The organism is Flavobacterium sp. AK-301 (assembly GCF_058310215.1).
Genome location: NZ_JBZEES010000003.1, coordinates 324,947 through 382,617 on the forward strand (window position 1 = coordinate 324,947; position 57,671 = coordinate 382,617).

Annotated in this window: 51 protein-coding genes (1 of these 51 cut by a window edge); 24 read left to right on the forward strand and 27 right to left on the reverse strand. The window is 33.0% G+C overall.

Going from position 1 to position 57,671, the window contains the following annotated elements:
- From AC4FQX_RS07315 to AC4FQX_RS07355, 9 genes are all read right to left on the reverse strand, one after another.
- A partial coding sequence (locus AC4FQX_RS07315) for a C10 family peptidase (RefSeq protein WP_491167026.1) occupies positions 1 to 2,251 on the reverse strand: 2,251 nt, incomplete at its 3' end.
- A gap of 272 nt (positions 2,252 to 2,523) precedes the next feature.
- Complete coding sequence (locus AC4FQX_RS07320) at positions 2,524 to 6,951, reverse strand: C10 family peptidase (protein WP_491167027.1); 4,428 nt, start codon at positions 6,949 to 6,951, stop codon at positions 2,524 to 2,526.
- A gap of 266 nt (positions 6,952 to 7,217) precedes the next feature.
- On the reverse strand, positions 7,218 to 7,634 hold the full coding sequence (locus tag AC4FQX_RS07325) for a hypothetical protein (protein ID WP_491167028.1): 417 nt from the start codon (positions 7,632 to 7,634) through the stop codon (positions 7,218 to 7,220).
- 357 nt (positions 7,635 to 7,991) lie between these two features.
- Positions 7,992 to 8,132 (reverse strand): hypothetical protein, encoded by a 141-nt coding sequence (locus tag AC4FQX_RS07330; protein ID WP_491167029.1) that lies wholly within the window; start codon positions 8,130 to 8,132, stop codon positions 7,992 to 7,994.
- 139 nt (positions 8,133 to 8,271) lie between these two features.
- The gene (locus AC4FQX_RS07335) at positions 8,272 to 8,925 is read right to left on the reverse strand and encodes a hypothetical protein (RefSeq protein WP_491167030.1); all 654 of its coding nucleotides are present in this window, start codon (positions 8,923 to 8,925) and stop codon (positions 8,272 to 8,274) included.
- A gap of 116 nt (positions 8,926 to 9,041) precedes the next feature.
- Complete coding sequence (locus AC4FQX_RS07340) at positions 9,042 to 9,287, reverse strand: hypothetical protein (RefSeq protein ID WP_491167031.1); 246 nt, start codon at positions 9,285 to 9,287, stop codon at positions 9,042 to 9,044.
- 44 nt (positions 9,288 to 9,331) lie between these two features.
- The gene (locus AC4FQX_RS07345; protein ID WP_491167032.1) at positions 9,332 to 9,610 is read right to left on the reverse strand and encodes a hypothetical protein; all 279 of its coding nucleotides are present in this window, start codon (positions 9,608 to 9,610) and stop codon (positions 9,332 to 9,334) included.
- Between the two features lie 318 nt (positions 9,611 to 9,928).
- On the reverse strand, positions 9,929 to 11,185 hold the full coding sequence (locus AC4FQX_RS07350) for an aspartate kinase (RefSeq protein WP_491167033.1): 1,257 nt from the start codon (positions 11,183 to 11,185) through the stop codon (positions 9,929 to 9,931).
- Positions 11,172 to 11,657 (reverse strand): GNAT family N-acetyltransferase, encoded by a 486-nt coding sequence (locus tag AC4FQX_RS07355; RefSeq protein WP_491167034.1) that lies wholly within the window; start codon positions 11,655 to 11,657, stop codon positions 11,172 to 11,174. Before AC4FQX_RS07355 ends, AC4FQX_RS07350 begins: the two co-directional genes overlap by 14 nt.
- A gap of 293 nt (positions 11,658 to 11,950) precedes the next feature.
- Between AC4FQX_RS07355 and fbp the strand changes: the two genes are divergently transcribed.
- The gene (gene fbp, locus AC4FQX_RS07360) at positions 11,951 to 12,961 is read left to right on the forward strand and encodes a class 1 fructose-bisphosphatase (RefSeq protein ID WP_491167035.1); all 1,011 of its coding nucleotides are present in this window, start codon (positions 11,951 to 11,953) and stop codon (positions 12,959 to 12,961) included.
- Positions 12,962 to 13,215: 254 nt separating this feature from the next.
- Here fbp and AC4FQX_RS07365 read toward each other — a convergent pair whose 3' ends face one another.
- Positions 13,216 to 13,647: a TerB family tellurite resistance protein gene (locus AC4FQX_RS07365; protein WP_491167036.1), complete on the reverse strand. Its 432-nt coding sequence runs from the start codon at positions 13,645 to 13,647 to the stop codon at positions 13,216 to 13,218.
- 178 nt (positions 13,648 to 13,825) lie between these two features.
- Here AC4FQX_RS07365 and AC4FQX_RS07370 point away from each other — a divergent pair, with 178 nt between their 5' ends.
- The 3 genes from AC4FQX_RS07370 to AC4FQX_RS07380 all read left to right on the forward strand — a co-directional run bounded on the left by AC4FQX_RS07370 (position 13,826) and on the right by AC4FQX_RS07380 (position 16,496).
- On the forward strand, positions 13,826 to 14,413 hold the full coding sequence (locus tag AC4FQX_RS07370) for a HupE/UreJ family protein (RefSeq protein WP_491167037.1): 588 nt from the start codon (positions 13,826 to 13,828) through the stop codon (positions 14,411 to 14,413).
- Positions 14,414 to 14,492: 79 nt separating this feature from the next.
- The gene (locus tag AC4FQX_RS07375; protein WP_491167038.1) at positions 14,493 to 14,921 is read left to right on the forward strand and encodes a deoxycytidylate deaminase; all 429 of its coding nucleotides are present in this window, start codon (positions 14,493 to 14,495) and stop codon (positions 14,919 to 14,921) included.
- A gap of 3 nt (positions 14,922 to 14,924) precedes the next feature.
- Positions 14,925 to 16,496 (forward strand): S41 family peptidase, encoded by a 1,572-nt coding sequence (locus AC4FQX_RS07380; protein ID WP_491167039.1) that lies wholly within the window; start codon positions 14,925 to 14,927, stop codon positions 16,494 to 16,496.
- Positions 16,497 to 16,671: 175 nt separating this feature from the next.
- Here AC4FQX_RS07380 and AC4FQX_RS07385 read toward each other — a convergent pair whose 3' ends face one another.
- Together AC4FQX_RS07385 and AC4FQX_RS07390 are read right to left on the reverse strand one after the other, a co-directional pair.
- The gene (locus AC4FQX_RS07385; RefSeq protein WP_491167040.1) at positions 16,672 to 16,872 is read right to left on the reverse strand and encodes a hypothetical protein; all 201 of its coding nucleotides are present in this window, start codon (positions 16,870 to 16,872) and stop codon (positions 16,672 to 16,674) included.
- 60 nt (positions 16,873 to 16,932) lie between these two features.
- Positions 16,933 to 17,508, reverse strand: a complete 576-nt coding sequence (locus AC4FQX_RS07390; protein WP_491167041.1) for a MarC family protein — start codon at positions 17,506 to 17,508, stop codon at positions 16,933 to 16,935.
- Positions 17,509 to 17,689: 181 nt separating this feature from the next.
- On the opposite strand from AC4FQX_RS07390, the gene AC4FQX_RS07395 reads away from it, so the two are divergent.
- From AC4FQX_RS07395 to AC4FQX_RS07435, 9 genes are all read left to right on the forward strand, one after another.
- On the forward strand, positions 17,690 to 18,256 hold the full coding sequence (locus AC4FQX_RS07395; RefSeq protein WP_491167042.1) for a DUF3109 family protein: 567 nt from the start codon (positions 17,690 to 17,692) through the stop codon (positions 18,254 to 18,256).
- Between the two features lie 254 nt (positions 18,257 to 18,510).
- Positions 18,511 to 19,488: a ribonucleotide-diphosphate reductase subunit beta gene (locus AC4FQX_RS07400; protein ID WP_491167043.1), complete on the forward strand. Its 978-nt coding sequence runs from the start codon at positions 18,511 to 18,513 to the stop codon at positions 19,486 to 19,488.
- A gap of 95 nt (positions 19,489 to 19,583) precedes the next feature.
- Positions 19,584 to 21,953: a ribonucleoside-diphosphate reductase subunit alpha gene (locus AC4FQX_RS07405; protein WP_491167044.1), complete on the forward strand. Its 2,370-nt coding sequence runs from the start codon at positions 19,584 to 19,586 to the stop codon at positions 21,951 to 21,953.
- Between the two features lie 188 nt (positions 21,954 to 22,141).
- On the forward strand, positions 22,142 to 23,482 hold the full coding sequence (locus tag AC4FQX_RS07410) for a deoxyguanosinetriphosphate triphosphohydrolase (RefSeq protein ID WP_491167153.1): 1,341 nt from the start codon (positions 22,142 to 22,144) through the stop codon (positions 23,480 to 23,482).
- A gap of 340 nt (positions 23,483 to 23,822) precedes the next feature.
- Positions 23,823 to 24,059 (forward strand): type VI secretion system tube protein TssD, encoded by a 237-nt coding sequence (gene tssD / locus AC4FQX_RS07415; RefSeq protein ID WP_491167045.1) that lies wholly within the window; start codon positions 23,823 to 23,825, stop codon positions 24,057 to 24,059.
- Between the two features lie 116 nt (positions 24,060 to 24,175).
- On the forward strand, positions 24,176 to 25,003 hold the full coding sequence (locus AC4FQX_RS07420) for a hypothetical protein (protein WP_491167046.1): 828 nt from the start codon (positions 24,176 to 24,178) through the stop codon (positions 25,001 to 25,003).
- Positions 24,981 to 25,484: a hypothetical protein gene (locus tag AC4FQX_RS07425; protein WP_491167047.1), complete on the forward strand. Its 504-nt coding sequence runs from the start codon at positions 24,981 to 24,983 to the stop codon at positions 25,482 to 25,484. Before AC4FQX_RS07420 ends, AC4FQX_RS07425 begins: the two co-directional genes overlap by 23 nt.
- A gap of 39 nt (positions 25,485 to 25,523) precedes the next feature.
- Positions 25,524 to 25,856 (forward strand): hypothetical protein, encoded by a 333-nt coding sequence (locus tag AC4FQX_RS07430; RefSeq protein ID WP_491167048.1) that lies wholly within the window; start codon positions 25,524 to 25,526, stop codon positions 25,854 to 25,856.
- A 131-nt stretch (positions 25,857 to 25,987) separates the two neighbouring features.
- The gene (locus tag AC4FQX_RS07435) at positions 25,988 to 26,434 is read left to right on the forward strand and encodes a hypothetical protein (protein ID WP_491167049.1); all 447 of its coding nucleotides are present in this window, start codon (positions 25,988 to 25,990) and stop codon (positions 26,432 to 26,434) included.
- A gap of 181 nt (positions 26,435 to 26,615) precedes the next feature.
- Here the strand turns inward: AC4FQX_RS07435 and AC4FQX_RS07440 are convergent, their stop codons facing one another.
- Both AC4FQX_RS07440 and AC4FQX_RS07445 read right to left on the reverse strand, forming a co-directional pair.
- Entirely contained in the window at positions 26,616 to 27,566 is a 951-nt protein-coding gene (locus AC4FQX_RS07440; RefSeq protein ID WP_491167050.1) for a DUF3078 domain-containing protein, read from the reverse strand.
- A 45-nt stretch (positions 27,567 to 27,611) separates the two neighbouring features.
- Entirely contained in the window at positions 27,612 to 29,378 is a 1,767-nt protein-coding gene (locus tag AC4FQX_RS07445) for a 1-deoxy-D-xylulose-5-phosphate synthase (RefSeq protein WP_491167051.1), read from the reverse strand.
- Positions 29,379 to 29,416: 38 nt separating this feature from the next.
- On the opposite strand from AC4FQX_RS07445, the gene AC4FQX_RS07450 reads away from it, so the two are divergent.
- Positions 29,417 to 29,866 carry a nucleoside deaminase gene (locus AC4FQX_RS07450; protein WP_491167052.1) on the forward strand — a complete coding sequence of 150 codons (450 nt, stop codon included), beginning with the start codon at positions 29,417 to 29,419 and terminating at the stop codon, positions 29,864 to 29,866.
- Positions 29,867 to 29,897: 31 nt separating this feature from the next.
- On the opposite strand, the gene AC4FQX_RS07455 is transcribed toward AC4FQX_RS07450, so the two are convergent.
- Complete coding sequence (locus tag AC4FQX_RS07455) at positions 29,898 to 31,199, reverse strand: ammonium transporter (protein WP_491167053.1); 1,302 nt, start codon at positions 31,197 to 31,199, stop codon at positions 29,898 to 29,900.
- A 636-nt stretch (positions 31,200 to 31,835) separates the two neighbouring features.
- Here AC4FQX_RS07455 and AC4FQX_RS07460 point away from each other — a divergent pair.
- The 3 genes from AC4FQX_RS07460 to pbpC all read left to right on the forward strand — a co-directional run bounded on the left by AC4FQX_RS07460 (position 31,836) and on the right by pbpC (position 40,854).
- Entirely contained in the window at positions 31,836 to 37,385 is a 5,550-nt protein-coding gene (locus tag AC4FQX_RS07460) for an alpha-2-macroglobulin family protein (RefSeq protein ID WP_491167054.1), read from the forward strand.
- 78 nt (positions 37,386 to 37,463) lie between these two features.
- The gene (locus AC4FQX_RS07465) at positions 37,464 to 38,054 is read left to right on the forward strand and encodes a transposase (protein ID WP_491167055.1); all 591 of its coding nucleotides are present in this window, start codon (positions 37,464 to 37,466) and stop codon (positions 38,052 to 38,054) included.
- A gap of 424 nt (positions 38,055 to 38,478) precedes the next feature.
- Complete coding sequence (gene pbpC, locus AC4FQX_RS07470) at positions 38,479 to 40,854, forward strand: penicillin-binding protein 1C (RefSeq protein ID WP_491167056.1); 2,376 nt, start codon at positions 38,479 to 38,481, stop codon at positions 40,852 to 40,854.
- Between the two features lie 202 nt (positions 40,855 to 41,056).
- Here pbpC and AC4FQX_RS07475 read toward each other — a convergent pair whose 3' ends face one another.
- Positions 41,057 to 41,566, reverse strand: a complete 510-nt coding sequence (locus tag AC4FQX_RS07475) for a barstar family protein (protein WP_491167057.1) — start codon at positions 41,564 to 41,566, stop codon at positions 41,057 to 41,059.
- Between the two features lie 446 nt (positions 41,567 to 42,012).
- Between AC4FQX_RS07475 and AC4FQX_RS07480 the strand changes: the two genes are divergently transcribed.
- Positions 42,013 to 43,488, forward strand: coding sequence for a DASS family sodium-coupled anion symporter (locus tag AC4FQX_RS07480; RefSeq protein WP_491167154.1), 1,476 nt, complete (start codon positions 42,013 to 42,015; stop codon positions 43,486 to 43,488).
- Positions 43,489 to 43,547: 59 nt separating this feature from the next.
- Here AC4FQX_RS07480 and AC4FQX_RS07485 read toward each other — a convergent pair whose 3' ends face one another.
- Both AC4FQX_RS07485 and AC4FQX_RS07490 read right to left on the reverse strand, forming a co-directional pair.
- A complete protein-coding gene (locus tag AC4FQX_RS07485; protein ID WP_491167058.1) occupies positions 43,548 to 45,095 on the reverse strand; it encodes an Rne/Rng family ribonuclease in 1,548 nt (515 codons plus the stop codon).
- Between the two features lie 277 nt (positions 45,096 to 45,372).
- Complete coding sequence (locus tag AC4FQX_RS07490) at positions 45,373 to 45,669, reverse strand: HU family DNA-binding protein (protein WP_491167059.1); 297 nt, start codon at positions 45,667 to 45,669, stop codon at positions 45,373 to 45,375.
- Between the two features lie 132 nt (positions 45,670 to 45,801).
- On the opposite strand from AC4FQX_RS07490, the gene mutY reads away from it, so the two are divergent.
- The 3 genes from mutY (at position 45,802) to gldD (ending at position 48,023) form a co-directional block, all read left to right on the forward strand.
- On the forward strand, positions 45,802 to 46,845 hold the full coding sequence (gene mutY, locus AC4FQX_RS07495; RefSeq protein WP_491167060.1) for an A/G-specific adenine glycosylase: 1,044 nt from the start codon (positions 45,802 to 45,804) through the stop codon (positions 46,843 to 46,845).
- A 45-nt stretch (positions 46,846 to 46,890) separates the two neighbouring features.
- Positions 46,891 to 47,313 (forward strand): single-stranded DNA-binding protein, encoded by a 423-nt coding sequence (locus tag AC4FQX_RS07500; RefSeq protein ID WP_491167061.1) that lies wholly within the window; start codon positions 46,891 to 46,893, stop codon positions 47,311 to 47,313.
- A gap of 146 nt (positions 47,314 to 47,459) precedes the next feature.
- Positions 47,460 to 48,023 carry a gliding motility lipoprotein GldD gene (gldD, locus tag AC4FQX_RS07505; protein WP_491167062.1) on the forward strand — a complete coding sequence of 188 codons (564 nt, stop codon included), beginning with the start codon at positions 47,460 to 47,462 and terminating at the stop codon, positions 48,021 to 48,023.
- A 203-nt stretch (positions 48,024 to 48,226) separates the two neighbouring features.
- Here the strand turns inward: gldD and AC4FQX_RS07510 are convergent, their stop codons facing one another.
- Positions 48,227 to 48,613, reverse strand: a complete 387-nt coding sequence (locus AC4FQX_RS07510; RefSeq protein WP_491167063.1) for a heavy-metal-associated domain-containing protein — start codon at positions 48,611 to 48,613, stop codon at positions 48,227 to 48,229.
- Positions 48,614 to 48,726: 113 nt separating this feature from the next.
- Between AC4FQX_RS07510 and AC4FQX_RS07515 the strand changes: the two genes are divergently transcribed.
- Positions 48,727 to 49,593 (forward strand): DMT family transporter, encoded by an 867-nt coding sequence (locus AC4FQX_RS07515; protein WP_491167064.1) that lies wholly within the window; start codon positions 48,727 to 48,729, stop codon positions 49,591 to 49,593.
- A gap of 179 nt (positions 49,594 to 49,772) precedes the next feature.
- Here the strand turns inward: AC4FQX_RS07515 and AC4FQX_RS07520 are convergent, their stop codons facing one another.
- From AC4FQX_RS07520 to AC4FQX_RS07545, 6 genes are all read right to left on the reverse strand, one after another.
- The gene (locus AC4FQX_RS07520) at positions 49,773 to 50,672 is read right to left on the reverse strand and encodes an HTTM domain-containing protein (protein ID WP_491167065.1); all 900 of its coding nucleotides are present in this window, start codon (positions 50,670 to 50,672) and stop codon (positions 49,773 to 49,775) included.
- On the reverse strand, positions 50,665 to 51,228 hold the full coding sequence (locus tag AC4FQX_RS07525; RefSeq protein WP_491167066.1) for a hypothetical protein: 564 nt from the start codon (positions 51,226 to 51,228) through the stop codon (positions 50,665 to 50,667). Before AC4FQX_RS07525 ends, AC4FQX_RS07520 begins: the two co-directional genes overlap by 8 nt.
- A 157-nt stretch (positions 51,229 to 51,385) precedes the next feature.
- The gene (locus AC4FQX_RS07530) at positions 51,386 to 51,589 is read right to left on the reverse strand and encodes a hypothetical protein (RefSeq protein WP_491167067.1); all 204 of its coding nucleotides are present in this window, start codon (positions 51,587 to 51,589) and stop codon (positions 51,386 to 51,388) included.
- 354 nt (positions 51,590 to 51,943) lie between these two features.
- On the reverse strand, positions 51,944 to 52,150 hold the full coding sequence (locus tag AC4FQX_RS07535; protein WP_491167068.1) for a hypothetical protein: 207 nt from the start codon (positions 52,148 to 52,150) through the stop codon (positions 51,944 to 51,946).
- 577 nt (positions 52,151 to 52,727) lie between these two features.
- Positions 52,728 to 54,761, reverse strand: coding sequence for a M16 family metallopeptidase (locus tag AC4FQX_RS07540; protein ID WP_491167069.1), 2,034 nt, complete (start codon positions 54,759 to 54,761; stop codon positions 52,728 to 52,730).
- Positions 54,762 to 54,764: 3 nt separating this feature from the next.
- Positions 54,765 to 56,099, reverse strand: a complete 1,335-nt coding sequence (locus AC4FQX_RS07545; protein ID WP_491167070.1) for a M16 family metallopeptidase — start codon at positions 56,097 to 56,099, stop codon at positions 54,765 to 54,767.
- Between the two features lie 258 nt (positions 56,100 to 56,357).
- Here AC4FQX_RS07545 and rplU point away from each other — a divergent pair, with 258 nt between their 5' ends.
- Complete coding sequence (gene rplU, locus AC4FQX_RS07550; protein WP_491167071.1) at positions 56,358 to 56,723, forward strand: 50S ribosomal protein L21; 366 nt, start codon at positions 56,358 to 56,360, stop codon at positions 56,721 to 56,723.
- 19 nt (positions 56,724 to 56,742) lie between these two features.
- A complete protein-coding gene (rpmA, locus tag AC4FQX_RS07555) occupies positions 56,743 to 57,003 on the forward strand; it encodes a 50S ribosomal protein L27 (RefSeq protein WP_491167072.1) in 261 nt (86 codons plus the stop codon).
- Between the two features lie 116 nt (positions 57,004 to 57,119).
- Here rpmA and AC4FQX_RS07560 read toward each other — a convergent pair whose 3' ends face one another.
- Positions 57,120 to 57,524 (reverse strand): hypothetical protein, encoded by a 405-nt coding sequence (locus tag AC4FQX_RS07560; RefSeq protein ID WP_491167073.1) that lies wholly within the window; start codon positions 57,522 to 57,524, stop codon positions 57,120 to 57,122.
- 130 nt (positions 57,525 to 57,654) lie between these two features.
- On the reverse strand, positions 57,655 to 57,671 hold the 3' portion of the coding sequence (locus AC4FQX_RS07565; RefSeq protein WP_491167074.1) for an HdeD family acid-resistance protein. Its footprint extends 568 nt past the window's final position; 17 of the gene's 585 nt are visible here — the last part of the coding sequence; its start codon lies beyond the right edge, outside the window; it ends in the stop codon at positions 57,655 to 57,657.

A 57,671-nucleotide genomic window follows, 5' to 3' on the forward strand; every position in this document is an offset into this window, starting at 1 on the left:
TAGCTGCATTGTTAACAACCGTAAATTCTATAAAAGCTGGAGTTGCTCCGTCAACAATAGGAGTCCACTTATCAAATCCTTTTTCTTTAGCTACTACTCTTAATCGGTATGTTCCCGGAACAGTATTATCAGGTATGATACATGTTTTTTGTCCATACGGATTAGCTTTAGGAGCTATTGTTACTAGTGTCTGTGCCATACTTTCATTTAGAATGTATTTCACATTATCAGCATTATCAGTCAAAGCTACCGTATAATATCCTTCAAAAATTGTTGTAGAAGGGTTCTTAATATCCACTAAAGTGTTGAATTTGTACCCTGACTTACCAGTAGTTATTTCTGTACTGACACCTCTATCAAAAATTAGATAAGTAGGAGGTGTGTTTGGTGTAACTGTTAAAGAAATCTCTTTCGCCACCGCATCACAATTAGCAGCAATATAAGTATTGGCTTCTTTTTCTTCAACAATTTTTATTTTATAATCACCAGCATCAGTAGAAGAAGGAATTTTACAGTTATAATCATTTGTCGTGCCGGTTATAGCAGCTAATGTGGTTATAAAAACATCTGATTTGTTATAAAGAGCAATATATAGTTTTTTATATTTATTATAATTTGTAATAGAAACATTTATAGTAAAAGGGTCTTCTGATGTTACTGAATTTTTGCTAAGTGTTACTGTGTTAACAACATATTGTGGTGAATTATCTATAACTTCAAATGGAATATGATCCGGAATAGTAGATGCAGGACTTCCTACGATGGTCCATTCTTCACTTCCTTTAAGTTTCGAAATCATTTGAAGCTTGTATTTCCCCGGAATTACATTTTGTGGTAATCTGCAATTGTAAAAATTATATTCTTTATAAAAATAGCCGGAACCTAATTCTGAAAATCCGGTTTCTTTTAGTCTGTATTTAATGTTGTTGTTGTCTGTCAGTGCTATTCCGTAGTAACCCTCAAATGTGGTAAGAGAAACGTTTTTGAACGAAACCTTAGCATTTATATAGTTACCGGCTACACCTGAAGTGGTGTCGGCATAAAAAAGAGTATGTTCGTTTAATTCGACCTTTGGTGTTAGCCCCCCCCCTTCATTGGGTTTAATGTTTATGATAACCGTTTGTCCACTGGTGTACTCTAATGTTGCTGTTGTTTTAAAATAACCATCCATATAACCGCCCCATCCCCAGTTAAAGTGAAAGTATCCTTTATCATCATATCCGTCACAAACAAAAGCATGTCCACTGTTATTTGTATATCCGTCATAGTAAATAGGTCGTTTGTTGTCTAATTCTTTCCTCAGCATAGTATCCCAGCTGTTATCATCTGAAGTGTTATATTCATATCTTCTTTTGTTGTCTAAACTTTTATCATAATCGAAATAAGTAAATAAAGATTTAGCAGCAGAGCTTGTGGATGCGCCACTTCCAGAACGGCTATAATTCATTTTAACACTGGCCCCAATATGATACATTAATAGTGCGACGGCTTTTTGTTGCGCTGCGTTGCCCATGTTTGAGTAGGAATACGTATTTAACATATTATCCCAGTCATAGGTGTATTGACTCAGATCAATAGCCGGAATAGAATAAGTAGTATTATCGTTATTAAGGGTATATGCCGGGGTGGTACCTTGTCCTGATTTCGGATGATTATGGTATTTCATAATCTGGGCGGTTGCTGTTGCTACACATCCTGTATATACTGAAGGGTAAGGTATCTGACTGTTATATGGAGCGCTCTGACTCCAAGTTGTTTTAATAAGTGGCTCTACGGTCTGAGTGCTTACTGTTTTTAATCCGGGTCTTTTTTCTGACAGGAAGTTTTTCCACTCCTGTTTTACTTTTGCTGAAGGTTCTGCGCCTGAGGCAATTGCTTTTTGCATTCCAAGTATTACTGTTTCCATCCAGGATATGAAATTATCAGGGAGGTTGTTAGGGTTGTAATTTCCTTTATCAGAATATCCTATAATCGGGGTGTTAACATCATCAGCGGAGATGATTATAAATCCTTGATTATTACCAATATTAAACACGTAATAATAATTTGTGTTTGATTTAGTGCTTATTCTGGTGTTGCCAGAATTGGTATAAACTAATTTTAAAGGAGTTGAACTCATGCTCCTTACATTTGAATTATCTTTTAAAAAGACATTGGCGATGGTGTTAGCAGTTAATGGATCTATTTGTTTGGCAGATAATCCCAAAGAAACAGACATAAAAACCGTTAAAAACAGTAAAATATTTTTCATATAAATTAAATTTCGGTTAATTAAAATAATATTGATTTATTATTTAATTAAAAATTTTGTCTAAAGTAGTCTATGTTGTATAAATTAACAAAAAATTAGTATAATTTTTTTAAATATTTATGTGTATAATTTTACTTTCAGATTGGAGTTTTGGTTATTGTGGGTTTCTATTATGATAAGTTGATAATAGGGTGGTTTTTAAATATAAAGAAGGCAATCTTTTTGAGATCGCCTTCTTTGTTATATTCCTGTAAAAGGATTTAAAATAAAAATTATTGTTTATATACTTTATGACTGGACCATCCTTTTTCTGTTTTTACTTTTAAGATATAGAATCCATTCGGTAAGTGTTCCACAGGTAAGCTTTTTAAAGTTTCTGCACCTGTATTTTTTAAAACTGTTTTTCCTAAGAAGTTAATTAATTCGATATGTTGAATTTCTTCATTTTGGGATCCAACATAAAGAGTTTCTCTTAATGGATTAGGATAAATGGACAGGATAGAAGAAGGGATAGTCTGTTTAGGTGCTAAAAGAAGAGTATTACTTATCTTAATCGTATATTCCAAAGTCAGACTTGGAAATTTTACATTTGTCATTTTACAAACCAGATTTGCATTTGTGTATTTTGTGTCTGCAATGAATTTCCCATTACCTTCAGAAGTCAGATTGATTTCTGTGCCATTATTAAACCATTTGTACGTAGTTATTTTGTTATCAATGGTATATTCACTGCTCAGATCAATGCTTTTTCCTGCTGTTATTTCTCCTCCGTTTATTTTAGCTTGACTATGGTAAGTAGAAGAAGAGAAGATTATTGTAGGTAAATCAGAAAATTTCAACATATTATTGTCGCAGAAGAATGTTTTTATTGAATTCCAGTCTGCTACATTTAAGCTTGTCAGTTTATTAGAATGAATCTTTAAGGTTGTTAATGTCTGACAGTTTTGAATAGTAACATTGTTTAATTTATTATATCCGGCATCAATTAGTTGCAGTTTTGTGTTTTGTGAAGCCGTAAACCCGGTTAATTGATTGAACGGGAATAATACTTCCTTGATTTCTTTAAAAGGGCTAACATCTAAGTTTCCGGTTAAATTATTCAGACTCCACCAGTAAATACGGACTAATCTTTTGTTTTCAGTAGTATTTGTCCAGGTTAGTCCTTTTATTTTTGCTACCCATTCTTCGGATTCCATCCAATTTGAAATATCGGCTTGCGTTAATCCTAAAATGGAATAGTTTGTTCCCTGGCTTAGGAATTGGCGTAATCCTTTTTTGTCCTCTTCATTGTAAGTAATTAGTGTATTTGATTTTACAATCAAAGGAATGTTTTTAGCCGCTTCTTCGCAATTTGCAGAGATATAAGTATTGGCTTCTTTTTCTTCAACTATTTTGATCTTATAATTACCGGAATCAACAGAAGAAGGAATTTTACAGTTATAATCATTTGTTGTGCCAGTTATAACAGCTAATGTAGTTATAAAAATATCTGATTTATCATAAAGAGCAATATACAGTTTTTTATATTTATTATAATTTGTAATAGAAACATTTATTGTAAAAGGATCTTCTGTTGTTACTGAATTTTTGCTAAGTGTTACTGTGTTAACAACATATTGTGGTGAATTATTTATAATTTCAAACGGTACATGATCCGGTATAGAAGCGTTAGGGCTTCCGACAATTGTCCATTCTTCACCTCCTTTAACTTTCGAAATCATTTGCAGTTTGTATTTCCCCGGAATTACATTTAGCGGTATTCTGCAATTGTAAAAATTATATACCGGATAATAATAGCCGGAGCCTAATTCTGAAAGTCCTGATTCTTTCAATATATATTTAATGTTATTATTGTCTGTTAGTGCTATTCCGTAGTACCCCTCAAACGGGATGAAGTCAGCATTTTTGAACGAAACTTTTGTGTCCATATAATTTCCGGCTACACCTGAGGTTATATTGGTGGAGAAAAGAGTGTGTTCGGTTAATTCTATTTTTGATGTTGGAAGACTTTCTTTCTCATTTGTAACTTCAAATGGTGCATGATCCGGGATAGTAGTAGCGAGGCTTCCTACGATAGTCCATTCTTCACTTCCTTTAAGTTTTGAAATCATCTGAAGTTTGTAGTTCCCCAGAACCACATTCTGTGGTAATCTGCAGCTACGAAAAATATAATTTGGATAAAAATTACCGGCGCCTAATTCTGAAAGCTCCGTTTCTTTTAATATGTATTTGATATTATTATTGTCTGTCAGTGCTATTCCGTAGTATCCCTCAAACGTTGTAGTAAGAGAAGCATTTTTGAATGAAACTTTTGCGTATATATAATCCCCGACTACACCTGAAGTTGCACTAGCATAAAAAGAAGTGTGTTCGGTTAATTCAATTTTTGGAAGACTTGTAACTTCAAACGTTACATGATCCGGGATAGCAACAGTAGGGCTTCCTACGATAGTCCATTTTTCACTTCCTTTAAGTTTTGAAATCATTTGCAGTTTGTATTTCCCTGGAATTACATTCTGTGGTAATCTGCAATTGTTAAAATTATATTCTTTATAGAAATCGCCAGAGCCTAGTTCTGAAAGCTCTGTTTCTTTTACTATATATTTGATATTATTATTCTCTGTCAGTGCTATTCCGTAGTATCCCTCAAACGTTGTAGTAAGAGAAATATTTTTGAACGAAACTTTTATGTCTATATAATCCTCGGCTACACCTGAAGTTGCATTAGCATAAAAAGAGGTGTGTTCGGTTAATTTAATTTTTGGAGGACTTGTAACTTCAAACGGAACATGGTCAGGTATAGACGAAACGGGGCTTCCGACAATTGTCCATTCTTCACCTCCTTTGACTTTCGAAATCATTTGCAGTTTGTATTTCCCTGGAATTACATTCTGTGGTATTCTGCAATTGTTAAAATTATATTCTTTATAAAAATAGCCAGAGCCTAATTCTGAAAGCCCTGTTTCTTTTACTATATATTTAATGTTGTTATTGTCTGTCAGTGCTATTCCGTAGTACCCCTCAAACGGGATGAAGGCAGCATTTTTGAACGAAACTTTTGTTTCTATATAATCCCCAGCTTCACCTGAGGTTATATTAGTAGAGAAAAGAGTGTGTTCGGCTAATTCTATTTCTGATATTGGAAGACTTCCTTTGTTGTTTGTGACTTCAAACGGAACGTGGTCAGGTATAGACGAAACGGGACTTCCTACGATAGTCCATTCTTCACTTCCTTTGATTTTTGAAATCATCTGTAGTTTGTATTTTCCCGGAATTACATTCTGTGGTAATCTGCAGCTACGAAAAATATAATTTGAATGAAAATAGCCAGAGCCTAATTCTGAAAGCCCTGTTTCTTTTACTATATATTTAATATTGTTATTGTCTGTCAGTGCTATTCCGTAGTAACCCTCAAATGTGGTAAGAGAAACGTTTTTGAACGAAACTTTTGCATATATATAATCCCCAGCTGCACCTGAAGTTGCACTGGCATAAAAATAAGTGTGTTCGCTTAATTCGATCTTAGGTGTTAAAACCCCTCCTTCATTAGGCTTAATGTTTACAATAACTGTTTGTCCGCCAGTAAAGTCTAGGGTTGCGGTTGTTTTAAAATAACCATCCATATAACCTCCCCACCCCCAGTTAAAGTGGAAATACCCTTTATCATCGTATCCGTCACATACAAAAGCATGTCCGTCAGTGCCATATCCATCATAATAAATAGGTCGTTTGTTATCTAATTCTTTTCTGAGCATATTGTCCCAGCTGTTGTCATCTAAAGTGCTATATTCATATCTTCTTTTGTTCTCTAAGGTTTTGTCATAATCAAAATAGGTAAATAAAGATTTTGCAGCATAGCGTGTTTGTGCTCCACTTCCTTTTAGGCTGTAACCCATTTGAACACTGGCTCCTATATGATACATTAATAGTGAGACGGCTTTTTGTTGCGTTGCGTTGCCTATGTTTGAGTAGGAATATGTATTCAGCATATTATCCCAGTCATAGGTATATTGACTCAGATCAATAGCCGGAATAGAATAAGTGGTATTGTCGTTATTGGCGGTATATTCCGGAGTAGTGCCTTGTCCTGATCTGGGATGGTTGTAATATTTCATGATCTGAGCGGTTGCAGTTGCGACACATCCTGTAGGTAATGAAGGGTAAGGGATATCATTATTATATGGATAGCCCTGATTCCAGGTTGTTTTAATAAGTGGCTCTACGGTCTGAGTACTTACTGTTTTTAGTTCGGGTCTTTTTTCTGACAGGAAGCTTTTCCATTCCTGTTTTACTTTTGCTGAAGGTTCTGTTCCTGTAGTGATTGCTTTTTGCATTCCAAGTACTACGGTTTTCATCCATGATTTAAAGGCTTCAGGAAGGTTGTTAGGGTTGTAATTTCCTTTATCAGAATATCCTATAATCGGGGTGTTAACATCATCAGCGGAGATGATTATAAATCCTTGATTATTACCAATATTAAAAACGTAATAATAATTAGTGTTTGATTTAGTGTTTATTCTGGCGTTGCCAGAATTGGTATAAACTAATTTTAAAGGAGTTGAACTCATGCTCCTTGCATTTGAATTGTCTTTTAAAAAGACATTGGCGATGGTGTTAGCAGTTAATGGATCTATTTGTTTGGCAGATAATCCCAAAGAAACAAACATAAAAACTGTTAAAAAACACAAAATATTTTTCATATAAATTGAATTTAGCTTAATTAATTTAGTTTTAATTTGTTTAATTAATTAAAATTTAAGCTAAAATACATAATAACATATAAATTAACAAAAATTAAACATGTTTTTAAAATGTTTTTTTGTGGAGAATCATGTTTTTAGATTAGGGAAAGGGGTAAAAGACAAGGTAGTGTTGTAATTAAAACAGTATTAAATAGAATAGAAGAAGCCTTTATTTATAATCAAAATTATAAATAAAGGCTTCTTTAATGAATAAAATTATTTTTTTATTTTGGTAACGGAGATCCTACAGGGATTTCACAACGGTGTCCTGGTTCTCCATGTGGAGGATTCATTCCGGGAGCGGTTGTTGTTGTAATAACAGGAGCTTGCTGTTGAACTGTTATGGGTTGTTGAACAGTTGCTGGTTGCGGTGCCGGTTGTGAGTTTAAAGGAGCTCCCACTGGAATTTCACAACGGTGTCCCGGTTCTCCGTGAGGAGGATTCATTCCCGGTAATGTTGCTGTAATAGCAGGAGTTGGCTGTGGGGTTATGGTTTGTTGTGTCTGCTGTGAGTTTGTATTTTCAATTATTGGCGTGTGTTCAGAAGAAGGATTGTCTTGTACTTTTAACTCTTCTTTACAGGAAATAAAAAGTAAGGAAGTAGCAAAAAGAAAAACTATATTCGTTTTTAATAAGGTCATGATTGTTTGATTTAAATTACAGAGATCAAATATACTCTTAAATTTATAAACGAAAAAAAACGTTTTTAATTTTAAAAAAGCCAAAGATTTTTAATTTATTCAGAGGAGAAGTCTCTTTGTATTTGATTTAAGGAGACAGGAGAATATAAAGAGAAAAGTCCTCATGGCGATAAGGACTTTCTTTGAAACGATTAACCCAAAATAATATCTTAAATAATTATATAAATAAACAGATAAAATAATTCTACAGAATACAGGGCTTTTGTCTAAAGTATACTGAAAGTCGATGAAAAGAGGTTCAGTTAACTAAATACAAACAGTAGATAAATATTTTTAACGGATCAGAAAAACAAGGGATTACTCTTTATTTTTTTTCTCATCAGTACCCATTAATAAAAAAACGGCTGCTATAAGTCCAATAATCACCAAACTAAATATACCGATCATTATAAATGCTCCACTGTCCCAAGAATACAATGCAATTGAAAGCTTATTCATAAATTCTAAATTTTAAGATTGCTCAAAGATAGTTTTCTAAAATAGAATAAAAAATGATAATTATCATGTTATTTTAACAATAGGAGCTAAAATTATTAAAGTGGGTAATTAGATATGGTAATAAAAGCATGATTTATATCTATTTATCAGGTGAAATATAAGTTTTATTTCCGTTAGAATTAATGTAGTATTTGCCTCCTCTTGGGCCGGTATATACTTTTTTGCCATTATATTCACCAGTTACTTTATCAATTTCATTTGTTGCTTTTGTTTCTGCTTTTTTAGCAGTAGATTTTGTTTCAGATTTAGTCTTTTCAGCGGTTTTAGTAGTGTTATCTTTTACTTTGGCAGCAGCATCAGAAGCTTTTTTTGTTACTTTATCTGCTTTGTCAGAAGTGGTTTTGATCTCGTCTTTTACTTTAGCTCCTTTTTTATTAGCAGCATCAGAAGCTTTTTTTGTCGCTTTATCTGCTTTAGTGCTTGCTTTGTCAGATGCGGTTTTGATCTCGTCTTTTACTTTAGCCCCTTTTTTATTAGCTGCATCAGAAGCTTCTTTTGTCGCTTTATCTGCTTTAGCGCTTGCTTTGTCAGATGCGGTTTTTAGTTTCGCTTCTTTCTTTTTAGCTGCATCAGAAGCTTTAGTAGTCGCATCTTTTGCTTTCGACACTTTTTTCGTGATTGCATCAGAAGCTTTTACTGTTTCTTTTTTAGGGCTCTTTTTTGCAGTTGTTTTTTGAGCATAAAAACTGTTAGAAAAAGTAAGTAACAAGAATAACAAAATTAATTTTTTCATAACGACAAAGTTTTAATTAAAAAAAATTAAATCAATTAGTAAATATAAGTACAATTTAATAAAAAAACAGTCCATAATTTTAATTACGAACTGTTTTTAAGAAAACTAGTCTTTTATTATTTTGCTTTTTTCATATCAGCTTTTGCCATATCCATTTTTTCAGAAGCAGTTTTCTTAGCTGCATCTACTTCTTTTTTCGCTTTATGCTCTTCTTTCTTAGCCTTTTCAGATACTTTGGTAGTTTCTTTATCTGCTTTAGCGATTTCTTTTTTCACTGCTTTTTTAGCAGCAGGTACTTCTTGTTGTGCATAAGTAGCGACAGAAAAAGCAAAAAATAATGATAATGCAATTAATTTTTTCATGGGATTAAATTTTAAAAGTGGGTTAATTTTAAATAGATAAATTATTATTTGATATTTTTAGCTTCTGTTTTTCCAACAGTTACTTTTTCAGAAGCTGATTTTTTGGCCATTTCCGCTTCTTTTTTTACTTTGTTTTCTTCCTTTTTTACTTTTTCAGAGGTTTTAGCTACTTCTTTATTTGTTTTTTCAGAAACTTTGGTAGCTTCTTTGTCTGTTTTGGCAATTTCTTTTTTCACTGCTTTTTTAGCAGCCGGCATTTCTTGTTGTGCATAAGTAGCAATTGAGAAAGCAAAAAATAGAGACAAGGCAATTAATTTTTTCATAATGATTTGTTTTTTAATTTGAATTAAAATTAATTAATTAGTAAATCCAAAAAACAGAACCCTTTAAAAGTTAACAAACATTTAATTAAAAGAGGTATATTATATTTGATAATCAGCTAATTATGTTTTTTTAAAATTGAAGTATTATCTTGTTTTTATGGAAGAAATTCTACTTTTAAAAACTATATATTTTGTTGATAAACAGTGTTTTAATGTTTTTATTTATTGTAGTGTGTATAAGATAAAAGAATAAAAAGTATTAAAAAATCAAAAAATCCTCACTCAGGAGGATTTAGATAAGGAAAAGTGATTTAAAAATTATTCTTCTTTTGTTACAATCTGCATAGTTTCACGACTTACCTGTCTCAGTAATACATCTTTATTATCTAAAACGGTTTGTGCTGCTTTATCCGTAAAATGTCTGATCGTATAAAGAGAAACATTATTATTAAAGCTTACTTTAAATTTCTTAGAAAGTATTTTATTCAGTTCCTCAAAGTTTTCAAATTTATCATAAACACAAACTGAAAAGCTAATAGCAGAATTCTGGATCAGATGTACTTTCATTTTATATTGATGTAATAAAGCAAAAATCTCACTAATATTTTCTTCCATAATAAAAGAAAAATCAATAGAAGAAAGAGAAAGTAATAACTGATTCTTTTTTATAATATAACACGGATGTTGTGGTTCAAGGTCGATACCTTTACTAACACAAGTTCCCGGCAATGTAGGGTTAATAAATGATTTTACATAGAGAGGGATCTCCTTACGTTGTAAAGGCTGCAATGTTTTTGGGTGGATTACGGTTGCTCCGTAAAAAGCAAGTTCAATCGCTTCACGATAAGAAATACGATTTAATAAAATAGCATTTTCAAAATATCTTGGATCAGCATTCATAACTCCGGGAACATCTTTCCATATTGTAACACTGTCCGCATTTAAACAATAAGCAAAAATAGCAGCAGTATAATCTGAACCCTCCCGCCCCAGAGTGGTAGTAAAGTTATTAGAATCAGAGCCCAAAAATCCCTGAGTGATATTCAGTACTTTTTTCTTGATATTTTTAGAAATATTTTTCTGAGTTAAATCCCAGTCCACAGTAGCATCACGGTAATTTGTATCTGTTTTTATGAAATTTCGGACATCCAGCCATTGATTTTTTATGCCTGCATAATTAAAGTAATGACTAACAATCGTAGTAGAGATTATTTCTCCAAAGCTCACAACCTGATCGTAAACAAAATTATAATTAGGAGACTTATTAGTAGAAAGAAAATTTTCCAGATCAGTAAATAGTTTGTTTACTTCAGAAAAGACAGCATTCTTCTCATCTTCAAATAATTCCAGTAAAATCTGATTGTGATATTTCTTAACTTCCTGAACAGAAGACTGTAATGATGATGCTTTTTCAAAATAATCCTTAATAACTACCTCAAGTGCGTTAGTTGTCTTGCCCATTGCAGAAACAATCAACAGAACATCATCATAACCTACTTTTTGTAGGACTTCAAAAACATTTTTAACACCAGTAGCATCTTTTACAGACGCCCCACCAAATTTAAATACTCTCATATATATTAGTTACAAAATTTGTAATTCCATTTTCATCCATTTGAACAGTATACCAGTCTTCCAGAATAGTAGCCCCTGATTTTTTGTAAAACTGAATAGCAGGTTCGTTCCAGTTCAGAACAACCCATTCTACTCGTTTTACATTCTCTTTCTTAGCATATTTTAATACTTCACTATATAGAGCATACCCTAGACCAGTTCCTCTCATTTTTTCCTTTACAATTAAATCCTCAAGATGAATGGTTTTCCCTTTCCATGTTGAATATCGGTTATAGAATAGAGCCATTCCTACAATTTCATTATCTACTTCAGCAATAAATGTCCGAAATAAGGGATTCTCTAAAAATCCATCTCTTATTAAATCCTCTGCAGTTACTTCAACAGCATCAGGTTCTTTTTCAAAAACAGCCAGTTCATTAATTAGTTCAATGACAGATGGCATGTCTTCCTTTTTACCTCTTCTGATAATCATATATTCTTTTATTCTTTGTGGTTTTTTGACAAATGTACAATTCTGATACCTATTCAGAATAGTATTATTCCCTTTATCACAAAAATAACAAGAATTGTTAATCTGAATATTTTTTTTGATTGGTTCGTTAAAAAGTTTTCATATAAAAATAATATATATTCTCCGATTGTCTTTTAATTAAAGAATACTTCAAATGGTTAATGGAACTTTAAAAATTAAAATCAGGTATAAAAATATTATTCGCTTACAACAAAAAAAGCGATATTTGTTCGCACAACTACAACGCTATAGTAATGGAACAACGCAATAAAACATTAGGTGAGTTTATTATTGAAAACCAGGAAGCTTTTCAATACTCATCAGGAGAGCTGTCAAAACTTATCAATTCAATTCGATTAGCAGCTAAAATAGTAAATCATAAAGTAAATAAAGCAGGTTTAGTAGATATTGTTGGCGCAGCAGGAGAGATTAACATTCAGGGAGAAGATCAGCAGAAACTGGATGTGTATGCAAATGAGATTTTTATACAGACGTTGATTAATCGCGAGATTGTTTGCGGTATTGCATCAGAAGAAAGCGATGATTTTATTACAATAAAAGGGAAGGACGAAAGTCACAATAATAAATATGTTGTATTAATGGATCCTCTCGACGGGTCTTCAAACATTGATGTTAATGTTTCCGTGGGAACTATATTTTCCGTTTTCAGACGTATAACGCCAGTAGGAACGCCAGTAACAATAGAAGATTTCCTACAGCCGGGTGTAAATCAGGTTGCGGCCGGATATGTTATTTACGGAACATCAACAATGTTGGTTTATACTACAGGGCACGGTGTAAATGGATTTACGCTGAATCCGGCTATCGGAACTTTTTACCTTTCCCATCCCAATATGAAATATTCACAAGACGGCAATATTTATTCCATAAACGAAGGGAATTATGTTCATTTTCCACAAGGAGTCAAAGACTACATAAAATATTGCCAGAATGAAGAAGGTGACCGACCTTATACCTCAAGATATATAGGTAGTTTGGTTTCCGATTTTCATCGTAACATGATTAAAGGAGGGATTTATATCTATCCGACCAGTTCAAAAGCACCAAACGGAAAATTGCGATTATTGTATGAGTGTAATCCGATGGCTTTCCTGGCAGAACAGGCAGAAGGTAAAGCTTCGGACGGATTTAATCGCATTATGGAAATTCAGCCTACAGAATTACATCAGCGTGTACCATTCTTTTGCGGAAGTTATAATATGGTAAAAAAAGCAGAAGAGTTTATGGCGGAAGCAGAAATGTAATTTTTATATACGATATTTTAGAGAAAAGAAGCTAGAAACAAGAGCAAAGATATTCTACTTCAGTTAGGAGACCGTCATTTATATCTGCAAAAGGGGGAAACTTTTCAGCGTAGATTACTTTTGAACCTCTGTAATTATAGCCTTTCAATCATAAATCGTATATTAATTATACCTACAAGGTCAAAAAAAGACCTTGCAGGAAAATCATATATCTTTTTAACTTTTGACATTGGGCTTTCGACAGATTGTATAGTCTATCTGTTCATATGTTGCATTTCGAATACAAAAGTATCCAGATCCACATTCTGTACCAGAAGAGATAAAGCTTTATCAACAATGTAACTTACATTTCCCGGAGTAAATCCAAGAGCTAAAGCAAATTTTTGTAAAATTTCTTTTTGTTTTGGACCTAAATAGTGGTCTGTATATACCATTCTTGACAGATCATATAAACGCTCCAGTCTGTGAATGTATAAGTAAGGAGGGTTAATAGGGTATTTTAAAGGGTTCTCTAAAATTTCTTTATACTCCTCATCAGATATTTCCAACTGTTTTGCCAGTTTGTTCAAAAAAGCTTTTTCCTCGATACTTAGTTCTCCGTCGGCAAGAGCCACACGTACAATAGAAGAGAAATGACCTTTGTTTCTGTTCTTGAAATCGTTATCAAATAAATCTGAGAATGACATAGTTATTGTTTTTACGTACAAATATAAATCTATTTGAATTCGTTTCTAAATCTAAGAGTAAAACTTTTGAAGAAAAGAGCTTTATTGTTCTTCTAATTTAGATTGTTTACAGAAGAAACGAATTATTTTTTCAAAATAAATTGTAAGTTTGACATTCTTTAAAACTCAATTAGTTATTATGTCAGATTTTTGGATGTATTTTAATATCGGTTTAAGACATGTTTTAGACATTAAGACCTATGGACATGTTTTATTTTTAATAGGATTAACGATTCCCTATGCTTTTAAAGACTGGAAAAGGGTTTTGTTACTGATAACCATTTTTACTATAGGTTTTCTGTTATCCCTGATGTTTACTGTTTTTGGACTAGTTGCGGTAAAATTAAGTCTGATCAACTGGCTGATTCTGATTACTATTTTAGTAATAGCTTTTTTTAATTTGTTTACAGCAGGAAAATCTTCCAAAAAAGAAAGTATCAGTATAATTGCTTTTATAACTTTATTTTTCGGGATTATCCATGGATTAAGTTATTCTGATTATTTCAATACGATTACCGGTGGAAATTCCACTAACAAAATATTATCTCTGTTAGAATTCGCTTTAGGAGTTGAAGCAGCCCAGATTTTGGTAGTATTTATTGTTTTAGTAATTTCCTTTATTGTACAGACTATTTTCAGATTCTCTAAACGAGATTGGGTTTTAGTAATGTCAGCCTTTGTTATAGGTGTAGTATTACCAAAGATTGTTGAAAGTAAAATTTGGTAAAAGATTAACTATAATAAATTCTGTTCAGGAGAAAACCATGGTATTTTAGTTGGCTGGTAGTAAAGTTTTTAATAAATAGATGAATACAAATAAATTAAATAAATATGATAAAGCTTATTTACGTATTGCCAAAGAATGGGGGCAGCTATCCTATTGCAAGCGTAAAAAAGTAGGAGCGATTATCGTTAAAGATCGTATGATTATCTCAGACGGTTATAATGGAACACCTTCCGGTTTTGAAAATTGTTGTGAAGATAAAGAAGGGTTCACAAAATGGTATGTTCTTCATGCAGAAGCAAACGCAATATTAAAAGTAGCCTGTTCCACACAATCTTGTGAAGGGGCAACATTGTATATAACCCTTTCACCTTGTAAAGAATGCAGTAAACTAATCCATCAGTCCGGTATAAAAAGAGTGGTGTATTGCGAAGGTTATAAAGATACTTCAGGGATTGATTTTCTGGAAAAGGCAGGAGTTGAAGTGGAATGCATTTCGGATTTACAGTAAAAGATGAAAATGAAGCAGAAATATTTTCCGATAATTGTTTTCTCTGCCTTAGCAGTAGGCATTGTTTTAGGTGGTATGCTTAATTTCCCTGTAAAGGTTTCCGGTTTTTCTTCCAATGTAAGTAAAAATAAACTTAATAGATTAATTGACTTTATTGAAAATGAATATGTTGACAGTGTCAATACTGATTCGATTATTGATCTGACTGTAAATAATATTTTAGGACAGCTGGACCCTCATTCCGTTTATATAGCAAAAAATGAAGCCGAGGGAATAGCACAGAGTATGAAAGGTGACTTTGTGGGTATTGGAATTAATTTCTATATGTACAAAGATACACTAGCTGTGATCAGAGCAGTTGAAGGAGGACCTTCTGAAAAATCAGGTATCATATCAGGGGACAGAATTTTATCTGCGGATAATGATATTCTTTTCGGACGGAAACTGCCCACAGACAGTTTATTTCCTAAACTAAAAGGAGCTAAAGATTCAGAAGTTGTTCTGACCATTTTTAGAAAAGATGAGAATAAAACCCTTAAGATAAAAGTAAAACGAGATATAGTGCCAATCAAAAGCGTAGATATAGCTTTAATGCTAGATCAGAAGGTAGGATATGTCAAGATCAATCGTTTTGCAGAAACAACTTATAACGAATTTAGAAAAGAGCTGATCAGATTAAAAGAACAAGGGATGAAGGAGCTGGTCATCGATGTCAGAGACAATGGAGGTGGTTATCTGGATAAAGCAGTAAAAATTGTAGATGAATTATTAGAAGATAAAGCTCTTATTGTATTTACAAAAAACAAGAATCAAAATATTGAGAAAACATTTGCTACTAAAGATGGTCTGTTTGAAAAAGGGAAAGTATATATTCTGATCAATGAGAATAGTGCCTCAGCAAGTGAGATTCTGGCAGGGGCGATCCAGGATAACGACAGAGGCGTTGTCGTGGGAAGACGTTCTTTTGGGAAAGGACTGGTACAGCGTGAAATGCCTTTAGGTGATGGTTCCGTAGTGCGTCTGACCGTTTCCAGGTATTTTACACCAACAGGTAGATCTATTCAGAAACCATATAAAGAAGGTACAAAAGAATATTATAATGATTTTACCCATCGATTTGAATCAGGAGAATTATATGCTGCAGACAGTATTAAGATTTCAGATACTTTAAAGTTTAAAACTCCTAAAGGTAAAGTAGTATATGGTGGAGGAGGTATTGTTCCTGATATTTTTGTTCCTCTGGAAGGAAAACACGGAGAGGAAGCATTATCCTTTTTAATGCAGTCCGGTGTAGTTGGATATTTTGTTTTCGAACAATTGGATAAAGACAGAAAATTATTTTCAGATATTGATTTTGAACAATTCAGATTCAATTTTGAGAAAAAAGATCTGTATTACAATAACTTTAAAAAATATCTGAAAGCAAGCGGTTTATATATTGCTGTCGATAAGAATAAAAGTTTAGTGAAAAGATATCTTTTAGCAGAATTCGGCAGACAGTTGTATGGAGAACAATACTATTACCAGACCGTTCTGAAAGAAGATCCAATGATCAAAAAAGTGTTGGAGGAGTAAGTAGAAAGATTAGTTTACAGTATTCAGTTTCAGTTCTCAGTATGTTAACGTGACGAGCCACAGGTTGAATGTTAGAAAGTCTGAATGTTACCGAAAAGCAAAGACATTTCATAGATAACATTTTACCTTTCATAAAAAACGATCAACGATCAATTAAAAACTACCAACTATTCCGCTATTGATTTTTTATTTTTTCGTCTATTACTTTAGATACTCTGAATATCAGTAATATTAATATAGCACAGAAAGAAGCAACAACACCAATTAAAGCAACTAGACTTTCCCCTTCAAATAAGTTATTCAGGTCAAGTAAGGTAATATTAAAAATTATTAAAGCAAATGCAATAACAACCAAGACGTAAGTAAAAACTTTCATAATAAATGATCTGTTTTTTTATAAAAAAATTAATTTTCGGTGAAAATAATAAATTATCAGTTAAGCAAACAGACCTTTAACGTTTGCGGCAAATAATTTAACAGCAATTGCCAGAAGGACAACACCGAATACTTTTCGAATTACACCCAACCCATTTTCCCCAATGATACGTTCAATTTTTGCAGATGATTTAAGAACAATATATACTAGTAAAATATTGATAAGAATAGCGACTATGATATTGATAGTTTGAAATTCGGCTTTTAATGATAATAGCGTAGTCATTGTTCCCGCTCCTGCAATTAAAGGAAATGCAATTGGGACAATAGATGCAGTACTGGGTTCTTCATCACGATATAACCGAATACCCAAAATCATTTCCAGGGCTAAAAAGAACAGAACAAAAGAACCTGCAACAGCAAATGAGTTAACATCAATACCTATTAGATTCAGTATTTCATTTCCGACAAAAAGAAAGGCAATCAATATAATTCCTGCAACAATGGATGCTTTTTCAGACTGAATATGACCTACTTTAGCTCTGAGATTGAGGATAATGGGAATACTTCCTATAATATCAATTACGGCAAAAAGCACCATTCCAACTGTAAAAATCTCTCTTAAACTAAATTCCATACCCTCTGTTTTATGTAACAAAATTATACATTTTTGTTATATTCAGCTAATCAATAACTAATTTTTATTATAGTATATATGCATTGAGATAAAATTTTAAATAAAAAATCTTTTTACAGGAGTTCGATCACCTATATTTTTTTCATTTTCAGAACTCTGAAACTTTGATTACCTTTGCAAAATGTTTCAACTAGGAAAAACCATAGTCTCAGAAGAGATTTTAGAAAAAGAATTTGTATGCAATTTATCTGCATGCAAGGGAGCTTGTTGTGTTGATGGCGATGCCGGTGCTCCGTTAAGTAAAGAAGAAGCCGATATTCTGGAGAATATTTATCCAAAAATAAAACCATTCCTGAGAAAAGAAGGAATTGAAGCTATTGAAGCACAGGGAACCTGGGTAAAAGGTTTTGATGGTGAACTGGAAACCCCATTAATTGGAGGAAGAGACTGTGTTTACGTTATTTTTGATAAAAAGACCGCACTTTGTGGTATAGAACAAGCCTATAATCAAGGCATTGTTGACTGGAAAAAACCCGTTTCCTGTCATTTATATCCTATCAGAGTAAAGGATTTTTCTGATTTTGCAGCTGTTAACTATGATAAATGGGATATTTGTGACGATGCCTGCTCTTTAGGCAAAGAATTAGAAGTACCCGTTTATAAATTTGTCAAAGAAGCTCTGATCAGAAAATTTGGAGAAGATTGGTATATGGAGTTGGAAAAGATCGCTCAGGATCTCAAAAAATAGATTGTTCAAAACTGTCGCCTAATAAAAGACATAACTACCTGTTTTATTGCACGTTTACTTTTTTCGTTGTTTTTAAACAGCTGTAAATCAGGCTTTTATTTTTTGTTTAAAATGATTTTTCAAAAATCATTTTGTTAAAAACTCAAGGCAATTGTGAATAAGTTTGGCTTTCTTTTGCGATTAGAAATTACAACCTTTGTAGTAGAAGTAATTGTATGTTTTTAATTTCATAACACAATAAAAGTCAGAAAGATATGTCTGTATTAGAACCCATTTTACAAGAAAACAAAAACAGATTCGTTATTTTTCCTATAAAACACCATGATATATGGGAGTGGTATAAGAAAATGGAAGCTAGTTTTTGGACTGCAGAGGAGATCGATTTACATCAGGATCTATCAGACTGGACTAATAAATTAAGTGATGATGAAAGATATTTCATTAAACACATATTAGCCTTTTTTGCTGCATCAGATGGAATTGTTAACGAAAACTTAGCCGAGAATTTTGTTAACGAAGTACAATATGCAGAGGCGAAGTTCTTCTATGGTTTCCAGATTATGATGGAAAATATTCATAGCGAAACCTATTCCCTGTTAATTGATACCTATGTGAAGGATGAAGTAGAAAAAGATCAGTTGTTCAGAGCAATTGAAGTATTTCCTGCTATTATGAAAAAAGCATCATGGGCTCTTAAATGGATTGAATCCGATTCTTTCGCAGAACGTCTGATCGCTTTTGCTGCCGTAGAAGGTATTTTCTTTTCCGGAGCTTTCTGTTCTATTTTTTGGCTAAAAAAACGTGGTTTAATGCCTGGACTTACTTTTTCCAATGAATTAATTTCCAGAGACGAAGGTGTTCATTGTGATTTTGCTGTACATCTACACAATCATCATCTTATTAATAAAGTACCAAAAGAAAGAATCAGAGAAATTCTTATAGATGCTTTAAAGATTGAAAGAGAGTTTATTACAGAATCACTTCCTGTAAGTTTAATAGGAATGAATGCAACTTTAATGACACAATATCTGGAGTTTGTAACAGATCGGTTATTGGTGGAGTTAGGATGTGAAAGAGAATATAATTCCTCCAACCCTTTTGATTTTATGGATATGATATCCCTTCAGGGAAAAACAAATTTCTTTGAGAAACGTGTATCCGATTATCAAAAAGCAGGAGTTTTAAATTCCGATGGAGAATCTCAGAAAATTAGTTTTGATGCTGATTTTTAATTAAGAATACCGAAAATACTTTCCCCCTATAAGAATTTTTAGTATAGGGTTTAATTTCAATAATCCCATAAAGTTAAACCTAAATTTGTAAAGCTATGTTTGTAGTAAAAAGAGATGGACGCAGAGAGCCGGTAATGTTTGATAAGATTACGGACAGAGTAAAGATATTGTGTTACGGACTGAATGATCTTGTAGATCCGGTCAAAGTAGCAATGAGAGTAATAGAAGGTTTATATGACGGTGTGACAACCTCCGAGCTGGATAATCTGGCAGCAGAAACAGCTGCTTCAATGACAGTTACACACCCCGATTATGCGCAGTTAGCTGCCAGAATAGCGATTTCCAATTTACATAAAAACACCAAAAAATCGTTTTCCGAAACCATGTCAGATATGTATCATTATGTGAATCCCAGAACCAATCTGGAGTCTCCTTTGCTTGCAGATGATGTGTATCAGATTATAATGGAGAACAGTGATTTTTTAGATTCTACTATTATCTATAATAGAGATTTTAATTATGATTATTTTGGTTTCAAAACATTAGAACGTTCCTATCTTTTAAAGATCAACGGAAAAATAGTAGAAAGACCACAACATATGTTAATGCGTGTTGCAGTAGGGATTCATTTAAATGATTTGGAGTCTGTCGTAGAAACCTATGAGTTGATGTCTAAAAAGTTCTTTACGCATGCAACACCAACGCTTTTCAATGCAGGAACACCAAAACCGCAAATGTCATCCTGTTTTCTATTAACAATGAAAGATGACAGTATTGACGGTATTTATGATACTTTAAAACAAACCGCAAAGATTTCCCAGTCAGCCGGAGGAATCGGATTAGCGATTCATAATGTAAGAGCAACAGGCTCCTATATTCGCGGGACGAATGGAACATCAAACGGTATTGTACCGATGCTGCGTGTTTATGATATGACTGCCCGTTATGTAGATCAAGGAGGCGGAAAACGCAAAGGAAGTTTTGCGATTTATGTAGAACCATGGCATGCCGATATTTTTGATTTTCTTGATTTGAGAAAAAATCACGGTAAAGAAGAAATGCGTACACGTGATCTGTTTCTGGGAATGTGGATTTCCGATCTGTTCATGAAGCGTGTAGAAGAAGACAGTACTTGGACTTTAATGTGTCCAAATGAATGTCCCGGTTTATATGATGTTTATGGAGATGATTTTGAAAAACTGTATCTAGAATATGAAGCAGCCGGAAAAGGAAGAAAAACTATAAAGGCGCGTGAGGTCTGGGAAAAAATATTAGAATCTCAAGTAGAAACCGGCTTACCTTATATGTTGTATAAAGATGCAGCAAACAGAAAATCAAACCAGAAGAATTTAGGAACCATTCGTTCCTCTAATCTATGTACAGAGATCATCGAATATACCTCACCCGATGAAGTAGCAGTATGTAATCTGGCTTCCATTTCATTACCAATGTTTGTCGAAGACGGTAAGTTCAACCATCAGAAATTATATGATGTTACAAAACGGGTAACATTCAATCTGAATAGAGTAATTGACAGAAACTATTATCCCGTAAAAGAAGCGGAAAATTCAAATGTACGTCACAGACCAATCGGTTTAGGAGTGCAGGGATTAGCAGATGCTTTTATTTTGTTAAGACTGCCTTTTACAAGTGATACTGCTAAAAAGCTGAATCAGGAAATCTTTGAAACATTGTATTTTGCAGCAGTTACAGCCTCAATGGAAATGGCAAAAATAGAAGGAGCTTATTCTAGCTTTAAAGGATCTCCGATCTCTCAGGGAGAGTTTCAGTATAATCTCTGGGGTTTAAAAGATGAAGAATTAAGCGGTCGTTGGGATTGGGCAGCACTAAGAAAAGAAGTGATGGAGCACGGCGTGCGCAACTCATTATTACTAGCACCAATGCCAACAGCGTCTACTTCCCAGATTCTGGGGAACAACGAAGCTTTCGAACCGTATACTTCTAATATTTATACAAGAAGAGTACTGTCAGGAGAATTTATTGTTGTGAACAAACATTTACTGGAAGATCTGGTAAATCAGGGACTCTGGAATGAGAGTTTAAAACAGGAGATTATGCGTGCCAACGGTTCTATTCAGCATATTGATGCCATTCCGCAGGATATTAAAGAACTGTATAAAACCGTTTGGGAAATGAGTATGAAAGATATTATCGACATGTCTCGTCAAAGAGGTTATTTCATAGATCAGTCTCAGTCTCTGAATCTGTTCATGGAAAATGCCAATTTCGCAAAATTAACATCAATGCATTTCTATGCATGGAAATCCGGTCTAAAAACAGGAATGTATTATTTAAGAACAAAAAGTGCCGTAGATGCTATTAAGTTCACTTTAAATAATGATAAAAAAGTAGAAGAAACCCCGATGGAAGTAGACGAATTCAAAGAAATGTTGCTAAAAGCACAAACAGCCGATCCTGATGATTGCGAAATGTGCGGATCATAATACGATTAAATTACGTTTCAAAAGTAGCTGTCCCGTTTCGTGGCAGCTATTTTTGTAAGGATAAAGATCAATTAACCATTCAATGTGCTTTTTGTTTATCAAAATGTAATTATATTTATACTTTTAATGAAATAGACGGAGAATAATAAATAAGAGAGACAAGAGTCATCTAAATACTTATAACAATGATGCAGTGGGAACAATTACTGTCTTTGAAAAGACACGGAGATAAAAATAAAAGATTAAGAAAAGAAGAGGATGATACCCGATTGGGTTTTGAAGTAGATTACGATCGTATTATTTTTTCTTCCGCTTTTAGAAGTTTGCAGGATAAAACACAGGTAATTCCATTATCAAAAATTGATTTTGTTCATACAAGACTGACCCATAGTTTAGAAGTTTCCGTAGTAGGACGTTCAATAGGGCGTTTAGTAGGGAAAAAAATAATTGAAAAATATCCCCATCTTCAGGAAGTACACGGATATCACATGAATGATTTTGGTGCCATTGTTGCCGCCGCCTCATTAGCCCATGACATCGGAAATCCCCCATTTGGGCATTCCGGTGAAAAAGCAATAGGCGAATATTTTAAGAATGGAGGAGGGCAGCAGTTTAAAGGTAAGATCACAGATAAAGAATGGCAGGATCTGATCGATTTTGAAGGAAATGCCAATGGATTTAGTGTGCTTACCGCAGACCGTCCCGGAATTGAAGGAGGATTACGTATTTCATATGCCACCTTAGGTGCCTTTATGAAATATCCAAAAGAATCACTACCTAAAAAACCAACCAAAGCCATTGCAGATAAAAAATATGGCTTTTTCCAGTCCGATAAACATTTCTTTCAGGAAGTTGCACAGGAATTAGGAATGATACCCAATAAATCAGGAAATGATATCGGATATGAAAGACATCCGCTGGCATATCTCGTAGAAGCCGCCGATGATATATGCTATACCATTATTGATTTTGAAGACGGAATAAACCTGGGTCTCGTACAAGAAGAATTTGCCTTAGAATTTCTAATCAAATTAGTAAAAGATAATATCAGAGGTAAGTATAATAAATTGACCACAAAAGAAGATCGAATAAGCTATTTGAGAGCACTTGCTATCGGAACTCTCATTAATGATGCCGTAAAAGTATTTGTAGAGAACGAAGAAACGATTTTAAAAGGGCAGTTTCCCTATTCTTTAACCGATAAGAGTCAGTTTAATGCACAGATGAATGATATTATTAAACTCAGTGTTGATAATATCTATCAGAGCCGTGAAGTCGTAGAAAAAGAATTAACAGGCTATAAAGTAATTGCTACTTTACTCGATAAATTTATAACTGCCTATAATAATGATTTTGAAGGACAGGCAAATAATTATGATAAGCTGGTATTAAAACTGTTACCCGAAAAATTCAGACCCGAAAAACAAAATCTGTACGATCGCTTACTGAATATCTGCCATTTCGTATCGATGCTTACTGATGGAAAAGCCCTGATCTATTATAAAACCATTACCGGAAGTAATAATTAAGGTTGTTGGTTGTTGGTTGTTGGTTTTCGCTCTACGAAGTCGGAGACTTCGTAGCCGTGATTGAAGGTCTCCTGACCTTCCGGAGTAATTATAACAAAAAGAAATTTCAGATTCAGAGTCTCAAAGCAAACAACTTTGTTTGTAAGCTATTTTACCTTTGACTCCCTGACCTTTTTAGGATTAATAATAGTATTTACAGAAAAACGCTTGAGATAAAAAAATCTTTATTTTTTTATCTCAAGCTCTTGTGTTTGCTTTTTTGGTTGTATATTTAAAAAATGATGTTTTTGTATAAAAAACATTACTTATACCATAATAACAATTAAAAAACAAATAAAGAATGTCATTTTTAGCAAAACTAACCATTGATAATAAAGTATATACAATATTAGATTATGATTTTCAATGGAATCAAACCGTAGATATTACAGAGTTTCCGAATGATATACCAAGAGGAGGAAAAATACAAGTTACCGTAGAAAGCAGCGCAGACACTAGTTTTATGGACTGGATGGTTTCAACATCAGATACGAAAGACGGAACGATTACTTTAACAAAGAGCAAGGAGCAGAACTGAAAGTATTCCATCACAACCGCTTTCGATGGTTTGATGCAAAAAAGGTTCATGAACAAGCAGAAAAAAGAGTCACAGAACCTTGGAGAATTCAGCAAGAAAAATCATCCTTATGCGGTATGGCAGCTCTTTACTATATTCTGGCTCAAAAAGACCCTAAAGGATATGAGAAATTAATCAAAGAATTATTTAGAGCCGGAACCTATACCTATAATGGTTATACGATCCAACCCCATAAGCAGGCGTTAGAGATGTATAATATGAATCCTGCTAGTGCAGATTATGAAACCGTAGATATGCCGTATGCAGACTGGATTGTACTGGCAACTACCCGAAGCAAAGAAAGTAGTTTTTTCGGTGCTCTAGTTTATAAAGGAATAGAAGATGGAAGTTATGACCAATTCAAAGCCGTAAGTTGGCCACGACTCATGACACGATTAACCAAAGAACTTATAGGGTACAATACAGTAAATGCAATAGGTTTAAATGAGTTGTTAATCCAACAAAAAAAGAGATCCATAGGCAGTAAACTCTATGATCACTTTTCAAATAGTGATCTGGAACATTTACAGGATATAGAACGGAAATATAAAGAAGGTAAAAAAATCATTATGATGATAGATGCCCAGATGATAAAAGGAAAAGTTAGTTATAAATACAAAGATATTGCTAATGAATCGCATTGGGTAGTTTATGAAGGGGGATTGAAATTCTTTGATGAAAAAGAAAATATTACTACTGATTTAAATCAGGCAAAAAAAGTGACTTTTAAAATCTTTACCTGGGGTTATGATCCGGAAACCGGATTAAATAGTAAGAAAGAAAAAGCATCAAAAAGAAACATTTTGATTTATAAAAAAAATGATTTTATTTTTAATAATAATGAAAGAAAAATATCATCCAAATCATTTAAAAGTACTTTTTATGGATATATTGAAGCTTATTAGTTTAACTATATTTTGTCAACTTTTTTTAAGTTGTTTTGAAAAAAAATGCAATGAATATGCAACAACTTCAATTGAGATATTTGAATGGAATAATAATCCTATACCAAAAAAAGGAAAGATTGAAACGTATAAAAAAGGAAGTTCTTATAAAATCCCACTAAAAGGAAAATATTCTAGCATTAGTATAAGTGGCTCAGGAATTCAAGATAGTAATGAAAGTATTTTGGTCTCTATTTATGATTCTGATTTTTTTTCATTTGAAATTAATTCAAAAAAAGATTATAGATTAATACTAGATGATACTTTAATTTATAATATTTCAGATATTCAAACAATATTAGAAGTAGATTCCTCTCATCATACAATGGGGGGGGCTGTAAAATCATGTGTCATAGAATCTATGATTATAAACGATCAAATGATAGAGAATCCTGAAGTATTACGATTTTCTAAAAATATAGGAAAAGTAATTAAAAAGTAAAAGGTGGAATTGAGGTTAAATCATTTAAAAGTACTTTTTATGGCTATATTGAAGCAAATTAGTGTCATTTTATTTTGTCTTTTCGTTTTAAGTTGTGGTAAAAAAAAATACTATAATGAAGAAATAGGTTTTATTTCTTTAGAAGAATGGAATCACAAATATTTACCAAAAACAGCTATAATGGAAATGTATACAAAAGAAACTAATTTTAAAGTTCTGGAAAAAAAAGATTCTATAGTTTCTTTTGATACTATTTCTAATTGTTTGTATGTAAGTTTTAAATCTTTAAAAAATTTCCCAATCGATAAAGATTATATTTTTATAGTTGATAATATTAAATATCAAATATTTATTGGACAAAAGATACAGTGAAAGCAGGCTCATATAGCTGGAGAATAAGGACATTTGTTGACAGTTTAAAAATAAACGGAAAGATGTATAATGCTAATTTTAGTATTCCTAAAGAAGCAAGAACAGATTAAAATCATTCAAAAGCACCTTTTATGGATATATTGAAGCAAATTAGTGTCGTTTTATTTTATTTTTTGAGTGTTGGTTGCAATCAGCACGTTAAAGAAAGTGATCTTTGTAACCTGGAAAACACTCTGAATAAAAATTCAATTATTTTCGATGGATTTAAAAAAATGAAATTTAAGAGAATTATTTTTCAGGATTTAAATGATGATAACAATAATTCTATCTGGAATAGTCCAAATATTAAAGAAGATTTTACAACTTTAGCCTTAGATAAAAAAACAATATCAATTATACAAAATGGCTGTTGTGTTATTATAAATGATAGTATAGAATATAGAATTACTGATATAAAAACAAGAAATATAGAACGTTGGTCAATGTTAGGTTCTAGAGGTTTTTTGTGTGAATTAAAACAATATAAACTAAATGATTCTTTAATAAAGGACTCTACTCGTATTTATATTTATAAATAGTTTTATAAAGTCTAATATATCTAAAAATCATAACTGATTGATCTGGTTTGAGACACAAATAGTTAGAAATTACTTTAAAATTGTGATATGTAATTATACGGAGCCGGTTATATAAAAATAAAATAACGATTAAAAAAAAGAATATTATCAAGAGATATTTTTCAAACAAAATGACCCTATATTAAAAAGTATACGTTAATCCAACTCCCAGCATTTGTTTTAACTGAATTCTGGGGCCTAAAGTAATCTGTTCTCCATCTCTTTCATCCTTCGCCTTAATATCATCATCATACATAATATGAATACCGATGTTAGCTTTCACATATTCATTAACTACCAGATCCAGTTGCGCCTGCCAGTCGACATCAATATTACCAAAGTTATTTACATAATCTGTATACAGACTCAGTCTGTTTTCATAAATAATATTTTTAAAAATTTCTGCTTTCCAGTAGTTAGTAACTAAAATACCTACTTCCGTTCTGGTTCTTCTTCCTTTTCTCAGTAGATTACCCGCATCATCATAAGTAGCTTTTGTAACCCCAAAAGCACCCTGATTAGCCAGTCTGTCACTTAATACCAGCGTTGTTTTTTGCGTTAAAGGAGACAGGTAAAAATTCAGATCGTTTTTTTTGTCGATATATTCAGCACCAACCCCTAAGAATACATAAGCAGGAGCAAATAATTTTGATATTGCCAGATCTGTGTTAGGATAAGCATAACCATTAGTGAACTGTGTGTTGAAATTGAATTTAGCACTATGATACCATTTTGATAAAGTATCATTTCTGTAACCAAAAGTAGAATTTACCTGAAGTGCATCATCCGTTTTTCTCAGTTCCCGTCCATCCTGTTTATTAATTCCGTATCGGATAAGCAATTCATTGTTCCAGGTCATATTTTCTTTTTCATACTTTCTGGAGAATTTCCCTTTCAGTAAACCCGATACAGAACTATTACCACCCACGCTCCAGTTAACAAGAGCAATTTCACTCAGGTCAAAGCCCACCTCATTTTTGTTTTTCCAGTTACTTATTGTATCCGAATCAGGAGCCTTAACAATGATTTGAGAATAAGAGATTTGAGAGATTAATACTAAAAATAATCCAATATAAAATGAGAACAATTTCATAAGCGTAAAAAGTGGTATAGATTAAAGAGAGCAAAAGTCTAAAAATTATAGAGAAGAAAAAATATCTTCGAGACTTTTAACATCTATATTGCAGTATTCTTGTAGGTTATCAACCGTTCCATGCTCAATAAATTCATCAGGAATCCCCAGAGTGATTATTTTATTAGTATAACCATTTGCAGTAGCAAACTCCGTTACAGCACTCCCAAAACCACCCTTAATCGTGCCGTCCTCTATCGTTACCACTGTTTCGAACGAATTAAAAATAGTGTATAATAACGATTCGTCCAGAGGCTTTACAAACGGAAAATCATAATGTCCTATAGTATTGTTTTTCAGATGATCCAAAGCTTTCATTACATTATTTCCAATAGTTCCGTTCGATAAAACAGCCGTCTTAGAGCCTTTTTTCAGGCAATAACCCTTACCGATCTCGATTTTTATAAAAGGTTGCTGCCAGTTTATAGTTACTCCACGACCTCTTGGATATCGAATAGCGATAGGAAGCTCTAATCCTAACTGAGCAGTATATAGAATATTTCTTAAATCTATTTCATTCAGTGGCGCATAGATGATGATATTGGGGATACAACGTAAATACGCCAGATCAAACACACCGTGGTGTGTAGCTCCATCCTCTCCAACCAGTCCCGCTCTGTCCAGACAAAAGATAACAGGCAGTTTTTGCAGCGCAACATCATGTATCACCTGATCATAAGCCCTTTGCAGAAAAGTAGAGTAAATATTACAGTATACGATCATTCCCTGCGTTGCCATTCCCGCAGAAAGAGTAACAGCGTGCTGTTCCGCAATTCCTACATCAAAAGCCCGTTTCGGAAACACATCCATCATAAACTTAAGAGAACTTCCCGAAGGCATTGCAGGCGTAATACCTATTATTTTTTCATTTTTTTCCGCTAACTCAACCAGTGTCAGTCCAAAAACGTCCTGATACTTAGGAGGCAGATTTTCTTCCGATTTTGGAAGAATCTCACCCGTAATTTTATCAAACTTACCCGGAGCATGATACTTTACCTGGTCCTCCTCCGCCTGTTGCAACCCTTTTCCTTTCGTAGTAATAAGATGAAGGAACTTAGGACCTTTTTTATTCTTTAATCGTTTCAGTTCCCTGATTACAGCAAAAATATCATTCCCGTCAATCGGTCCCGAATAGTTAAAGTTAAGTGATTTTATCATGTTGTTCTGACGTGGGTTTTTACCCTCCTTTACAGCCGTCAGATAATTTTTCAGCGCACCCACACTCGGATCAATCCCGATAGCATTATCATTTAAGATTACTAATAAATTAGCATCCGTAACCCCCGCATGATTCAGTCCCTCAAAAGCCATTCCCGATGCAATCGATGCATCCCCGATAACTGCGATGTGCTGTTTATCATAATTCCCCTTTAAATTAGAAGCAATAGCCATTCCCAGAGCTGCCGAAATAGAAGTAGAAGAATGTCCCACTCCAAAAGTATCATAAATACTCTCACTTCGTTTTGGAAAACCACTGATACCTCCCATTTGTCGGTTCGTATCAAAAACAGAAGCCCTTTCCGTCAGAATCTTATGCCCATATGCCTGATGTCCAACATCCCATACCAGCAAGTCTTCCGGAGTATTGAAAACATAATGTAAAGCTATTGTCAGTTCCACCACTCCCAGACTCGCGCCTAAATGTCCTTCCTTAACAGAGACAATATCAATAATAAATTCACGCAGTTCAGCAGCAAGCTGAGGTAACTGAGATTCTTTCAGTTTTCTCAGATCAAATGGATTTTTAATATGTGGCAATACTTTTTCAGACATAGAACAAATGTACGAGTTGATATTGTATTTTTGTAACTATGGAAAACATTTTTGATGATACTTACTTTATGAAAAAAGCCCTGCACGAGGCAGAGACTGCTTTTGAAAGAGGAGAAATACCTGTAGGAGCCGTTGTGGTAGTAAATAATATCGTTATTGCCAGAGCCCATAATCTGACAGAAACGCTGAACGATGTTACAGCACATGCCGAAATGCAGGCAATAACCGCAGCAGCAAATTATCTGGGAGGGAAATATCTTAAAGACTGTACCCTATACGTTACCCTCGAACCCTGTCAGATGTGTGCAGGAGCATTATACTGGAGTCAGGTTTCAAGGATCGTTTTCGGAGCGCGCGATGAACAGAGAGGATTCATAACAATGGGAACACAAGTACATCCCAAAACACAAGTTGTTCAGGGTGTAATGGAAAAGGAAACCGCAGAGATTATGAAACGTTTTTTTACCGATAAAAGAAAAAAATACTAGATCAGGATTCTGTTTAAATTTTAAAACAGAATCAATCATCAGTATCAGAACCATACACTTCATCATGCTGACTTCTGTCAAGACCCATACGTTCACTTTTTTCAGAAACCCTCATTTTAAATATTTTATCCGTTATCCAGTAAAGACCATAAGACATTATAAAAGAATAAAGTATTACAAGCGTTATAGCCAGAATGTGGTTGAAAAAGATAGTATATTCCCCGTCCAGAAGTCCCTTTACAAAGATTCCGGTCAGAATGGTTCCCAGAATACCTCCAACACCGTGTACAGGAAATACATCCAGTGTATCATCCAGAGAGGATTTGTTTTTCCGGTGTACCGCGATATTACAGACTATTGCCGTGATAAACCCAATGAACATACTTTCGCCTATGGTAACATAACCGGCAGAAGGCGTAATACCTACCAAGCCCGCAACAGCTCCGACAGCAGCACCCATTGCCGACATTTTGTGCCCTCTCAAACCGTCAAAAAACAACCAGGTAAGCATGGCAACAGCAGAAGCCGTATTGGTGTTTAAAAACGCTTTTACAGCAACTCCGTCCGCAGCAAGAGCAGAACCCGCATTAAATCCAAACCAGCCGATCCATAACAGAGCCGTTCCCAATAGTACAAAAGGAATATTAGCAGGACGATGTTTTATTTCCTTTCTTCTGCCTAAAAACAGTGCTCCGGCAAGCGCCGCAACTCCCGAAGAAGCATGTACAACAATGCCTCCCGCAAAATCAAGTACTCCCATTTTTTTAAAAAGTCCGTCAGGATGCCAGGTACAATGAGCTAAAGGGATATATACAATAAAAGTGAATAATATCATGAAAATAATATAAGAAGAAAAGCGTACTCTTTCCGCAAAAGAACCCGTAATCAGTGCCGGCGTCAGAATAGCGAATTTCATCTGGAACAGAGCGAATAAGGCAAGAGGAATAGTCGGAGCTAACAGAGCATGAGTACTGACACCAACATCTTTAAACATAAAAAACGTTCTCGGATCGCCTATTATCCCTCCAATATCATCTCCAAAAGTAAGGCTGAACCCTATAACAACCCAGAGAATACTGATTACCCCCATAGCAATAAAGCTTTGTAACATAGTAGAGATCACATTTTTTGGTCGTACCATTCCTCCATAAAAAAAGGAAATTCCGGGAGTCATTAACAGAACCAGAAGAGCTGCAGTAATCATCCAGGCAACATCTGCTGAATTGATATTGGGATCTTTTTTTGTAAAAAGATTACTGTTCTCAGGAAAGAACAATCCCAGTGTACTGATAATAAAAATAATGCTAAACGGAAGGATCCAACGTGTTTTCATAAGCAGATTCTTTATAGTAAGTACTCTTAAATGATTTATATAGTATTAATGTTTTTTTGATAGAAAATATGTAACTCCTCTCACATGTTATTGATGTTTTAAATAGAATAATCCTAGTTATCTCTTAGTCTACACAAATATAATTAAACAGAATATTGTTTATGTTATAAAATATTCAAAAATAATAATATTTTGTTACGAAATAATTAATTTTACTAAAAAAGATATGCTGTCTGGAGAATTAAAAAAGATATTACAAGAAATATCTGTTAGTAAAATAGTAGAATTTTAAAAAACCGGTAGAAGACTATATCTTCTAATGATTAATATGAACTAAATTTTTACAGTTATAGGTTGTATTTTTTAAGAAGTCAAGAAAGTGATGCGGTTAAATTATAATTAATACTGTAATAAGAGTTGGTAATTTGTTAATTCATGACAATTGTTTACTTTGTTTTTGGGTAATTACAAGATAAAAAAGACAGAATAAGAATATATAGAATTTTGTAATTAATTTCTGAAAATATATTATATTTAGTGGCTAAATTAAAAATAGTTTATTAAATCTACTTTCGTAAAGATTTAATAAATTATAGTTTTAAAATTTTCTTGTGTCATCTTAAAATACCCAAAATAATGAAAGTAAAAAAACTACTACAATTAGTCTTTGTTTTCTTAATTATTCAATCCTGTGGAAATAAAAAATCCGCTGCGGACTTTAATTCTGATGTCTCATTATATAAAGATTATATTTCCAGTTTTACTTCCGGAATAATTTCTTCTAAAGCAGATATACGAGTTGCTTTGGCTTTTTATAATAATGACTGGAAAGTAAATGAGGAGTTAGATAAAAATTTATTTTCCATTAGTCCGGGTATTAAAGGAAAAGTAGTAGCTCTTTCTAATAATACCATATCTTTTCAGCCTGAAGAGAAATTAAAACAAGATACAGAGTATCAGGTAACCTTAAAGCTTTCTAAATTGATAGAAACAAAAAAAGGATTATCTGAATTTAATTTTACAGTAAAAACGATCAAACAGGATTTTGTTATTGTTACACAGGATTTACAATCCTATAACAGAGACTGGCTTTATCTGAATGCAGAGATAAAAACAAGTGATATTGTTGATATTGCAACTGCTAAAAAGCTGGTTACTGTAAAACAGAACGGAAAAACACTACCTCTAAAGTTTGATGCTCAGATTACTTCGGCAACAGAATTCAATTTTATTATTGACAGTATTCAGCGTACAATAGAAGATAGCAAAATACAAATAGAGTGGAATGGAAAACCTTTCGATATAGATCAGAAAGGAACAACAGACTATGAGGTTCCCGGAAAAAACAATTTTAAAGTTGTAAATGTTGAGGTAGTAGATAACGGAAATCAGTCTCTGGTAATTAATTTTTCCGATCCGGTTAAAAAGGGACAAAATTTTAAAGGATTAGTAGCTATTGAACAAGCGAAGAACTTAAAATACAGTACAGAAGGAAACTTATTGAAAGTCTTTTTTGAAGAGCCTCTGAAAGGAGAATTATTAGTAGAGGTTTTTCAGGGAATAGAAAGTATAGATGGATTTAAATTAAGAGAAACCTACAAGGAAAAAGTATCCTTTGAGCAAATAAAACCGGGAATAAAATTCCTGAAAAATGGTACGATATTACCAAGCTCAAGCAATTTGAAAGTAAATTTTGAAGCAGCTAACCTTAAAGCAGTTGATATAAAAATTTATAAAATATATCAGAATAATATCCTTCAGTTTTTACAGGATAATATCCTGAATGGTAGTTATAATCTGAGAAAAGTAGGTTTACCGATTAAAAAAACAACATTACAGCTCGTTCAGAATAAATTAGCCAATTACAGCAAATGGAATGCTTACGCCATTGATCTGGCAGATATTATAAAACCGGAGCCCGGTGCGATCTACAGAGTGGAATTATCCTTTAAAAAAGCCTATTCCTTATATAAATGTGATATTGATGCAACAACAGAAGATCCGATAACAGAAACAGAAGATGAAGAGGATAGTGAATTCAGTGGTGACAGTAGTGGAGATAGTTATTATGAAGAAGGAGACTATTATGAAGAAGGTTACCATTACTATGATGATTATGACTGGAGAGAAAGAAAAAACCCATGTCATAATACCTATTATTATGAAAAAAACAACACTAAAATAGCAACAAATATTCTTGCTTCTGATTTAGGTGTTATTGCTAAAAAAGGACAAGGAAATTCTTATTTTTTTGCAGTAAATGATATTATTACAACCAATCCTGTTCAGGGAGCTTCAATTGATCTGTATACCTATCAGCAACAAAAAATAGCAAGTTTTACAACCGGTCAGGAAGGAACCGTTTCCTGTGATCTGGAGAAAAAAGCATTCTTTGCGATCGTAACAAAAGATAAAAACAGCACTTATATCAAGTTAGACGAAGGACTGTCTCAGTCCGTAAGTAACTTTGATGTTTCAGGAAATCAGCTTCAGAAAGGATTAAAAGGGTATTTATATGGCGAAAGAGGAGTATGGAGACCTGGAGATACATTGTATCTGTCTTTCATGTTAAATGATATTGCCAGCAAATTACCAAAAACACATCCCGTAAAACTGAGATTATCCGATCCAAACGGGAAACTGGTAAAAGAACTGGTACAGAAACACAATGACCAGAATCATTATAAATTTGTTGTAACGACTGATGATAATGCACCAACAGGTAACTGGGAAGCCGTAGTAAGCGTAGGAGGAGCAAAATTTTATAAGAGTATAAAAATCGAGACTATTAAACCCAACCGATTAAAAATCAAAAACGGTTTTAACGGTAAAGTGTTATCTTCTTCTAAAAATACAGCACAATTAGAAGTTGCGTGGTTGCATGGAGCCGTTGCACGAGATCTGAAAGTAGAAATGCAGGCGAAGTTCACACAACAGAGAACCACTTTCAAAGGATATGATAAATATGATTTCGATGATCCGACAAGACAGTTCAGTACTGAAGAAGTAAATGTTTTTTCAGGTAAAGTAGATAATGAAGGAAAAACATCCGTAAGTATTGATCCGAGAATAAATGGACAAGCTCCCGGAATGTTAAAAGTAGCCTTCATTACAAAAGCATATGAGAATGGAGGAGATTTCAGTACAGATGTAATTACCGCAACCTATTCACCGTATTTGACTTATATCGGGGTTAAATCACCTGAACCTAATAAATACGGAATGCTTGAAACAGGAAAAATGAATCGTTTTGATATTATTTCAGTAGATGAAAATGGAAAACCTAAATCCGTTAAGAACTTAGAAGTAAAAGTATATAAAGTATCCTGGAGTTGGTGGTGGGATGCCTCCAATAATAATTTATCCAATTATAATTCATCCAGTACAGTCGTTCCTTATAAAGCCTATAAGATCAATACAGATACATCCGGTAAAGGAAGCGTTCAGTTTCAGGTTTCAGAAAGTGACTGGGGAAGATATCTGATCCGGGTTTCCGATCCTAACGGAGGACATGCCACAGGTAAGACCGTGGTAATTGACTGGCCTATCTGGTCCGGAAAAACAAAAAGTAACGATTCCGGAACAGCAAATATGTTGGTTTTCACAACCGATAAAACAAAATATAACGTAGGAGAAAAAGCAAAAATATCTTTTCCTTCAAGCGGAGGAAGCAGAGCGTTGATTTCCGTCGAGAACGGAACACATGTTGTTGAAACACTGTCGGTAACCACTAAAAAAGGAGAAACTCAGGTTGAAGTACCGATTACTTCAAAAATGGCACCTAATGTATATTTCTATATCACATTATTACAACCACATGCCTCAACATTAAACGATTCCCCTATCAGAATGTATGGAATTCTGCCAATAGAAGTAGAAGACAAACAGACCATTTTAGAACCTGTAATTACAATGCCGGAAGTATTGCGTCCTGAGCAGACTGTAAATATCAATGTTAAAGAAAAAACAGGTAAACCGATGACCTATACAATTGCTATTGTTGATGATGGTTTACTAGATCTGACCCGATTTAAAACACCAAACGCATGGAACGGATTCTATTCCCGAGAAGCACTAGGCGTAAAAACCTGGGATGTATACGATGATGTGATCGGAGCTTACGGAGGAAAAATAAACCAAATATTCAGTATTGGAGGAGATGAAGATTTGGGCGGAGGTCAGGCTAAAAAAGCAAACCGATTTAAACCCGTTGTAGTTTACCTGGGACCTTTCGTTTTGGATAAAAATAAAAGTCAGACACATAAAATTAAAATACCTAAATATGTTGGTTCAGTAAGAACAATGATTGTTGCAGGAGATCCAAAAATAAGTGCTTATGGTAGTGCAGAAAAAACCACTCCGGTAAGAAATCCGCTGATGGTTCTGGCGTCATTACCGAGAAAGATTTCTCCATCAGAAAAAGTAACCATTCCCGTAACCATTTTTGCAATGGAAAAACAGGTTAAAAACGTTTCATTACAGATCAAGACGAATAACGGTCTGAAAGTAGTAGGAAGTACAAGCCAACAGCTTTCCTTTGCGCAGCCCGATGAAAAAATGGCTTATTTTGATTTAGAAGTAGGTGATCTGATAGGAATAGGCAAAGTAGAAGTAATCGCAACATCAGGAAAAGAGAGAGCCTCTTTTGAAGTTGAAATAGATGTGGTCAATCCGAATCCTATAAGCTATGATTATAAAGAAATCGTACTGGAACCCAATCAGACTAAGACCATTTCATGGGAAACATTCGGAGTAAAAGGAAGCAATAAAGGAAACCTTGAAGTATCCTCATTCCCTTCCATTGACTTTAATAAGCGCCTGGATTATCTGATACAGTATCCTCACGGATGCCTTGAGCAGGTTACATCCGGTGTATTTCCTCAGTTATATCTAAATGATATTATTGAAATAGACGCAAAACGCAAACAGGATATTCAGAGGAATGTAACAGCAGGAATCCAAAAGCTGGCAAGTTATCAGTTAACAGGCGGTGGATTTAGTTACTGGCCTGGAAATACCACAGCCAACGACTGGGGAACATCCTATGTGGGACATTTCTATTTAGAAGCAGAGAAAAAAGGATATGTGCTACCAGTTGGCTTCAAAAATAAATGGATACAGTATCAACAACAAGAAGCAAAACAATGGCGATATATAGCACAATATGGTAACGATTTTGCTCAGGCATATCGTTTATATACTTTAGCCTTAGCCGGTTCTCCTGATCTTTCCTCAATGAACCGATTAAGAGAAACCGTTGGTATCTCTAACGAAAGTAAACTGAGATTAGCAGCAGCCTATGCTCTTGCAGGACAAAAAACAGCCGGTCTGAATTTACTGAATCAAAGTAAAATAGATGTAGAGAACAGCAGATACCAATACTATTACTACGGTTCAAATGCAAGAAACCGAGCGATGGTATTAGAAACATTAGTTCTTCTGGGACAAAAAGAAAAAGCACTGGCAGAAGCAAATAAAATAGCAAAAGACCTTTCCAACGGAAACTGGATGAGTACACAGACCAGCGCTTACTGTTTATTTGCAATGTCTAAATTTGCAGCAGTAAACGGCGGAAAAGGAATCGATATAGCCTACACATTTGCCGGAAAAACGGAGACAGTTAAAACAACAAAAACCTTTAGTGACAGAAGTTTAGTCGTTAAACAAGGTGCAAATAGTATAACTCTTAAGAATAATAAAGACAATACTATCTATGTTAAAGTACTCAACAGCGGAATTTTACCCGTTGGAGAAGAACATACCGTTGCCAAAAACTTAAATGCAGCAATAGTATTTAAAGACAGAAAAGGAAATATCATTAATACGAAGACCCTGACACAAGGAACTGAATTTGTAGCTGAGGTAACCATAAGAAATACTACAGTAGATTATGTAGAGAATGTTGCTTTAACTCAAATCATACCTTCAGGCTGGGAGATCGTAAATATGAGATTTACAGATTACGGTAGCTTTGGAAATAACAAAGCAGATTATATTGATATTCGCGATGATCGTACCTATTTCTATTTCGGATTAAGAGGAAATGAAACAAGAACATTCAGAATATTGCTTAATGCGTCTTATTTAGGCGATTACTATCTGCCGGGTGTACAATGCGAAGCGATGTATAATAACTCCTACATGGTAAGAACAAAAGGAGAATGGGTAAAGGTTATTAAAGAATAAAGTAATTTAAGATGTAAATGTATAGTTTGCCGGATCTTTAGGTCTGGCAGACTTGTTTCTTCAAAAATACAAAGAGAAATGAAAAAAGAAATTTTTGAAGTAGGATATTACTATCATATTTATAATAGAGGAAATAACAAAGAAAATATTTTTATTGAAGAAAGAAATTATGCCTATTTCCTTCAACTCTTAAAAATATATATTTTACCTGTTGCAGATGTTTATACTTATTGTCTGCTTAAAAATCATTTTCATTTATTAGTAAGAATCAAAGAAGAAGATGAATTACCTGAAAAAGTAAGAGAGAAAATATATTTATCTTTTTCTCATTTATTTAATGCTTATAGTAAAAGTATTAATAAAGCCTATAACAGGTCGGGAAGTTTATTTCAGGAGCATCTTAACAGAATCAGAATTGACGATGAAAACTATTTAAAGCAGTTGGTTGTTTATATACATATGAATCCTGTAAAACATAAATTTTCAGATGATTTAAAAAAACATCCTCATTCATCCTATCATTCCTATTTATCCGATAAAGATTCTGCTATTGAGAGAGAATACATCCTAGGGCTTTTTGGAGACAAAGAGAATTTTATATTGCATCATGATGAAAATAAAATAAAACATGAAGGAATTATCGCCGATATCAATACATTTGATCAATAAATTAATATTATTTTATCCTAAAGATGATACCTAACAGGTTTTGGAAACCTGTTAGGATATAAAATATAAAAAATAATAATATAATTGATCGTCTGGGTTTTTGATTGAAGGAGTAGTTTTACTCTTTTTGATAATTTAGAATACGGGTGCGTTTATCCTAACAGGTTTCCAAAACCTGTTAGGTATAGTTATTCATTATGATTATAAAAGGTTAATGTATTGAAATATTCTATTTTACAAAAGAAAATGTGATTTTAAAATCATGTATTGGAGTATCTGTTTTTAAAAAAGAAATCTTTAAGTTTTATTATGTTTAAACCTTAAAAAGGCTTTTTAAAAATCATTTGGATGTATTAAAATATAGATACCTAACAGGTTTTGGAAACCTGTTAGGGGATATAAAACAAAATAATTTGTATACCCTTTGAAAAATAAAATAAAAGTATTTTTTCAACATATCATTCATTGGATAAAAAGAAATAAGATCAAAAGTAGCTTGGGTTGTATCCTTTTGATACTGTATTATTTTTCTTTACCACAGGTTTTGTTTGATAACTCCTATGTGACCGTTATAGAAGGAAGAAAAGGAGAATTACTTGCGGCAAAAATTGCTCGTGACGGACAATGGCGATTTCCGGAACAAGATACCGTTCCTGAAAAATTCAAAGAATGTATCGTTCTTTTTGAAGATCAGTATTTCTACAGACATCCCGGTTTTAATCCCATTGCAATGTTTAATGCGTTCAGGCAGAATAATAAGGCAAATAAAATAGTTAGAGGAGGAAGTACCCTTACCCAGCAGGTAATCCGTTTATCCCGAAACGGAAAGAATAGAACCTATTTTGAAAAAATAATAGAAGTCATACTTGCTACCCGATTAGAATTCAGGTATTCAAAAGAAAAGATAATCGAATTATATGCAGCACATGCTCCGTATGGAGGAAACGTTGTGGGGCTGGAAATGGCATCATGGCGTTATTTTGGTGTAAAACCCGAACAGTTATCATGGGCCGAAACTGCTACTTTAGCTGTCTTACCCAATGCGCCGAGTTTAATATATCCCGGAAAAAACCAGCAGATATTACTCAGTAAGCGAAATAAATTGCTCGAAAAATTATATCAGGAAAAGATAATCGATCAGATTACTTACGAATTATCCCTTGAAGAACCTCTACCTCAGAAGCCTTTTGCATTACCGCAGATAGCACCACATTTATTAGACCGATTATCTAAAAATCATGAAGGAGAACGGATCACAACAACAATTGATTTCCATCTTCAGAACAGAGTCAATCAGATAGCACAACAATATTATAATCAGTACAGACAGAATGAGGTCTATAATCTTGCTGTTTTGGTAATTGATGTTAAAACGAGGAATGTGATTGCCTATGTAGGTAATTCCCCAACAGATGCAGCACATCAGAAAGATGTTGATATTATTTCCGCACCCAGAAGTACAGGCAGCATCCTGAAACCATTTTTATATGCAGGTATGCTGGATGATGGAGAGTTGTTGCCTAATACCCTTGTTGCAGATATTCCTACTCAGATATCAGGTTATACCCCACAAAATTTTAATCTGACTTATGACGGAGCCGTACCCGCACACAGAGCTTTATCACGATCTCTGAATATTCCGTCTGTATTAATGTTACAGGAATATGGAGTATATCGTTTTTATGAGCAATTGCAGAAGTTCAAATTAAAAAACATATCAAAACATCCAAATCATTACGGGTTATCGTTGATCTTAGGCGGAGCAGAATCTAATTTGTGGGATTTATGCCGTACGTATGCAAATCTTTCAGGTACACTGAATTATTATACTATCAGTTCAGGAAAATATCGTACAAAAGAATTTTCTGAATTAAACCTGCTACATGATAAAAAAGCAGATTTTGGAAAAGATTCTTTTCAGAAAAATATTTTAGGAGCAGGTTCCGTTTGGCTGACCTACAACGCCATGAAACAAGTAAACAGACCCGAAGGAGACGAAGCCTGGCAGTTTTATGATTCCTCATTAGAAGTTGCTTGGAAGACAGGAACCAGTTTTGGAAATAGGGATGCTTGGGCAATCGGAACAACAAAAGATTATGTAGTAGGAGTCTGGATCGGGAATGCAACAGGAGAAGGGAGGCCGTCTCTTACAGGGGTCAGCAGTGCAGCTCCGGTTTTGTTTGATGTCTTTAATCTTTTACCTCGTTCCAGATGGTTTGAGACACCTTTAAATGATCTCGAAGAAGCGGAGGTTTGTCGGTTAAGTGGTTATCTGGCTCAGGAAAATTGTCCTAAAATCAAACAGCTTATTCCCGTGAATGGAAAAAGAACAGATGCCTGTCCTTATCATAAATTGATCCATTTAGATAAAACAGAACAGTTCAGAGTAAACAGCAGTTGTGAAAATGTTGAAAATATGGTAATCAGATCATGGTTTGTTTTACCTCCGGTAATGGAATGGTATTATAAAAAGAAACACGTTGAATACAGAACATTGCCACTTTTCCGCTCAGATTGCGTTGGAACAACGATCGGTTCAATGGATTTTATTTATCCAAAAGAGAACGGGAAAATATATCTGACAAAAGATTTTGAAAGTAAAACACAGTCTGTCGTTTTAAAAGTAGCCCATTCACAACCCGATATTAATTTGTTCTGGTATATCAATGATACCTTTATCGGGTCTACCCAGACATTTCATGAAATGCCTTTAGAAGTGAAAACAGGGATTTATTATATCACAGTGACGGATGAGTTCGGAAATGAGATAAAAAGGAAAATAGAGGTTATAAAAGACTAATTGATGTCATATCCGGATGGGTATAGTTTGTAATTAAACCCGATTTATGACAAAAGAATAATTACTTGCAGAGATGTAAAATTACAAAGCAATTTTGAATATAGTTGATTGTTTTTATGCCTTCGAACCTTTGCGACTATAATTTTTTTGAAGTTCATTATAACATCTGTCTTTCCTGTGATTTCAAAAGCTTGAATGGTTTTTAATGATCTGCTTTTCTGTCAGACAGTAATACTTCTTTGTTGTTCCAGAGTAGAGGAATTGAACCAACAGGATCAGATTGAAAATCAGGATTATCGACCTGAGATAATACAATTAATCTTTTTCCAAACAAAAGATGCCGTCTTCCTACATCAGAAAACAGATTCAGTAAAATAGAACCTGTCTTTTTATCCAAAGTGTCCAAATGACGAAAAACAATGAGTAGCCCGGGCTCTGAAATCTCTATATCAGAAAGAGAGTCGTTAAGAGCGTCAAAATTGTTCCCGAAATAATCGGGAAAATTAAATTGCTCCTTTAATTGACAGTACATTTCCGCGGAGTTTATCCAGGTTTTACAGTCAAAATCAATAACAGAATAACCTTCATTTTTAAACCACTTCACGTCATTATTCAGAATTTTTGGTTTTCGGTATAAATTTACCCAGCCATTTTGAAGTATGAACCAGTCAAGACGTTGCCATTCTTCAGGATTGTTTAAAAACACTGCCATTTTCGATTAGTTATAAGTCTTAAATATAGTTAAAGTTTATAAAAGTATAGTCATTGAAACTCTTTTTATTCTGATTATGTCGGAATAATATTTATCCAAAAGAGAAAGAATAAAATAGATATTACATTTTTTTTTCAGTTATTTGTTAAATATTTTTATGTATTGATTTTACTTTTATTATTTATGGTAAAACATAGGTTTTTTGTTGTAAATTAATACATCTTGTTTTGTAAAACAGAAGATTTTTTGTAATCTGAGAAAGTGCATAGTATCAGTAAAAAAGGAAAACTTACTTTCCTTTTATAAGGTTTTACAGGTATTGTAATTAATATAAAGTTATTAAAATGGTTTTGTAGATTTCAAAATAAAAGATTCATCTGATAATTTATCCGTTCATAATTGAGATTAGGATTATAGTATATCAAGAAAAAAATATCAAAAAATATATTATGTATAAATTAACTCCTCTAAAACCATTACCTTCTTTATTAGCCGTTGCGATAACAGTATTGATTTGGTTTGTTATTCCTGTACCGGAAAGTGTAACGCCAAATGCGTGGCATTTACTTGCCTTATTTATAGGTACTATAGTCGCTATTATTGGCAAAGCAATGCCGATAGGAGCTATTTCAATTGTCGCTATTGCATTAGTGGCTTTAACAGGTGTGACTAATCCGGATAATCCGACAGCAGCTCTTGGCGATGCTCTTAGCGGTTTTTCCAATCCGTTAATTTGGCTGATCGGTTTTTCCATTATGATTTCACTCAGTTTGAATAAAACAGGGTTAGGGGCACGTATCGGGTATTATTGTATTTCTCTTTTTGGTAAAAAAACATTAGGAATAGCGTATGCATTAACGTTAGCAGAAACATCTTTAGCTCCTGTTACACCTAGTAATACCGCCAGAGGAGGAGGGATTATCCATCCCATTATGAAATCAATTGCTAATAGTTTTGATTCTAAACCTGAAGAAGGGACTTCTGACAAAATAGGACGTTATCTGGCATTAGTAAATTATAATATTAATCCCATAACTTCTGCAATGTTTATTACGGCCACAGCGCCAAATCCTTTAATTGTCAAATTAGTATCCGAAGGAACCAATTCAGCAGTTAAATTAACATGGTCAATGTGGGCAATTGCTGCTATGATACCAGGAATAATATCTTTAATTGTAATGCCACTGATTGTTTATTTACTGTATCCGCCAAAAATTAAGCACACTCCTGATGCTCCACAGTTTGCTCAGGATAAACTTAAGGAATTAGGAGCGATAACATTACCTGAGAAGATTACTTTAGGCGTTTTTGTATTATTACTAGTTCTATGGGCAGGTGTTCCCGCTTTACTATTTGGAGATTCATGGACAATAGATCCAACGGTTGTGGCATTAATCGGACTTTCTATTCTATTAACTAGTGGTGTATTAAGCTGGGATGATTTATTAAAACAAAAAGGAACCTGGGATACTGTAGTTTGGTTTGCTGCGTTAGTTATGATGGCAGGTTTTTTAGGCAAACTCGGATTAGTTGACTGGTTATCTCAGACGGTAGGTTCCGGTATTTCCCATCTGGGTATGAGCTGGGTTGGAGGAACAGTCTTACTTACTATAATTTATTTATACTCACATTACCTTTTTGCCAGTACCACCGCCCATGTCACCGCTATGTTTGCAGCATTTTTTGCAGCAGGTATAGGATTAGGAGCACCACCTGTACTTTTAGGACTGATTTTAGCTTTTGCATCATCATTAATGATGTCATTAACACATTATGGAACAGGAACAGCACCAATTGTTTTTGGGTCAGGTTATACTACTCTGGGTGAATGGTGGAAAACAGGATTTGTATTAAGCGTAGTTAATTTAGTGATTTGGATTTTCATTGGTGGATTGTGGTGGAAATTCTTAGGTTATTGGTAAGTTGACTGTTTATAAAAAAAGCATAAAAAAAACGCCTGTCTTTCGACAAGCGTTTTTTTTTAATCTACTCTGATAATATTTCCTTCTTTATCAAAGAAGTGATATTCCAGATACGTGTAAGCGTCACGAGGTATAATTTTCACCCATTTTTTATGTTCAAAAAACCATTTTGAACGTAATGATGGAAAACCTTTTGTAAGGTATGCAGCCACAAACGGATGTACATCAAGTACAATTTTTTTATGACTTTTTTTAATTCTTTCTAAGTCAGAAGCAATTCTATCAATAATTAAGATAGGAGCTTCAATTTCCCCTTTATCATTGTTAGGGTCTTCCTCTCTTGTTTTGATATTAACTTCTGGTCTTACTCTTTGTCTGGTAATTTGAATTAATCCAAACTTACTAGGAGGCAAGATTTTATGCTTTGCTTTGTCATCGCTCATTTCCTCTTTCAGAAAATCATATAAAACCCTTCTGTTCTCGGGATTTGACATATCAATAAAATCAACTACGATTATACCGCCCATATCTCTTAATCGCAGTTGCCTTGCAATTTCGGCGGCGGCAATCAGATTTACTTCTAAGGCAGTGTCTTCTTGATTTTGTGCTTTATTAGAGCGATTTCCACTATTTACGTCAATAACGTGTAGTGCTTCTGTATGTTCAATGATAAGGTATGCACCTTTACTCATTGATACTGTTTTTCCGAATGAAGTTTTGATTTGTCTTTCTATATTATATTTCTCAAAAATAGGTAAGTTGTTCGATTGGTAAAACTTAACAATTGATTCTTTTGAAGGCGCTATTTCTTGCAAATAGTCCTTTGTCTGATAATACAGCTCTTCATCATCTATATGAATCCCACTGAAGGTATCATTAAATACATCTCTAAGTATGGAGGAAGCTCTGTTGAGTTCTCCTAGAACTTTTGATGGATGATGTGCTGTTGGTAGTTTTCTACACATTGCTGACCAACGGTCAAGCAAATTTTGTAAATCTCTGTCTAGTTCGGCTACTTTTTTGCCTTCTGCTACTGTGCGAACAATAACACCAAATCCTTTTGGTTTAATGGATTGTACCAATCGTTTAAGACGTTCTTTTTCTTCTTTAGACTCTATTTTTTGAGAAATAGATACTCTGTCGGAAAAAGGAACTAAAACAATATATCTACCTGCAAGGGATAGCTCTGAGCTTATCCTCGGGCCTTTAGTAGAAATAGGTTCCTTGACGACCTGTACTAAAATAGACTGGTTGGCATTTATTACATCAGTAACAGTTCCGTCTTTGTCTATCTCCTTTTCAAAAGGAAAGTTTTTTAGGGAGAAATCTTTTATTTTACCTGCGCTTACAAGTTTAACGAATTTCATTGAAGAAGCTAGATTGGGTCCTAAATCATGATAATGTAAAAAGGCATCTTTTTCAAAGCCTACATTTACAAAAGCAGCATTAAGTCCGGCAACCGGCTTTCTTATCTTGGCAATAAAAATATCACCAACTTGGAAGTTGCTTTTTTCTTCTTGCTTATGTAATTCGATTAGTTTTCCATCTTTTAATAAGGCAAAATCTACTGCTTCTGAACTAGATCTGATGATTAATTCTTTATTCACGCTGCAAATTTTTATCCATTCGTCCATAACGAATAGATGGATTAAACAATATTTTACAGGTATAGTAGTACCCGGAGAAATAATTTACTATTCTAAATAGTAATGATATTATTTCGATTTCAAAGAACTTTTTAAAAAAAAGAAAAAGTAGTTTTAAACTACTTTTTCTTTTTATGACGGTTAGCTCTTGCTCTCTTTTTACGTTTGTGAGTAGCTACTTTATGTCTTTTTCTTTTTTTACCACTTGGCATAACTTATTGGTTTTGTGATTAATAAATTAGTTTACTTTTATTTCTGTATTCGTTTTCACACCTTCTACAAACACTTTGGCAGGTTTAAATGCCGGAATGTTATGAGCAGGGATTTTAATAGTAGTATTTTTTGAAATATTTCTACCAGTTTTTTCAGCTCTAGTTTTAATGATAAAACTACCGAAGCCTCTTAAATAAACATTGTCGCCAGTTTCTAAAGAATTTTTAACTTCTTCCATAAAAGACTCAACTGTTGCTTGAACGTCTCCTTTTTCCAGACCTAGTTTTTCGGAAATTTTTGCTACGATATCTGCTTTCGTCATTTTCTTTCTTATTTATAATGATGTGAATTTTTTTGAGCAGGCAAATATATGAATTTAAAAAAGAATAATTATATCATAAATGATTAAAATTTAATAACATAAACTTTTATGTTTGTCAATTAATTTTTAAATATGAATTTCACTAACTTATTAATCCAATGGTATTTGAAGAATAAGAGAGATTTACCATGGAGAAATACCCAGGATCCGTATCATATTTGGCTGTCAGAAATTATGCTTCAACAGACGCGAGTTGTACAGGTAATGTCTTATTTTTTTGCTTTTACAGAAGCTTTTCCAACTGTTTTTGATCTTGCAAATGCGACAGAAGAGAGAGTTTTGAAACTTTGGCAGGGGTTAGGGTACTATTCCCGAGCCAGAAATCTACATAAAACTGCACAATATGTCGCCTTCGAAAGAAATGGCTTATTTCCGGATAATTATAAAGATCTTTTAAAATTAAAAGGAGTTGGAGAATACACCGCCGGAGCAATTGCCTCTTTCAGTTATAACGAAGTAGTTCCTGTAGTGGACGGAAATGTATTTCGGGTATTATCACGTTATTTTGATGTAGAAAGTGATATTTCGCTGAATATAACTAAAAAAGAATTTCAGGATTTGGCTCTGGAACTAATCCCAAAAGATGACCCTGCAATTTTTAATCAGGCGATAATGGAGTTTGGTGCCCTTCAATGTGTTCCTAAAAGTCCCGATTGTACTGTTTGTGTAATGAGTAATAGTTGTGCTGCTCTACAAAAGAAAAAAGTAGACAGACTTCCCGTAAAAGAAAAGAAAGTTAAAGTAAGAGACCGATTTTTTAATTATCTGGTGTTTTCTGATTCAGAAGGAAAAACAATAATAGAGAAACGAACAGCAAAAGGGATCTGGCATAATTTATATGAATTCCCTTTACTTGAAACCGTTCAGCCAGAAGAGGAGCACAAGATAAAAGCTCAGATCACGGAACAGTATTCAGACAGGTTTAAGATACAATCCGTTGAAGCGTTAAATAAGAAAAAGATAGTTCATAAATTATCTCATCAACATTTACATATTATGTTTTGGAAGATAGAGGTTCAGAACAAAATAGAAGAAGGTATTGATTATCAAACAGTATTGACTTTCCCTTTTCCAATAGTATTGTTTGATTTTATAGAAAACGAATGGCCTGATTGACTGAAAAAATAGTATATTTGATCGAACTAAATAAATTTTAGAAGTATGAGTGGTACATTGAATAAAGTTATGTTAATAGGACATCTCGGAGATGAAGTAAAAATGCATTATTTTGAAGGAGGTAATTGTATTGGAAGATTTCCTCTGGCAACTAATGAAACTTATATCAATAAACAAACCAACGAAAAGATAACATCAACCGAATGGCATAATGTTGTTGTAAGGAATAAAGCTGCTGAGATATGTGAGAAGTATTTATCAAAAGGTGATAAAATTTATATTGAAGGCAGAATTAAATCCAGACAATGGCAGGGGGAAGATGGTATTGTGAAATATACGACTGAGATTCAGGCTACAGAATTCACCTTTCTGACTACAAAAAAAGATTCAGAAGCAACAAGACAACCTTCCGTTCCTCCTGAACGACCAAAGGATATTCAGTTACCGGAAAATGATTTACCGTTCTAAACGATTAAAATCCTGTTCACTGAATTTAAAGCAATATTTTTTCGTTATTTTGCCTCTTGAACTTTAAGTTGTTAGTTTTTAGTTTATAGCAGGAATAGATAGATTCAAAAAAGGACTAACGCTAAAATAGTAACTAGTAATTTAAGATGTTGAATAAATATATTATCAGAATTATGCTGTTAACAGCTTTGGTATCTTTTGTTGGTTGTAAAAAAGATACTCTTCCAAAACCACAGAGTCATCTCCGGTTAGATTATCCTGTTGCAGGATATACTCCTTTTTTGAGTAATTGTAGTTATACGTTTAATGTTAATACACAGGCTGCTGTTAAAAATAACGGAAACTGTAATTTTAATATTGAATATCCTAATATGAAAGCTACGGTTTATTTGAATTATAAATCGGTAAACAATAATATTAATACATTGCTCAGAGATGCTCAGAAATTAACATATGAGCATGTGATCAAAGCAGATGATATTTTAGAACAGCCTTTTCAGAATCCTGAGAATAGAGTATACGGGATGTATTATCAGGTAGGAGGCAATGCGGCTTCACAGGCACAATTCTATTTAACAGACAGTTTAAGCAACTTTGTAGTAGGTTCCGTGTATTTCTACGCAAAACCAAACTTTGACTCTATTATGCCTGCTGCCAGTTATATAGAAAATGACGTGAAAGTTTTGATGGAATCATTGCGATGGAAATAATGAAAACAGGAACAAAGAGTTTAAGGTTCAAAGTTGCAGGGCTTTAAATAGCCTTTCATAAAAACGACTAACATAATCTTTGCAGTTCAATATAAAGCATAGGACTATCAACTATCAATTAAAAACTATAAACTAAAAAAGCATCCGTTTAATAGGATGCCTTTCTGACAAAAGATAAAATCTTTTTATAATTGAATTAACAACTAAGCAGGATTATTGGTTGTTTTTACGTCTGAAACTTTATAAAGTCCACCACCCGCAACACTTTCTACTGTTTTAGCTAATTTTTCAGGAGTTTGTTTTGCAGAATCATATTTTACAGTAGCTGTTTTGGTATCAAAATCTACTTTAGCTTCCTGAACACCTTCCTGTTCGGCTAATTCTTTTTCTATTTTTGCAGCACACATTACAGCGCAGGACATTCCGTCTACAGTAAAGCTTGTTATTTCTGTTTTTCCGGCAATAGCAGGAGTTTCCGTTTTTGTAACAGGAGTTTCTTTTGCATCTATATTTTCTTTTGCAGCATCTTTACAGCTTACGAATAAGAATCCGGCAATAACTACAAACATTATTTTTTTAATGAAATTCATAGGAGGTGTTTTTTAGATTTTTTAAAGAGAACCATAACTTCAACAAAAATAGCAAAAAAGTTCTGGAAAAGTCATTAAAAAAACAGACTTTTGAGACTTTAAAAAATAATATTATGAGCGCTAAACAATCAAAATGGTTTTTTCTTATTCCAATTGCTCTGGTTTGGGGAAGTTCTTTTATATTGATTAAAAGAGGCCTGGAAGGATTAACACCAATACAGTTAGGGTCTTTGCGAATTATTTTTGCTGCTGCTTTTTTGGGGATCATCGGATTTAAAAGTATTAGAAAAATTCAGAGCAGACAATGGAAATTTATTGTACTGACTGCTTTTGTGGGCAGTTTTTTACCGGTCTATTTATTTTCTTTTGCACAAACGCAGATTAGTAGTTCCATAACTGCTATATTAAATGCATTGACACCTCTGAATACTCTGGCAATAGGAGCTATGGTTTTTGGTATCGGATTTCAGAAGAGGCAGCTTGTGGGGGTAATTATTGGATTTATAGGTTGTGCTTTGTTAGTTTTGCATGGAGCAATTAATAATCCGACACAGAATTATTATTATGCTATTTTTGTAATTATTGCTACAATCTGTTATGCTACGAGTATTAATCTTATAAAAAGATATTTATCAGATCTGAATTCTCTGAGTATTGTTACAGGGAATTTTATGGTATTGTCCATTCCGGCGGTTATAATTTTATTTTTTTCCGGTTTTGCAGATGTAATACAGTTACCTCAGGTACAAACTTCAGTGTTTTATGTTATGATTTTAGGAGTGATTGGAACCGGAATAGCTAATATATTATTCTTTAAGTTGATCCAGATTGCATCACCTGTTTTTGCTTCTTCTGTAACCTATCTTATTCCGGTAGTGGCTTTTTGCTGGGGAATATTAGATTATGAATCCATTAGTCTTATTCAGTTAATAGGAGCCGCAATTATTTTGACAGGTATATATTTATCAAGTAAGAAATAAAAAGACGATTTAAGAACCTAGTTTCGGTTACTGAGAAAGAATAATATAGAAATAAGAACAACTAATGCAGTTTATCTGATACTGTGATGTACAAAAAAACCTCAGAGTAATCTGAGGTTATAATTTGTTTTCTATAACAGAAGAGATCGTTTAAAACAATTTTATTACTAGAGTCATTCTTAATTTAATTTCCATTTTTTTAATTGATTTGATAATTTTAAATTAATGGTTTGAATACTATTTAAATTTATGTAGTATTTGTTCCAAGCAATTAGATTTAATAGTATCATAATTGATCCAAAAGTGTAGAATTTCATAAAAATAATAATTCCAAGATGCAACAATATTATTGATATTAGAGTTATCATTCGTGTTTTTTTGTAATAAATTAAAAAAGGATAAAAAAGTTCAATAAATAAAATAACCCACCCTGATATCATAAAGAAGAAGCCGGAATCTTCTATAAAAGAAGAATACAGTTCAATAAAATTAGGAGAAAAGTTATTTAAGACATACCACATTGCATTCCCGTCAAACCAGTCTGTTCCTAAAATTTTACCAACGCCTGCAAAAAAATAGACTATGCATAACTGGATTTGTATAAAACGAATTATAAAGGAGTTGATTATTTTCGTTGTTTCATGATTTTTAGTGGGAAAGTAAAAGAAAATATTTATAAATAAGCTAAAGCTTATAAAATAATCAGCGCCATAAGAAAAAAAGTAGCTCGAATTGACAAGCATTATATGAATAAGCCATGCTACAATCGAAAAAATAAATGGTTTATAATTTAATAATACAAATATCAAAGAAAGAAAATAAATTGTAATTACAATAGATAAAGCAAGTTTATACGATATTCCAATCGCTTCTAAGGGGTTAATAATCCAGGATAACAAAGGGACCGAATATCCGGCTATTTTTAAATTAACGGTTTCATTGATTAGCCCGTTTTTACTGAAAAGATCAAATAGATCAGGAGATAACAATAAAATATTTAGTAAGCAGAAAGAGGTGATAATCCAACTAATTTCTTTTGTGTATTTAATGTTATATTCAAATAGAAATCGCTCAATCATTATTATTTTTTTTAATTTTTGATAGTAAAATAGTTTTTGCTTCTTTGTTGGTTTTTGTTTTTTTCACATCGGAAAACTCATGAATTTTTAAAAAAATAGATATTTCAGTAATAGCAGGATTTAGGGTAAATAATCTGGAACTCATAGAGGCAAATATTTTATCTCTTAATTCGGTTTCTGAAATATAAGAATTGAGATAATAGGTAGCGGTCAAAAATTTTGTATCCGATTCAATAGATTTTAGAATTTGTATTTTTGTACCGTTTTCAGAGGTACAAAAAAGCTTTAAAGAGGTGTTATCTATATTAGGAGAAAAGAATTCATATCCCCTGTCTGTGCCTGTTAGGTTCGTATAAGTGCTTATTGTGTTTTTAATAGATTTTGGAGACGAATAGGAAACGGACTGATTTAATTTTGAATAGCTTTTCCCAAAATAACTAAATTTATCTATACTGTTTGTGTTTATTAAAGAATTTAACCCTCTTATATTAATGTAGACTACACTGATTATGTGAAATAATAGAAATAAGAGTAATGCAATTTTTTTATTTCTCATAGTTTAAAAAATTTAACAATGAAACTTGTCTAAAAAATAAAATTAACCCCATGAGAATTGCTTAAATAATTAAAATCTCCAAGGTATATCTATAAATAACAATGAAGCTGTCAGTACTTTTCAGACAGCTTCATTGTTTGTTAGAACTTAATATTATCTATCTCTGATCAGGACCAACACTAATGAAATTAGTTGATATAAACCACCAATTAGTTTGTTCTTTTTTAATAAGCTCTTTTAGATCAACGGAGTTGTCTACTGTAACATCAACATTACCGTCTTTTGCAGTAGCAAATGACGAAATAAAGAATGTGCAGGCACAAATAAGCCCAAAAGTTAATTTTAAAGTTTTGTTTTTCATAATAATACTGATTTAATGTTATTACTTTTTTTATTTCACACATAATATATTCACTTAAATAAAAAATATACTATGTTAATTTAAGCAAAAATAGAATTTTTTTTTTAATTTTTAACTATTTATATTTATTTTTTTATAAACATTTTAACAACTGTAAGGTTTAATTCGTTGGATGAAGCAGTAGAGCTGTGTTAGTGGATACCTAAAATTCAACAGGTTAGAATAATTCTCTTATAGAAAAGGCAAACGAAAAGAAATACGTATTTTGCTTTTGTTAGGTAATAACTTATTTTAAGATGGAATAACAATAAAAAAGAGGTTATCAGTATAGACAACCTCTTTTTTCATTAGAACTTAGATTCTGTTATCGGGACCAACAACAATGAAATTTGTTGATATAACAAACCAATTCATTTCTTCTTTTTTGATAAGTTCTTTTAAGTCAGCAGAGCTTTCTACTGAAACATCAACATTACCATCTTTTGCAGTAGCAAATGACGAAATAAAGAATGTGCAGGCACAAATAAGCCCCAAAGACAATTTTAAAGTCTTGTTTTTCATAATAGTTTGATTTAATATTATACTTTTTCAACTAATAAGGTATTATTTTTTAAATAAAAACATAATACCATTATAATTTAGGCTAAAATAAAAATAAATTTCTAATTATTAACTATTTGTTTTTTTTATTTTTAAAAACAGGTAAAATTTTTATAAAAACTCATGGTAATAAGTGATTTTAAGGAGATTTAAATTAGAATGAAAAGTAAAAATGAACAATAAGCGTTTAGATGTTTTATTCTTTTATCTAAATATCTTTATAAAAGCCTAAATTTTTCAGGTCGTATTTCTCTAAATCAGATATAAGGGAGTTTAATATAATTAACACTTGTATATAGGATGATTAAAAAAGGCATTTAATCGTTAAATAAAGTAGTAGAGTTGTATAAGCGAATATTGTAAATCTAATAAGAGAGAATAGTACTATTAAAGAACAAATGAAAAGGAATACGTATTTTACTTTTTGCTAGGGTATTAAAATTTTGCAAAAAAGGAAGATTTTTTTAGTTTAAAGGAGTTGTTTTACAATAAAATAGGCTGTTACTCACAGCCTATTTTGGTGTATTTAGATATAGCTTTATTCAAAATCAGCTTCAGTAACATCTTTATTGATCTTGATTTCGGATGCTGTAAATTCAATTTCAAATCCTGCATTTATAACAGTTTTGAAAGGAAATTTTAACCCTTTTACTTCTTTATAATCTGATAATGTAGTAGTAACACTTTGTGTTCCTTCTGTTAAGCTTTCGGCAATTTTTAGTCCGGAAACAGTATCAAAAAACAAGGTTCTTTTTCCGTTTTTCAGCACATAAGCATCTTTACCGTTGATATTTTCTATTCCTGACAGAGTAACTTCTTTATTGTTTAAAAGGTTTAATTCAGGAAACGGGGCAGCGGAAGCTTTTATTTCGGTTAATTCCATTTCAGTAAGCTCCATTTTTTGTCCTTGTTGAACTTTATAACCTTTGTTGTTGTTTAGTACCTGTTTCATCATCGTCATGCCCATGGCGTTCATTTCTGAGCTGAATTTCTGGTCTGCACTTACTTTTGTGATTAATTCTAAAGACATTCCTTGTGCAGTACCAATTGATTTTATGTAAACAGTTTTGACTTCTTTAGCTGCTTTTTCTCCACCAATAGCTTTGATATAGTTTTCCAGAACAGATTTAGCAGTAACATTCGCCTGAACAGTTTTTTGTTCTGGTTTAGCAACAGAATTTCCAAATCGGTCAAAGTAGAATATTGGTATATTCAGTTTTTCAAGTTTCGGTAACACATCATTTGCTTTACCAACAATAATGATTCTTGAATTGTCATACATAAAATATTTTTTTGCTGCGTTCATTACCTGTTCAGGAGTTACAGCATTAATATTTTTAATGTAGTTTTCATAAAAATCTTTTGAGAGATTTTGAGTTTCAGTGTTTAAAGCATAACGGGCAATGGTTTGAGGTTTTTCCATCTGCATTACGAAGTTTCCGATATATTTTGCTTTTGCAATTTTTAATTCTTCGGCAGTAACTTTTTCGTTTCTTATTTTTTTCAGTTCCTTCAGTATTTCAACAACAGCACTGTCTGTAACTGTATTTCTTACAGAGGCAGATGATCTGAATTTTGTTACATATTTGTTTCCGTTAATAGTAGAATAAGAACCGTAAGTCCATCCGTGTGCTTCTCGCAAGTTTAAGAATAAACGTCCTTCTGCACCACCACCAAAAATCTGATTAGCTAATAGAGTGGCAAAATAGTCTTTATCATTCATTTTTAAGCTAACCGTATTTACTACTGCTATTTCAGATTGTACAGCATTGGACATATCAATAAAGTTGATCTGTGTGTATTGTACATTTTTAGGTTCAGAGTAGGTAATTACAGGAGCTTTTGCGTTTCTCCATAAGCTGAAATATTTTTCAACTAGTGCTTTTGTTTCATCAAATTTTACATCTCCTATAATAACCAAATAAGCATTATGAGGCACAAAATAAGTGTTGTAGTGCGTTTTTACATCATCAAGAGTAACATTATTTATTGTAGCTTCACTCATATATTCACCATTAGGGTGGTTTTTACCAAATGTTAGGATATTTTCTACCCTTTGAGCATTAGCAGCAACACTTTTTTCGTCTGCTTTTAAGCTTTCGATCATTTTTGCTTTTTCCTTATCAAATTCTTCCTGAGTAAAATTGGGATCTAAAGCTCCTGATGCCATTAGTTCCATTACTTTACTGTAATATTTTGATAAAGAGCTAGCATAGGCTCCAGAAGAATAAAATCTGATTGAAGCTCCTAAAAAGTCAATTTCTTCATTGAAGTCGTTCTTTGAAATTTTGCTGGTGCCGTTACCTATAAGGCTTCCGGTTAGATTATCGATTCCTTTTTTATTTCCTTCGGTAAAAGGATAGTTATCAATTGTAAGATTGATGGACACTCTCGGTAATTTATGGTTTTCTACCACCATTACCTTTAGTCCGTTCGGGAGTTGAAATGTCTGAGGTTTTCCAACGTTCACTGTTGGTGATGGTCCCGGTTTTGGTTGGGTTCTGTCAGTTTGTGCTTGCATAGATAAGGTTAAAAACAAACCAGTTATTATAAGGTATATTATTTTTCTCATGGTTTAAAGTTTCTTTGTTTCAGGTTTTTCTTGTGAAGGGATATAATCTAATAATACTCTTTGGTTAGGGTTTAGATATTTTTTTGCAATCTCTCTGATCTCTTCCCTTGTAATGGAGCGATAAATGTTGATTTCGGTATTGATCAGATTTGTGTCACCATAAAGTAAATAATAAGTCGCAAGATTATCTGCGACACCTTCCACATTTGAATTGTTGTTTACATAATTATTTTCAAATTTATTCTGTAATTTTTGATAATCATTTTCAGAAATTAAATTAGTCTGAAGTTTTACAATTTCTTCATCTACCTCTTTAGTCAGATCGGATATTGTAGCAGGAGCCATAGGTAATCCATAAATAATATAAGTGCCATAATCTTCTTGGCTGTAATTGAAAGCGCCTATTTGTAAGGCCATTTTTTTATCGTCTACGATTTTTTTGTATAATTTGGAACTTTTCCCGTCCGTTAAGTAAGAGGAGATCATATCCAGGACTCTTGCGTCACGGGTTTTCATGGACGGAGTTCTATAAGCTGCAGTCATCATCGGAATCTGGATATTTGGATCCTCATAAGTTGCTTTTATTGTTTCAGTAATTGGGCTTTCTTCGTATTGTTGACGAACGATTGGAGTTCCTTTGGCAATAGGTTCAAAATATTCCTTGATCCATTTTTTTGCCTCATTAGTTTGGAAATCACCTGCTACAACCAGAACAGCATTGTTCGGGATATAGAATTTTTTATTAAATGCTTGAAATTCAGCAAGAGTTGCAGCGTCTAAATGTTCTATAGAACCGATAGTCGTCCAGCGATACGGATGTTTGTTGAATACTCTTTTCTTTATTTCCTGAATTACAGCACCATAAGGGCTGTTGTCATAACGAAGTCTTTTTTCTTCTTTTACAACTTCATTTTGTGTATTTACTCCAATCTGATTAATTACCGGATGCATCATTCTTTCAGATTCCATCCATAAAGCCAGTTTCAGGTTGTTTGAAGGGAAAACTTCATAGTAATATGTTCTGTCTTCAGTTGTATTTGCATTATTGGTTCCTCCGTTTGCTGTAACGATTTTGAACCATTCACCTCGACCGATGTTTTTTGTTCCTTCAAATAATAAATGTTCAAAGAAATGAGCAAATCCGGTACGATCCGGGGTTTCGTCCTTAGCGCCAACATGGTACATTACAGATGTTATTATTACCGGAGCAGAATTATCCTGATGCAAAATAACATGGAGACCATTATCTAAATTGTATTCTTCAAATGCTACGTTCTGAGCAGAAGCAATACTTCCAAATGTGATGAGTGTACTCAAAGCCATTATATATTTTTTCATAATGATTAATAATTTTGTTTGAATTAGATATAGTCATTAGACTATAATAGATTAAGGTTGTTACAACAAATCTAACTTTATTTTGTTAATATTGGGTTTTTTTGATTCTTTTTTAATTTAATCAACCTAAAAAACAGATAATTCATAAAGTCCTGATTCAGTGGGTTCTCACAGAGGTGTATTTTTTCTGGTAACCAATTGCATAATAAAGAATTAATTGTATATTTGCAACCTTAAAATTAATTAAACAACATTGTTATGTACGCAATCGTAGAGATAGCAGGGCAACAATTTAAAGTAAGCAAAGACCAAAAGGTTTATGTACATCGTTTAACTGATAATGAAGGAGATGCAATTTCTTTTGCAAAAGTTCTTTTATTAGATAATGAAGGTACAATTACCCTAGGCGCCCCAGCTGTAGAAGGTGCTTCAGTAGAAGCCAAAGTGTTAAAACACTTAAAAGGAGATAAAGTAATCGTTTTCAAAAAGAAAAGAAGAAAAGGTTACAAAAAGAAAAACGGTCACCGTCAGTATTTAACTCAAATCGTAATTTCCGGAATCACAGTTCCTGGAACTAAGAAAAAAGAGACTAAGAAAGCGAAAGAAGAAAATCAAGAAAAATAACATTAAAAACTAATACATCATGGCTCACAAGAAAGGTGTCGGTAGTTCCAAGAATGGTAGAGAATCAGAATCAAAACGTTTAGGTGTTAAGATTTTTGGTGGTCAGGCTGCTATTGCAGGGAACATCATTGTAAGACAAAGAGGTTCTAAGCATAATCCAGGTGAAAATGTTTACATGGGTAAAGATCACACTTTACATGCTAAAATTGATGGAGTTGTAAAATTCCAGAAAAAAAGAGATAATAAATCGTTCGTTTCTATTGTTCCTTTTGAAGCATAAGAGAATCCGATTTTTAGATATAAAAAACCCTTTTACAATTTGTAAAAGGGTTTTTTTGTTTTGACCTTTCTGATAGGTTATTTTATTTTAGCTTCATCTGCAACATTTTCCACATTTTATTTTGTGTTTGTTAGAGCATCTTTAGCATCTTGTTTTGCTTTTTCAGCATCTTCTTTTACGTTATCTACAGCTTTGTTTGTAGCATCTTTAACGTCCTGAGCGGTTTTAGTTGCTTCTTCTTTAGTAGTTTCCCATAAGCTTTTTGCTTTGTTAACTGCTTCCTGAGCAACTTTTTCAGCTTCTTTATCTCCTTTTTCTTTTGCTTCTTCAAGAGATTTTTCAGCATTTTTTAAATCAGCTTCTACTTTATCAAGAGTAGTTTCAGTAGTTGATTCGGCTGTAGTTGTTACTTCTGTTGCTTCTATCCCTTCTTCAGTTACAACAGGAACAGGAGTTTCTTTTTTACAAGATGTAGCAAATAATAATCCAAATAAAGCTACAGTTAAAGTTAATTTTTTCATTACAATTTATTTTAGAATTAACTGTAAAATTATAAAAAATAACAATCAATCAATCTGTATTTTCTAAAAAAACAGAATATATGTTTTTAATTTAAAAATTTAAAAAAGCCTTTTTTATTGCTTAAAATATTTATTTACTAAAGTGTT

Bases quoted from the DNA above. Each gene is read 5' to 3' on its own strand.
- AC4FQX_RS07430 (WP_491167048.1), top strand. From the start codon at position 25,524: ATGGCTATATTGAAGCAAATTAGTGTCATTTTATTTTGTCTTTTCGTT.
- AC4FQX_RS07335 (WP_491167030.1), bottom strand. From the start codon at position 8,925: ATGAAAAAATTAATTTTGTTATTCTTGTTACTTACTTTTTCTAACAGT.
- AC4FQX_RS07445 (WP_491167051.1), bottom strand. From the start codon at position 29,378: ATGTCTGAAAAAGTATTGCCACATATTAAAAATCCATTTGATCTGAGA.
- AC4FQX_RS07325 (WP_491167028.1), bottom strand. From the start codon at position 7,634: ATGACCTTATTAAAAACGAATATAGTTTTTCTTTTTGCTACTTCCTTA.
- AC4FQX_RS07475 (WP_491167057.1), bottom strand. From the start codon at position 41,566: ATGGCAGTGTTTTTAAACAATCCTGAAGAATGGCAACGTCTTGACTGG.
- AC4FQX_RS07420 (WP_491167046.1), top strand. From the start codon at position 24,176: ATGGCAGCTCTTTACTATATTCTGGCTCAAAAAGACCCTAAAGGATAT.
- rplU (WP_491167071.1), top strand. From the start codon at position 56,358: ATGTACGCAATCGTAGAGATAGCAGGGCAACAATTTAAAGTAAGCAAA.
- AC4FQX_RS07395 (WP_491167042.1), top strand. From the start codon at position 17,690: ATGTTTCAACTAGGAAAAACCATAGTCTCAGAAGAGATTTTAGAAAAA.
- AC4FQX_RS07535 (WP_491167068.1), bottom strand. From the start codon at position 52,150: ATGAAAAACAAGACTTTAAAATTGTCTTTGGGGCTTATTTGTGCCTGC.
- AC4FQX_RS07520 (WP_491167065.1), bottom strand. From the start codon at position 50,672: ATGATTGAGCGATTTCTATTTGAATATAACATTAAATACACAAAAGAA.
- AC4FQX_RS07365 (WP_491167036.1), bottom strand. From the start codon at position 13,647: ATGTCATTCTCAGATTTATTTGATAACGATTTCAAGAACAGAAACAAA.
- tssD (WP_491167045.1), top strand. From the start codon at position 23,823: ATGTCATTTTTAGCAAAACTAACCATTGATAATAAAGTATATACAATA.
- AC4FQX_RS07490 (WP_491167059.1), bottom strand. From the start codon at position 45,669: ATGACGAAAGCAGATATCGTAGCAAAAATTTCCGAAAAACTAGGTCTG.
- AC4FQX_RS07370 (WP_491167037.1), top strand. From the start codon at position 13,826: ATGTCAGATTTTTGGATGTATTTTAATATCGGTTTAAGACATGTTTTA.
- AC4FQX_RS07515 (WP_491167064.1), top strand. From the start codon at position 48,727: ATGAGCGCTAAACAATCAAAATGGTTTTTTCTTATTCCAATTGCTCTG.
- AC4FQX_RS07340 (WP_491167031.1), bottom strand. From the start codon at position 9,287: ATGAAAAAATTAATTGCATTATCATTATTTTTTGCTTTTTCTGTCGCT.
- AC4FQX_RS07560 (WP_491167073.1), bottom strand. From the start codon at position 57,524: ATGAAAAAATTAACTTTAACTGTAGCTTTATTTGGATTATTATTTGCT.
- AC4FQX_RS07540 (WP_491167069.1), bottom strand. From the start codon at position 54,761: ATGAGAAAAATAATATACCTTATAATAACTGGTTTGTTTTTAACCTTA.
- AC4FQX_RS07435 (WP_491167049.1), top strand. From the start codon at position 25,988: ATGGATATATTGAAGCAAATTAGTGTCGTTTTATTTTATTTTTTGAGT.
- AC4FQX_RS07510 (WP_491167063.1), bottom strand. From the start codon at position 48,613: ATGAATTTCATTAAAAAAATAATGTTTGTAGTTATTGCCGGATTCTTA.
- AC4FQX_RS07390 (WP_491167041.1), bottom strand. From the start codon at position 17,508: ATGGAATTTAGTTTAAGAGAGATTTTTACAGTTGGAATGGTGCTTTTT.
- AC4FQX_RS07330 (WP_491167029.1), bottom strand. From the start codon at position 8,132: ATGAATAAGCTTTCAATTGCATTGTATTCTTGGGACAGTGGAGCATTT.
- AC4FQX_RS07320 (WP_491167027.1), bottom strand. From the start codon at position 6,951: ATGAAAAATATTTTGTGTTTTTTAACAGTTTTTATGTTTGTTTCTTTG.
- AC4FQX_RS07465 (WP_491167055.1), top strand. From the start codon at position 37,464: ATGAAAAAAGAAATTTTTGAAGTAGGATATTACTATCATATTTATAAT.
- fbp (WP_491167035.1), top strand. From the start codon at position 11,951: ATGGAACAACGCAATAAAACATTAGGTGAGTTTATTATTGAAAACCAG.
- AC4FQX_RS07350 (WP_491167033.1), bottom strand. From the start codon at position 11,185: ATGAGAGTATTTAAATTTGGTGGGGCGTCTGTAAAAGATGCTACTGGT.
- rpmA (WP_491167072.1), top strand. From the start codon at position 56,743: ATGGCTCACAAGAAAGGTGTCGGTAGTTCCAAGAATGGTAGAGAATCA.
- AC4FQX_RS07455 (WP_491167053.1), bottom strand. From the start codon at position 31,199: ATGAAAACACGTTGGATCCTTCCGTTTAGCATTATTTTTATTATCAGT.
- AC4FQX_RS07530 (WP_491167067.1), bottom strand. From the start codon at position 51,589: ATGAAAAACAAAACTTTAAAATTAACTTTTGGGCTTATTTGTGCCTGC.
- AC4FQX_RS07400 (WP_491167043.1), top strand. From the start codon at position 18,511: ATGTCTGTATTAGAACCCATTTTACAAGAAAACAAAAACAGATTCGTT.
- AC4FQX_RS07380 (WP_491167039.1), top strand. From the start codon at position 14,925: ATGAAAATGAAGCAGAAATATTTTCCGATAATTGTTTTCTCTGCCTTA.
- AC4FQX_RS07500 (WP_491167061.1), top strand. From the start codon at position 46,891: ATGAGTGGTACATTGAATAAAGTTATGTTAATAGGACATCTCGGAGAT.
- AC4FQX_RS07410 (WP_491167153.1), top strand. From the start codon at position 22,142: ATGCAGTGGGAACAATTACTGTCTTTGAAAAGACACGGAGATAAAAAT.
- AC4FQX_RS07385 (WP_491167040.1), bottom strand. From the start codon at position 16,872: ATGAAAGTTTTTACTTACGTCTTGGTTGTTATTGCATTTGCTTTAATA.
- AC4FQX_RS07450 (WP_491167052.1), top strand. From the start codon at position 29,417: ATGGAAAACATTTTTGATGATACTTACTTTATGAAAAAAGCCCTGCAC.
- AC4FQX_RS07440 (WP_491167050.1), bottom strand. From the start codon at position 27,566: ATGAAATTGTTCTCATTTTATATTGGATTATTTTTAGTATTAATCTCT.
- AC4FQX_RS07460 (WP_491167054.1), top strand. From the start codon at position 31,836: ATGAAAGTAAAAAAACTACTACAATTAGTCTTTGTTTTCTTAATTATT.
- AC4FQX_RS07525 (WP_491167066.1), bottom strand. From the start codon at position 51,228: ATGAGAAATAAAAAAATTGCATTACTCTTATTTCTATTATTTCACATA.
- AC4FQX_RS07375 (WP_491167038.1), top strand. From the start codon at position 14,493: ATGAATACAAATAAATTAAATAAATATGATAAAGCTTATTTACGTATT.
- AC4FQX_RS07425 (WP_491167047.1), top strand. From the start codon at position 24,981: ATGGATATATTGAAGCTTATTAGTTTAACTATATTTTGTCAACTTTTT.
- AC4FQX_RS07355 (WP_491167034.1), bottom strand. From the start codon at position 11,657: ATGATTATCAGAAGAGGTAAAAAGGAAGACATGCCATCTGTCATTGAA.
- mutY (WP_491167060.1), top strand. From the start codon at position 45,802: ATGAATTTCACTAACTTATTAATCCAATGGTATTTGAAGAATAAGAGA.
- gldD (WP_491167062.1), top strand. From the start codon at position 47,460: ATGTTGAATAAATATATTATCAGAATTATGCTGTTAACAGCTTTGGTA.
- AC4FQX_RS07545 (WP_491167070.1), bottom strand. From the start codon at position 56,099: ATGAAAAAATATATAATGGCTTTGAGTACACTCATCACATTTGGAAGT.
- AC4FQX_RS07345 (WP_491167032.1), bottom strand. From the start codon at position 9,610: ATGAAAAAATTAATTGCCTTGTCTCTATTTTTTGCTTTCTCAATTGCT.
- AC4FQX_RS07405 (WP_491167044.1), top strand. From the start codon at position 19,584: ATGTTTGTAGTAAAAAGAGATGGACGCAGAGAGCCGGTAATGTTTGAT.